46 protein-coding genes and 4 tRNA genes (1 of these 50 running past the window's edge) are annotated in these 45634 nt (G+C 63.5%); 41 read left to right on the top strand and 9 right to left on the bottom strand.

Features of this window, described 5'->3' with window-relative positions; genetic code table 11:
• Nucleotides 1-476: 476 nt before the first annotated feature.
• From EGJ86_RS07830 to EGJ86_RS07760, 15 genes are all read left to right on the top strand, one after another.
• A complete protein-coding gene (locus EGJ86_RS07830; protein ID WP_125834677.1) occupies nucleotides 477-1697 on the top strand; it encodes an aspartate aminotransferase family protein in 1221 nt (406 codons plus the stop codon).
• Nucleotides 1698-1859: 162 nt separating this feature from the next.
• Complete coding sequence (aruF, locus tag EGJ86_RS07825; protein WP_125834676.1) at nucleotides 1860-2876, top strand: arginine/ornithine succinyltransferase subunit alpha; 1017 nt, start codon at nucleotides 1860-1862, stop codon at nucleotides 2874-2876.
• A gap of 78 nt (nucleotides 2877-2954) precedes the next feature.
• The gene (astA, locus tag EGJ86_RS07820; RefSeq protein WP_125834675.1) at nucleotides 2955-3971 is read left to right on the top strand and encodes an arginine N-succinyltransferase; all 1017 of its coding nucleotides are present in this window, start codon (nucleotides 2955-2957) and stop codon (nucleotides 3969-3971) included.
• Between the two features lie 63 nt (nucleotides 3972-4034).
• Nucleotides 4035-5498, top strand: coding sequence for a succinylglutamate-semialdehyde dehydrogenase (gene astD / locus EGJ86_RS07815; protein ID WP_125834674.1), 1464 nt, complete (start codon nucleotides 4035-4037; stop codon nucleotides 5496-5498).
• Nucleotides 5498-6844, top strand: a complete 1347-nt coding sequence (astB, locus tag EGJ86_RS07810) for an N-succinylarginine dihydrolase (protein WP_106733833.1) — start codon at nucleotides 5498-5500, stop codon at nucleotides 6842-6844. Before astD ends, astB begins: the two co-directional genes overlap by 1 nt.
• Nucleotides 6845-6870: 26 nt before the next feature.
• Nucleotides 6871-7149 (top strand): hypothetical protein, encoded by a 279-nt coding sequence (locus EGJ86_RS07805; protein WP_003461883.1) that lies wholly within the window; start codon nucleotides 6871-6873, stop codon nucleotides 7147-7149.
• Nucleotides 7150-7166: 17 nt separating this feature from the next.
• Entirely contained in the window at nucleotides 7167-8180 is a 1014-nt protein-coding gene (gene astE / locus EGJ86_RS07800) for a succinylglutamate desuccinylase (protein ID WP_106733834.1), read from the top strand.
• A gap of 159 nt (nucleotides 8181-8339) precedes the next feature.
• On the top strand, nucleotides 8340-9344 hold the full coding sequence (gene ltaE / locus EGJ86_RS07795) for a low-specificity L-threonine aldolase (RefSeq protein WP_106733835.1): 1005 nt from the start codon (nucleotides 8340-8342) through the stop codon (nucleotides 9342-9344).
• A gap of 271 nt (nucleotides 9345-9615) precedes the next feature.
• Entirely contained in the window at nucleotides 9616-12240 is a 2625-nt protein-coding gene (gene alaS, locus EGJ86_RS07790) for an alanine--tRNA ligase (RefSeq protein ID WP_106733836.1), read from the top strand.
• Between the two features lie 102 nt (nucleotides 12241-12342).
• A complete protein-coding gene (locus EGJ86_RS07785) occupies nucleotides 12343-13581 on the top strand; it encodes an aspartate kinase (protein WP_125834673.1) in 1239 nt (412 codons plus the stop codon).
• Between the two features lie 191 nt (nucleotides 13582-13772).
• The gene (csrA, locus tag EGJ86_RS07780) at nucleotides 13773-13958 is read left to right on the top strand and encodes a carbon storage regulator CsrA (protein WP_003244478.1); all 186 of its coding nucleotides are present in this window, start codon (nucleotides 13773-13775) and stop codon (nucleotides 13956-13958) included.
• 61 nt (nucleotides 13959-14019) lie between these two features.
• Nucleotides 14020-14110: transfer RNA gene (locus EGJ86_RS07775), tRNA-Ser, on the top strand.
• 216 nt (nucleotides 14111-14326) lie between these two features.
• A tRNA-Arg gene (locus tag EGJ86_RS07770) sits at nucleotides 14327-14403 on the top strand.
• Between the two features lie 72 nt (nucleotides 14404-14475).
• A tRNA-Arg gene (locus tag EGJ86_RS07765) sits at nucleotides 14476-14552 on the top strand.
• 71 nt (nucleotides 14553-14623) lie between these two features.
• Nucleotides 14624-14700 (top strand) — tRNA-Arg (locus EGJ86_RS07760).
• A gap of 44 nt (nucleotides 14701-14744) precedes the next feature.
• On the opposite strand, the gene bamE is transcribed toward EGJ86_RS07760, so the two are convergent.
• A complete protein-coding gene (bamE, locus tag EGJ86_RS25300) occupies nucleotides 14745-15239 on the bottom strand; it encodes an outer membrane protein assembly factor BamE (protein ID WP_125834672.1) in 495 nt (164 codons plus the stop codon).
• Nucleotides 15240-15562: 323 nt separating this feature from the next.
• On the opposite strand from bamE, the gene mgtE reads away from it, so the two are divergent.
• Nucleotides 15563-17005, top strand: coding sequence for a magnesium transporter (gene mgtE, locus EGJ86_RS07750; protein WP_099525211.1), 1443 nt, complete (start codon nucleotides 15563-15565; stop codon nucleotides 17003-17005).
• On the opposite strand, the gene EGJ86_RS07745 is transcribed toward mgtE, so the two are convergent.
• The 3 genes from EGJ86_RS07745 to EGJ86_RS07735 are packed head-to-tail and all read right to left on the bottom strand — an operon-like array spanning nucleotide 17006 to nucleotide 18557.
• A complete protein-coding gene (locus EGJ86_RS07745) occupies nucleotides 17006-17467 on the bottom strand; it encodes a nuclear transport factor 2 family protein (RefSeq protein ID WP_106733839.1) in 462 nt (153 codons plus the stop codon). It lies immediately after the preceding gene.
• A gap of 26 nt (nucleotides 17468-17493) precedes the next feature.
• Nucleotides 17494-17823: an Atu4866 domain-containing protein gene (locus EGJ86_RS07740; RefSeq protein ID WP_106733840.1), complete on the bottom strand. Its 330-nt coding sequence runs from the start codon at nucleotides 17821-17823 to the stop codon at nucleotides 17494-17496.
• An 11-nt stretch (nucleotides 17824-17834) separates the two neighbouring features.
• The gene (locus EGJ86_RS07735) at nucleotides 17835-18557 is read right to left on the bottom strand and encodes an SDR family oxidoreductase (protein ID WP_125834671.1); all 723 of its coding nucleotides are present in this window, start codon (nucleotides 18555-18557) and stop codon (nucleotides 17835-17837) included.
• A 175-nt stretch (nucleotides 18558-18732) separates the two neighbouring features.
• Here EGJ86_RS07735 and EGJ86_RS07730 point away from each other — a divergent pair, with 175 nt between their 5' ends.
• The 4 genes from EGJ86_RS07730 to EGJ86_RS07715 all read left to right on the top strand — a co-directional run bounded on the left by EGJ86_RS07730 (nucleotide 18733) and on the right by EGJ86_RS07715 (nucleotide 23037).
• Nucleotides 18733-19629 (top strand): AraC family transcriptional regulator, encoded by an 897-nt coding sequence (locus EGJ86_RS07730; protein WP_125834694.1) that lies wholly within the window; start codon nucleotides 18733-18735, stop codon nucleotides 19627-19629.
• Nucleotides 19630-19830: 201 nt separating this feature from the next.
• Nucleotides 19831-20088: an OadG family protein gene (locus EGJ86_RS07725; RefSeq protein WP_166432408.1), complete on the top strand. Its 258-nt coding sequence runs from the start codon at nucleotides 19831-19833 to the stop codon at nucleotides 20086-20088.
• A gap of 23 nt (nucleotides 20089-20111) precedes the next feature.
• On the top strand, nucleotides 20112-21890 hold the full coding sequence (oadA, locus tag EGJ86_RS07720) for a sodium-extruding oxaloacetate decarboxylase subunit alpha (protein ID WP_125834670.1): 1779 nt from the start codon (nucleotides 20112-20114) through the stop codon (nucleotides 21888-21890).
• Between the two features lie 10 nt (nucleotides 21891-21900).
• Nucleotides 21901-23037: a sodium ion-translocating decarboxylase subunit beta gene (locus EGJ86_RS07715; RefSeq protein ID WP_099525217.1), complete on the top strand. Its 1137-nt coding sequence runs from the start codon at nucleotides 21901-21903 to the stop codon at nucleotides 23035-23037.
• 80 nt (nucleotides 23038-23117) lie between these two features.
• Here EGJ86_RS07715 and EGJ86_RS07710 read toward each other — a convergent pair whose 3' ends face one another.
• Nucleotides 23118-23444: an Arc family DNA-binding protein gene (locus tag EGJ86_RS07710; RefSeq protein ID WP_003461866.1), complete on the bottom strand. Its 327-nt coding sequence runs from the start codon at nucleotides 23442-23444 to the stop codon at nucleotides 23118-23120.
• A 383-nt stretch (nucleotides 23445-23827) separates the two neighbouring features.
• Here EGJ86_RS07710 and phnC point away from each other — a divergent pair, with 383 nt between their 5' ends.
• From phnC to EGJ86_RS07640, 14 genes are all read left to right on the top strand, one after another.
• Nucleotides 23828-24652: a phosphonate ABC transporter ATP-binding protein gene (phnC, locus tag EGJ86_RS07705; protein ID WP_099525218.1), complete on the top strand. Its 825-nt coding sequence runs from the start codon at nucleotides 23828-23830 to the stop codon at nucleotides 24650-24652.
• A 54-nt stretch (nucleotides 24653-24706) separates the two neighbouring features.
• On the top strand, nucleotides 24707-25708 hold the full coding sequence (gene phnD, locus EGJ86_RS07700) for a phosphonate ABC transporter substrate-binding protein (protein ID WP_125834669.1): 1002 nt from the start codon (nucleotides 24707-24709) through the stop codon (nucleotides 25706-25708).
• A gap of 63 nt (nucleotides 25709-25771) precedes the next feature.
• Nucleotides 25772-26563 carry a phosphonate ABC transporter, permease protein PhnE gene (phnE, locus tag EGJ86_RS07695; protein ID WP_125834668.1) on the top strand — a complete coding sequence of 264 codons (792 nt, stop codon included), beginning with the start codon at nucleotides 25772-25774 and terminating at the stop codon, nucleotides 26561-26563.
• A 38-nt stretch (nucleotides 26564-26601) separates the two neighbouring features.
• Nucleotides 26602-27306, top strand: a complete 705-nt coding sequence (gene phnF, locus EGJ86_RS07690) for a phosphonate metabolism transcriptional regulator PhnF (RefSeq protein ID WP_125834667.1) — start codon at nucleotides 26602-26604, stop codon at nucleotides 27304-27306.
• An 11-nt stretch (nucleotides 27307-27317) separates the two neighbouring features.
• Entirely contained in the window at nucleotides 27318-27767 is a 450-nt protein-coding gene (phnG, locus tag EGJ86_RS07685) for a phosphonate C-P lyase system protein PhnG (protein WP_125834666.1), read from the top strand.
• Nucleotides 27767-28378 (top strand): phosphonate C-P lyase system protein PhnH, encoded by a 612-nt coding sequence (gene phnH / locus EGJ86_RS07680; protein ID WP_125834665.1) that lies wholly within the window; start codon nucleotides 27767-27769, stop codon nucleotides 28376-28378. Before phnG ends, phnH begins: the two co-directional genes overlap by 1 nt.
• The gene (locus tag EGJ86_RS07675; protein ID WP_125834664.1) at nucleotides 28378-29454 is read left to right on the top strand and encodes a carbon-phosphorus lyase complex subunit PhnI; all 1077 of its coding nucleotides are present in this window, start codon (nucleotides 28378-28380) and stop codon (nucleotides 29452-29454) included. Before phnH ends, EGJ86_RS07675 begins: the two co-directional genes overlap by 1 nt.
• Nucleotides 29454-30323, top strand: coding sequence for an alpha-D-ribose 1-methylphosphonate 5-phosphate C-P-lyase PhnJ (locus EGJ86_RS07670; RefSeq protein WP_125834663.1), 870 nt, complete (start codon nucleotides 29454-29456; stop codon nucleotides 30321-30323). Before EGJ86_RS07675 ends, EGJ86_RS07670 begins: the two co-directional genes overlap by 1 nt.
• Complete coding sequence (gene phnK / locus EGJ86_RS07665; RefSeq protein ID WP_125834662.1) at nucleotides 30320-31129, top strand: phosphonate C-P lyase system protein PhnK; 810 nt, start codon at nucleotides 30320-30322, stop codon at nucleotides 31127-31129. The genes EGJ86_RS07670 and phnK overlap by 4 nt, the downstream gene beginning before the upstream one ends.
• 163 nt (nucleotides 31130-31292) lie before the next feature.
• Nucleotides 31293-32009, top strand: coding sequence for a phosphonate C-P lyase system protein PhnL (phnL, locus tag EGJ86_RS07660; protein WP_125834661.1), 717 nt, complete (start codon nucleotides 31293-31295; stop codon nucleotides 32007-32009).
• Nucleotides 31999-33144, top strand: a complete 1146-nt coding sequence (locus EGJ86_RS07655) for an alpha-D-ribose 1-methylphosphonate 5-triphosphate diphosphatase (RefSeq protein WP_125834660.1) — start codon at nucleotides 31999-32001, stop codon at nucleotides 33142-33144. The genes phnL and EGJ86_RS07655 overlap by 11 nt, the downstream gene beginning before the upstream one ends.
• A complete protein-coding gene (phnN, locus tag EGJ86_RS07650; protein ID WP_125834659.1) occupies nucleotides 33144-33725 on the top strand; it encodes a phosphonate metabolism protein/1,5-bisphosphokinase (PRPP-forming) PhnN in 582 nt (193 codons plus the stop codon). The genes EGJ86_RS07655 and phnN overlap by 1 nt, the downstream gene beginning before the upstream one ends.
• Nucleotides 33716-34465, top strand: a complete 750-nt coding sequence (gene phnP / locus EGJ86_RS07645) for a phosphonate metabolism protein PhnP (protein ID WP_125834658.1) — start codon at nucleotides 33716-33718, stop codon at nucleotides 34463-34465. The genes phnN and phnP overlap by 10 nt, the downstream gene beginning before the upstream one ends.
• Before the next feature lie 98 nt (nucleotides 34466-34563).
• Nucleotides 34564-35763 carry a nitrate/nitrite transporter gene (locus EGJ86_RS07640; protein ID WP_125834657.1) on the top strand — a complete coding sequence of 400 codons (1200 nt, stop codon included), beginning with the start codon at nucleotides 34564-34566 and terminating at the stop codon, nucleotides 35761-35763.
• A gap of 30 nt (nucleotides 35764-35793) precedes the next feature.
• Here the strand turns inward: EGJ86_RS07640 and EGJ86_RS07635 are convergent, their stop codons facing one another.
• The 3 genes from EGJ86_RS07635 to EGJ86_RS07625 form a co-directional block, all read right to left on the bottom strand.
• The gene (locus EGJ86_RS07635) at nucleotides 35794-36411 is read right to left on the bottom strand and encodes an NAD(P)H-dependent oxidoreductase (RefSeq protein WP_099525231.1); all 618 of its coding nucleotides are present in this window, start codon (nucleotides 36409-36411) and stop codon (nucleotides 35794-35796) included.
• A complete protein-coding gene (locus tag EGJ86_RS07630) occupies nucleotides 36404-37798 on the bottom strand; it encodes a class II fumarate hydratase (protein ID WP_125834656.1) in 1395 nt (464 codons plus the stop codon). Before EGJ86_RS07630 ends, EGJ86_RS07635 begins: the two co-directional genes overlap by 8 nt.
• A 106-nt stretch (nucleotides 37799-37904) precedes the next feature.
• Nucleotides 37905-38915: a DUF2804 domain-containing protein gene (locus EGJ86_RS07625; protein ID WP_106733858.1), complete on the bottom strand. Its 1011-nt coding sequence runs from the start codon at nucleotides 38913-38915 to the stop codon at nucleotides 37905-37907.
• A gap of 278 nt (nucleotides 38916-39193) precedes the next feature.
• Between EGJ86_RS07625 and EGJ86_RS07620 the strand changes: the two genes are divergently transcribed.
• The 5 genes from EGJ86_RS07620 (at nucleotide 39194) to EGJ86_RS07600 (ending at nucleotide 43620) form a co-directional block, all read left to right on the top strand.
• Complete coding sequence (locus tag EGJ86_RS07620) at nucleotides 39194-39691, top strand: DUF2059 domain-containing protein (protein WP_106733859.1); 498 nt, start codon at nucleotides 39194-39196, stop codon at nucleotides 39689-39691.
• An 11-nt stretch (nucleotides 39692-39702) separates the two neighbouring features.
• Nucleotides 39703-39996, top strand: coding sequence for a BolA family transcriptional regulator (locus tag EGJ86_RS07615; RefSeq protein ID WP_125834655.1), 294 nt, complete (start codon nucleotides 39703-39705; stop codon nucleotides 39994-39996).
• Nucleotides 39997-40272: 276 nt separating this feature from the next.
• Nucleotides 40273-41211, top strand: a complete 939-nt coding sequence (locus tag EGJ86_RS07610) for a rhodanese-related sulfurtransferase (protein WP_125834654.1) — start codon at nucleotides 40273-40275, stop codon at nucleotides 41209-41211.
• A gap of 2 nt (nucleotides 41212-41213) precedes the next feature.
• Nucleotides 41214-41846 (top strand): DsbA family protein, encoded by a 633-nt coding sequence (locus EGJ86_RS07605; RefSeq protein WP_106733861.1) that lies wholly within the window; start codon nucleotides 41214-41216, stop codon nucleotides 41844-41846.
• Nucleotides 41839-43620: an ABC transporter ATP-binding protein gene (locus EGJ86_RS07600; RefSeq protein WP_125834653.1), complete on the top strand. Its 1782-nt coding sequence runs from the start codon at nucleotides 41839-41841 to the stop codon at nucleotides 43618-43620. Before EGJ86_RS07605 ends, EGJ86_RS07600 begins: the two co-directional genes overlap by 8 nt.
• Before the next feature lie 144 nt (nucleotides 43621-43764).
• On the opposite strand, the gene EGJ86_RS07595 is transcribed toward EGJ86_RS07600, so the two are convergent.
• Entirely contained in the window at nucleotides 43765-44628 is an 864-nt protein-coding gene (locus EGJ86_RS07595; protein WP_125834652.1) for a LysR family transcriptional regulator, read from the bottom strand.
• A 94-nt stretch (nucleotides 44629-44722) separates the two neighbouring features.
• Between EGJ86_RS07595 and EGJ86_RS07590 the strand changes: the two genes are divergently transcribed.
• Nucleotides 44723-45460 carry a CTP synthase gene (locus EGJ86_RS07590; protein ID WP_125834651.1) on the top strand — a complete coding sequence of 246 codons (738 nt, stop codon included), beginning with the start codon at nucleotides 44723-44725 and terminating at the stop codon, nucleotides 45458-45460.
• Nucleotides 45457-45634 carry the 5' portion of an antibiotic biosynthesis monooxygenase gene (locus tag EGJ86_RS07585; RefSeq protein WP_125834650.1) on the top strand. 149 nt of this gene lie beyond the right edge of the window, so the window shows 178 of its 327 coding nt (coding positions 1-178); the start codon lies at nucleotides 45457-45459; the stop codon falls past the right edge of the window. The genes EGJ86_RS07590 and EGJ86_RS07585 overlap by 4 nt, the downstream gene beginning before the upstream one ends.

The raw sequence follows: 45634 nt of genomic DNA, 5'->3' as shown, positions 1-45634 counted from the left end.
CCCCCCCGCCCCCCCCCCGCCCCCCCCCCACCCCACCCCCCCCCCCCGCCACCCCCCGTTCCTGGCGCCGCCGCCCGGCGGCGGGGGGGGGTGCGCCGCGTTGGGGGGCCGAGCTCTGCTCGCGAAACTCTGGTGTTGCCCTCGGTTCGCGAGCAGAGCTCGCTCCTACGCCGCGGTGGCCGTAGCCCGGATTGCATCCTGGCTACGCAGGCGTGAATTTCGATACCGACCGGTCAGCCTGCGGAGATTTTTTCTGGCAGCGTGCTCCAGGCGGCGATCTGCGATTAAACTGCGCCTTTCCGACGCTTTCTGTCGCTTGGACGAAAACCCGCGGAAAACCTGGGGTGGCGCTGTAAGAAGTTGTCGCATGGCGACAATGCCGGCCCCGATTCAGTCCCTACAATCCTTGCATTCCCTGTCGTTTCGGGCGCTTTGCCGCCTGCCAGCGGCCGGTATTTCTCATCAGGAGAGCTTTGATGTCCGTTCAGCACGATGCGGTGCAACGCGCCGATTTCGATCAGTTCATGGTCCCCAACTACGCCCCTGCTGCCTTCGTACCCGTGCGCGGCCTGGGTTCGCGAGTCTGGGATCAGAGCGGTCGAGAGCTGATCGACTTCGCCGGCGGCATCGCCGTCAACGTGCTTGGCCATTGCCACCCGGTGCTGGTCGCGGCGCTGACCGAGCAGGCCAATACCCTGTGGCACATCTCCAACGTGTTCACCAACGAGCCGACCCTGCGCCTGGGCAAGAAGCTGGTCGAGGCGACCTTCGCCGAGCGCGTGTTCTTCTGCAACTCCGGCGCCGAGGCCAACGAGGCCGCGTTCAAGCTGGCGCGGCGTGTCGCTCATGACCGTTTCGGGCCGGAGAAGCACGAGATCATCGCGGCGACCAACAGTTTCCACGGCCGTACCCTGTTCACCGTCAGCGTCGGTGGCCAGCCGAAGTACTCCGACGGTTTCGGGCCGAAGATCCAGGGCATCACCCATGTGCCGTACAACGATCTGGAGGCGCTGAAAGCCGCCATCTCCGACAAGACCTGCGCGGTGGTGCTGGAGCCGATCCAGGGCGAGGGCGGCGTGCTGCCAGCCGACAAAGCTTATCTGGAAGGTGCCCGCGAGCTGTGCAACGCGCACAACGCGCTGCTGGTATTCGATGAAGTGCAGAGCGGTATGGGCCGTACCGGCGAGCTGTTCGCCTACATGAATTACGGCGTGGTGCCGGACATCCTCTCCAGCGCCAAGAGCCTGGGCGGTGGTTTCCCCATCGCGGCGATGCTCACCACCACTGACCTGGCCAAGCATTTCTCGCCTGGTACCCACGGCACCACCTACGGCGGCAACCCGCTGGCCTGTGCGGTGGGCGAGGCGGTACTGGATATCGTCAACACTGCCGAGACGCTGAACGGCGTCAAAGCCAAGAGCGAACAGTTCAAGACCCGCCTGCTGGCGCTGGGCAAGCAGTACGGCCTGTTCGAGCAGGTACGTGGCATGGGCTTGTTGCTCGGCTGCGTGCTCAATGACGCCTGGATGGGCAAGGCCAAGCAGGTACTCGATGCCGCCACCGCCGAGGGGCTGATGATTCTGCAGGCCGGCCCGGATGTGGTGCGTTTCGCCCCGAGCCTGGTGGTCGAAGAGGCCGATATCGACGAAGGCCTGGCTCGTTTCGAGCGTGCGCTGAGCAAACTGACGGCAGCCTGAGTCGTCGCTGACTTGCTGTGGGTGGAGCTTTAGCCGCGACAATCGCGGCTGCTCCTGCATGGATGCAGGAGCTAGAGCGAAGCAGGATGCCTGAGCCGAAGCACCTCCCACGGCTGTTTGCCCGACCCGGGCTACGAATTCCCTGTTTAGAAGGAGTGACCCATGCTGGTGATGCGCCCTGCGCAAATGGCGGACCTGGCGGATGTGCAGCGACTGGCTGCTGACAGCCCGGTGGGTGTCACTTCCTTGCCGGACGATGCAGGCCGGCTGGGCGACAAGATCGCCGCCTCGGATGCGTCGTTCGCCGCCGAAGTCAGTTTCAACGGCGAGGAGAGCTACTTCTTCGTGCTCGAGGACACCGAGAGCGGCCGCCTGGTCGGCTGTTCCGGCATCGTTGCCTCGGCGGGCTACTCCGAGCCCTTCTACAGTTTTCGCAACGAAACCTTCGTGCACAACTCGCGCGAGCTGAAGATCCACAACAAGATCCACGTGCTGTCGCTGTGTCATGACCTGACCGGCAACAGCCTGCTCACCAGCTTCTACGTCGAGCGCCCGCTGGTCAGCAGCGTGTTCGCCGAGCTCAATTCGCGCGGGCGCCTGCTGTTCATGGCCGGTCACCCGGAGCGCTTCGCCGATGCCGTGGTGGTGGAGATCGTCGGCCACAGTGACGAGAACGGTGATTCGCCGTTCTGGGACGCGCTGGGGCGCAATTTCTTCGACATGACCTACGCCGAGGCCGAGCGCCTGTGCGGCCTCAAAAGCCGCACCTTCCTCGCCGAGCTGATGCCGCATTACCCGATCTATGTGCCGCTGCTCTCGGACGAGGCGCAGGAGGCCATGGGCCAGGTGCATCCGCGTGCGCAGATCACCTTCGACATCCTCATGCGCGAAGGCTTCGAGACCGACCATTACATCGACATCTTCGATGGCGGCCCGCCCCTGCATGCGCGCACCTCGGGCATTCGTAGCATCGCGCAGAGCCGCCTGGTGCCGGTGAAGATCGGTGAGGCCGAGGCCGGTGGCCGCCAGTATCTGGTCAGCAACGGTCAGTTGCAGGACTTCCGCGCCATCGTTGCCGACCTCGACTGGGTGCCGGGCAAACCCGTGGTACTCAGTGCGCAGGCGGCCGAAGCGCTGGGGGTCGGTGAGGGTGCCAGTGTCAGGTTGGTAGCGGTTTAACCCCTGCTCCGCAGGAGAGGGCGCCCTTCATGGGCAGAGGAGAGTGCCGGCGGTGCTCTTGAGGAATCTGGAGGTTTTATGATCGTTCGTCCCGTGCGCAGTGCCGACTTGCCGGCCCTGATCGACCTGGCTCGCAGTACCGGCGCTGGCCTGACCACGCTGCCGGCCAACGAGGAGCGCCTGGCGCATCGGGTCGGCTGGGCGGAGAAGGCATTTCGTGGCGAGGCCGAACGCGCCGACGCCGACTACCTGTTCGTGCTCGAAGACGATGCCGGCAAGGTGGTAGGCATCTCTGCGGTGGCCGGTGCCGTCGGCCTGCGCGAGCCCTGGTACAACTACCGGGTCGGCCTGACCGTCAGCGCCTCGCAGGAGCTGAACATCCACCGCCAGGTGCCGACGCTGTTCATGGCCAACGACATGACTGGCAACTCGGAATTGTGCTCGCTGTTCTTGCATGCCGATCACCGCACGGGCCTCAACGGCCGCCTGCTGTCCAAGGCGCGTTTTCTGTTCATCGCCGAATTTCGCGAGCTGTTCGGCGACAAGGTGATCGCCGAGATGCGTGGCATGTCCGATGACCGCGGGCGTTCACCGTTCTGGGAAAGCCTTGGTCGGCATTTCTTCAAGATGGAGTTCTCCCAGGCGGACTACCTCACCGGCGTTGGCAACAAGGCTTTCATCGCCGAGCTGATGCCCAAGTTTCCGCTCTATACCTGCTTCCTGTCCGAAGATGCGCGCGCCGTGATCGGTCGGGTACACCCGGACACCGCGCCGGCGCTGGCCATGCTCAAGGCCGAGGGTTTCAGCTACCAGGGCTATGTCGACATCTTCGATGCCGGCCCGGCTATCGAGGCGGAAACCGCGAAGATCCGCGCCGTGCAGGGCAGCCAGAACCTGGTGCTGGCCATTGGCACGCCAGGCGATGACGCCGAGCCTTTCCTGATACACAACCGCAAGCGCCAGGATTGCCGCATCACCGCTGCGCCTGCACGCCTGGCTGCCGGCACCCTGGTGGTCGATCCGCTGACGGCCAAGCGTCTGCGCCTTTCCGCGGGTGATCAGGTGCGTGCTGTGACGCTGTCGGCGCACCGCTGAGTTATTGGTTTTGCGCGGCGGCCCAAGGCGGCCGCCGGAAAATGCTGGGAGTGGTAAAACAAGATGAACACTCATTACATCGCAGGTCAGTGGCAGCCCGGTCAGGGCGAGTCGCTGCAATCGCTCGACCCGGTCAGCCAGGCCGTGCTGTGGCAGGGCCAGGGCGCCACGGCGGCGCAGGTCGATGCCGCCGTTAGCGCTGCACGGGGTGCGTTTTCGCTGTGGGCCGCGCACTCGCTGGACGGCCGTATCGCCGTGCTGGAGCGTTTCGCCGCCTGTTTGAAGTCACGTGCTGACGAAGTCGCCCGAGCGATTGGTGAGGAGACCGGCAAGCCGCTATGGGAAGCCGCCACCGAAGTGAACAGCATGGTGGGCAAGGTCGCCATTTCCATTCAGAGCTACCGTGAACGCACTGGCGAGAAGAGCGGCCCGCTGGGCGACGCCACCGCCGTGTTGCGTCACAAGCCACATGGAGTGGTCGCGGTGTTCGGCCCCTACAACTTCCCGGGGCACCTGCCCAACGGCCATATCGTGCCGGCGCTGCTGGCCGGTAACTGCGTACTGTTCAAGCCCAGCGAGCTGACGCCGAAGGTGGCCGAGCTGACCGTGCAATGCTGGATCGAGGCCGGGCTGCCCGAGGGCGTGCTCAACCTGTTGCAGGGCGGTCGCGAAACCGGCGTCGCCCTGGCTGGCCACCCCGGCATCGACGGGCTGTTCTTCACCGGCTCCAGCCGCACCGGCAATCTGCTGCACGCCCAATTCGCCGGGCGCCCGGACAAGATCCTGGCGCTGGAGATGGGCGGCAACAACCCACTGATCGTCGATCAGGTCGCGGATGTCGACGCGGCGGTCTACACCATCGTCCAATCCGCATTCATCTCTGCCGGCCAGCGCTGCACCTGTGCGCGCCGTCTGCTGGTGCCGCAAGGAGAGTGGGGCGATGCGCTGCTGGCGCGCCTGGTGCAGGTCGTCGGGCAGATCAAGGTCGGTCGCTTCGACGAGCAGCCGGCGCCGTTCATGGGTTCGGTGATTTCCCTACAGGCCGCCGCGCAGCTGATGCAGGCCCAGCAGGACTTGCTGGCCTGCGGCGCCACGGCGTTGTTGGCGATGACGCAACCGCAGGTCGATGCTGCGCTGCTGACGCCCGGAATCCTCGATGTCACGGCCGTGAGCGACCGTCCTGACGAAGAGTTCTTCGGCCCGCTGTTGCAGGTGATCCGTTACGACAGCTTCGAATCGGCCATCGCCGAGGCCAATGCCACGGCTTATGGTCTGGCCGCTGGCCTGCTGTCGGACTCGAAGGCGCGCTTCGAGCAGTTCTGGCTGCATAGCCGCGCCGGCATCGTCAACTGGAACAAGCAGCTCACCGGTGCTGCCAGCACCGCGCCGTTCGGTGGTATCGGGGCGTCGGGCAACCACCGCGCCAGTGCCTACTACGCGGCGGATTACTGCGCCTACCCGGGGGCCGGGCTGGAAAGCGACAGCCTGAGCCTGCCCGCGACCCTGACTCCGGGAGTGACCCTGTAATGGCTGCCTATGAGATGAACTTTGACGGCCTGGTCGGGCCGACTCACAACTACGGCGGGCTGTCCTACGGCAACGTGGCTTCGCAGAGCAACAGTCAGGCGGCATCCAATCCCAAGGAGGCTGCCAAGCAGGGCCTGGCGAAGATGAAGGCGCTGATGGACATGGGTTTCAAGCAGGGCGTACTGGCCCCGCAGGAGCGCCCGGATGTCGCGGCGTTGCGCCGTCTGGGCTTCACCGGCAGCGATGTCGAGGTGATCCAGCGCGCTGCACGTGAGGCCATGCCACTGCTGGTGGCGAGTTGCTCGGCCTCGAGCATGTGGACGGCCAATGCCTGCACCGTCAGCCCCAGTGCCGACACGGCGGACGGGCGCGTGCACTTCACCGCGGCCAACCTCAACTGCAAGTTCCACCGCAGCATCGAGCACCCGACCACCAGTCGCGTGCTGCAGGCGATGTTCGCCAACCCGGCGCACTTCGCTCACCACCCGGCGCTGCCGGCAGTGGCGCAGTTCGGTGACGAGGGCGCAGCCAACCACACGCGCTTCTGCAAGGGTTATGGCGACGCCGGGGTGGAGTTCTTCGTCTACGGGCGCAGCGCCTTCGACGCTCGCTATCCGGCGCCGGCGCGCTATCCGGCGCGACAGACCCTGGAGGCCAGCCAGGCGGTCGCCCGTCTGCATGGGCTAAGCGAGGCGGGTGTGGTCTACGCCCAGCAGAATCCGGCGGTGATCGATCAGGGCGTGTTCCACAACGACGTGATCGCCGTGGGTAACGGCGAGGTGCTGTTCTATCACCAGGATGCTTTCCTCGAAACCGACAAAGTGCTGGCCGAGCTGGGCGACAAGCTGGCTCGTCGTGGCGGCAACTTTCAGGCCGTATGCGTGCCAGGCTCTGCCGTCAGCGTGCAGGACGCGGTGCGCTCCTACCTGTTCAACAGCCAACTGCTGAGCCGTGCCGACGGCAGCATGCTGCTGGTGGTGCCGGAGGAGTGCCGGAACAATGCCAGCGTCTGGCGCTATCTGCAGCAGCTGACGGCCAGCGGCGGGCCGATCCGCGAGGTGCGCGTGTTCGACCTCAAGCAGAGCATGCAGAACGGCGGTGGCCCGGCATGCCTGCGCCTGCGCGTGGCGCTCAACGAGCAGGAGCTGGCAGCGGTCAATCCAGGTGTGGTGATGAGCGACGCACTGCACGATACCTTGGTGGTCTGGGTCGACAAGCATTACCGCGACCGCTTGAGCGAAGCCGATCTGGCCGACCCGCAATTGTTGACCGAGTGCCGCACGGCATTGGATGAACTGACGCAGATCCTTAAACTGGGCTCGGTCTATCCTTTCCAGATAGCCTGACCCTGACCTCGATTCCCGGAGATTGTATGAGCGACGCGCTGCAACTGATTCTTGAAGACAACGATGGCACTCAGCTGGAAACCTCCTGCAGCCGCTTTGCCGTGGTCTGGCAGGGCAAGGAACTGTGGGTCCAGGCGGTTGGCGATCAGTTGCTGATCGGCGTCGACGTGGAGGAGGGCGATACCGAGTACGTCAACCTGCTGCTGCGTCCGCAGGCCACCAACCTGGTCAGCCTGCAACTGGAGATGGAGCCGATGATCGCCGATGAGGACGATCATGTTCATGGCCCGGACTGCAATCACTAAGTCTTGAGGAGTGCTCGATGCTTGCCCTCGGCAAACTGCTTGAACTGACCCTGGCCGGCCACGAGCCGTCGGCGAAGATTCAACTGACGCCCGATGGCACGCGTCTGCGCTGGCTCGATGAGGGCGCGCTGGAGGTGACTCCGCCTGCTGCGCGCGACAATGGCCTCGACCTGCTGCTGTCGGCCGGCGTCCACGGCAACGAAACCGCGCCAATCGAGCTGCTTGATCGTCTGTTGCGCGGCATCGCGCGCAACGAGCTGCATCCGGCGGCGCGCATTCTCTTTCTGTTCGGCAACCCTGAGGCCATGCGCCGTGGCGAGCGTTACGTCGAGCAGGACCTCAACCGTCTGTTCAGCGGCCGTCACGAGCAGTCCAGTGGCTTCGAAGCCATCAGAGCCTGCGACCTCGAGCACCTGGCCGTCAATTTCTTCGGCAAGGACACCGGTCGAACGCGCCTGCACTACGACCTGCATACCGCCATCCGCGCTTCCAAAATCGAGCAGTTCGCCCTCTATCCGTGGCAGGAGGGGCGTGCGCATTCCCGTCGCGAGCTGGAGCGTCTGCGTGCTGCCGGCATCGAGGCGGTACTGCTGCAGAACAAATCGTCGATTACCTTCAGCGCCTATACCTACGCGCAACTCGGCGCTGAGGCCTTCACCCTGGAGTTGGGCAAGGCGCGTGCTTTCGGTCAGAACGAACTGGTCAACCTCGATCTGCTGGAGAACGCGCTGCACGCGCTGATCGAAGGGCGCGAGGTAATCAGTGGTGAGCCGACCATCGATGGCATGCAGCTGTTCGCCGTGTCGCGCGAGGTGATCAAGCACAGCGATAGTTTCCAGCTGCACCTGCCTGCGGATATCGAGAACTTCACCGAGCTGGAGCCCGGCTACCTGCTTGCCGAGGATATCGCCGATACCCGCTGGATCGTGGAAGAGCAGGGCGCGCGCATCATCTTCCCCAATCCCAAGGTCAAGAACGGCCACCGCGCTGCCATCCTGATCGTCCCCGACGATGGTGCCGGTTTGGCATAGCGGCGTATGTTGCAGGGCTTTAGCCGCGACGTTGCGTCGTATTGGTCGCCGCTAAAGCGCCTCCCACGGCAGCCCGCGATTTTGCCTTCAACTGTATCTTCCACCGTCCGAGCGACCTCTTTAGCATGGGCCTTTCGCCAATTGCCGGGAAAGCCTGTCATGCCCCTGATCGACCTGCGTAGCGACACCGTTACCCAACCCACTGCTGCCATGCGCGAAGCCATGATGGCTGCCGAGCTGGGCGATGACGTGTATGGCGAAGACCCCACGGTTAATCGCCTGGAGGTCTGGCTGGCCAATGAACTGGGCTTCGAGGCGGCGCTGTTCGTCCCCACCGGCACCATGAGCAACCTGCTCGGCCTGATGGCTCATTGCGAACGCGGTGACGAGTACATCGTCGGCCAGCAGGCGCACACCTATAAGTACGAGGGTGGCGGCGCCGCCGTGCTCGGCTCCATCCAGCCGCAACCGATCGAGGGTGAAGCCGACGGCTCGCTGGATCTGAGCAGGGTCGAGGCGGCGATCAAGCAAGACGACTTCCACTTCGCCCGCACTCGCCTGCTGGCCCTGGAAAACACCATGCAGGGCAAGGTGCTGCCGCTCGATTATTTGGCTGCCGCCCGCGAACTGACTCGCCGTCGTGGTTTGAGCCTGCACCTCGATGGCGCCCGCCTGTATAACGCGGCGGTCAAGCTCGGTGTGCCGGCGCGCGAGATCACTCAGCACTTCGATTCGGTCTCGGTGTGCCTGTCCAAGGGGCTCGGTGCGCCGGTCGGTTCGGTGCTTTGTGGCAGTACGGCGTTGATCGCCAAAGCACGCCGTTTGCGCAAGATGGTCGGGGGTGGCATGCGTCAGGCCGGCGTGCTGGCGGCAGCAGGCTTGTATGCGCTGCAGCATCAGGTTCAGCGCCTGGCCGAGGATCACGCCAAGGCCGCACACCTGGGCGAGGCGTTGACCGAGTTGGGTTATAGCGTCGAGCCGGTGCAGACCAATATGGTCTATGTGCAACTTGGCGAGCGTGCCGGGCAAGTTAAGGCCTTCATGGCCGAACACGGCATCGCCGTCAGTGCCGCGCCACGCCTGCGTCTGGTCACTCATCTGGACGTCAGCGCCGAACAAATCGAGCGGGTGATCAGGGCATTTGCTGCTTTCCGTTCGCATTAAGCGTCAGGCGTGCGCTGCCGATAGGCGCACGCTATCAACAAGGCACTAGCCGCGGGCGAAAGGGCCGATATAATGCGTCCCTTTGCAGACTGCAGCGATAACTGCTGCGCTCGGTCATGCAGTGTTAAAAACCGGCTCAGGATGCTCATTTACAACCTGTAAACTGCGCACCTTCACCGGCTTTTGCCTTGCCTGACCTTCGCTCGCGACGTTCTCGCTTTGGTCTGCTTCGCCGGCTTTGCCGTGGCCGCCTGATTCCGTGGATATCCCTATGAAAAGCGCAGAAATCCGTGAAGCCTTCCTGAGCTTCTTCGAAGAAAAAGGGCACACCCGTGTCGCTTCCAGCTCGCTGATTCCGGCGAACGACCCAACCCTGCTGTTCACCAACGCGGGTATGAACCAGTTCAAGGACTGCTTCCTGGGCCTGGAAAAGCGCGCCTACACTCGCGCCACCACCAGCCAGAAGTGCGTGCGTGCCGGCGGTAAGCACAACGACCTGGAAAACGTCGGCTACACCGCGCGTCACCACACCTTCTTCGAAATGCTGGGCAACTTCAGCTTCGGCGACTATTTCAAACGCGATGCCATTCATTACGCCTGGGAATTCCTGACCTCCGACAAGTGGCTGAACCTGCCCAAGGAAAAGCTCTGGGTCACTGTCTACGCCACCGATGACGAAGCCTACGAGATCTGGACCAAGGAAGTTGGCATCCCCACCGAGCGCATGATCCGCATCGGCGACAACAAGGGTGCGCCGTACGCCTCCGACAACTTCTGGGCAATGGGTGATACCGGTCCGTGCGGCCCGTGCACCGAGATCTTCTTCGACCACGGCGAGCACATCTGGGGCGGCCCACCCGGCAGCCCGGAAGAAGATGGCGACCGCTACATCGAGATCTGGAACAACGTGTTCATGCAGTTCAACCGCACTGCAGATGGCGTGCTGCACCCGCTGCCGGCGCCGAGTGTGGACACCGGGATGGGCCTGGAGCGCATCAGCGCCGTGCTGCAGCACGTCAACTCGAACTACGAGATCGACCTGTTCCAGAACCTGTTGGCCGCCTCGGCCAAGGCCATCGGCTGCAGCAACGAAGGCCAGGCCTCGCTGAAAGTGGTGGCTGACCACATCCGTTCCTGCAGCTTCCTGATCGCCGACGGCGTGACTCCGTCCAACGAAGGCCGCGGCTACGTGCTGCGCCGCATCGTGCGTCGCGCCTGCCGTCACGGTAACAAGCTGGGCGCCAAGGGCAGCTTCTTCTACCAGATCGTCGCTGCGCTGGTGGCTGAGATGGGCGAAGCCTTCCCCGAGCTCAAACAGCAGCAGGCGCACATCGAGCGCGTGCTGAAGACCGAAGAAGAGCAGTTCGCCAAGACCCTGGAGCAGGGGCTGAAGATTCTCGAGCAGGATCTGGCCGGCCTGCAGGGCTCGGTAATCCCCGGCGACGTGGTGTTCAAGCTGTATGACACCTACGGTTTCCCCGTTGACCTGACTGCCGACATCGCCCGCGAGCGCGAGCTGTCAGTGGACGAAGAGGGCTTCGAGCGTGAAATGGAAGCGCAGCGCGAGCGCGCCCGTTCCGCCAGCGCCTTCGGCATGGACTACAACGCCCTGGTCAAGGTTGACAGCGACACCCGCTTCCTCGGTTACGAAGGCACCAGCGGCAGCGGCAAGATCATCGCTCTGTTCAAGGCCGGTGCTGCGGTCGACAGCCTCGCCGAAGGCGAAGAGGGCGTGGTGGTGCTGGATCAGACCCCGTTCTACGCCGAGTCCGGTGGCCAGATCGGCGACTGCGGCTACCTGGAAAGTGCTGGCGTGCGTTTCGACGTGCGCGACACCACCAAGGCCGGCGGTGCCTTCCTGCACCACGGCGTGGTGGCCAGGGGCGGTCTGAGCGTCGGCACCAGCGTCAAGGCCGAAGCCGAAGCCGGCGTGCGTCAGGCCACCGCGCTGAACCACTCCGCGACCCACCTGCTGCACGCCGCGCTGCGTCAGGTGTTGGGCGATCACGTCCAGCAGAAAGGTTCGCTGGTCGACAGTCAGCGTCTGCGTTTCGACTTCAGCCATTTTGAGGCGATCAAGCCCGAGCAGTTGAAGCAGCTGGAAGACATCGTCAACGCTGAGATTCGCAAGAACTCCGAGGTCGAGACCGAAGAAACCGACATCGAGACCGCCAAGTCCAAGGGCGCCATGGCGCTGTTCGGCGAGAAGTACGGTGATCAGGTACGTGTGCTGAGTATGGGCGGCGATTTCTCCGTCGAGCTGTGTGGCGGTACTCACGTATCGCGCACCGGCGACATCGGTCTGTTCAAGATCACCAGCGAAGGCGGCGTGGCCGCTGGCGTGCGTCGTATCGAAGCGGTCACTGGTGCCGCCGCGCTGGCCTGGCTCAACGGTGCCGAGGAACAGCTCAAGGAAGCCGCCTCCCTGGTCAAGGGCAGCCGCGACAACGTGCTGGACAAACTCTCGGCCCTGATCGAGCGCAACCGTCAGCTGGAAAAGGAGCTGGAGCAGCTCAAGGCCAAGGCCGCCAGCGCTGCTGGCAATGACCTGGCTGGTTCGGCCGTGGACGTGAAGGGCACCAAGGTGCTGGCTGCGCGTCTCGATGGTCTGGACGGCAAGGCGCTGCTGGCGCTGGTCGACCAACTGAAGAACAAGCTGGGCAGCGCTGTGATCCTGCTCGGCGGCGTGTTCGACGAGAAGGTGGTACTGGTCGCCGGTGTGACCCAGGACCTGACTGCCAAGCTCAAGGCCGGTGACCTGATGAAGCAGGCCGCCGCAGCAGTGGGCGGCAAGGGTGGTGGTCGCCCAGACATGGCCCAGGGTGGCGGCGTCGATGCCGGCAAGCTGGATGAAGCCCTGGCCCTGGCCGCAACCCTGGTCGAGCAGGCTTCGTAACGAGCGAGAAAGCGGGGCCCGCAGTGCGTCCGGCGGGCCTTGGCAGTATGACCCGATGCGGGTTTAATGGGCGCCCTTCGAGGAATCAGGCGGCTTTTTGAAATGGCTTTGATCGTACAGAAGTTTGGGGGCACCTCCGTCGGCACCATCGAGCGTATCGCGCAGGTGGCCGACAAGGTGAAGAAGTTCCGCGAGAACGGTGACGACATCGTCGTCGTGGTTTCCGCCATGAGCGGCGAAACCAACCGCCTGATCGATCTGGCCAAACAGATCACCGATGGCGAGCCGGTTGCGCGTGAGCTGGATGTGATGGTGTCCACCGGTGAGCAGGTGACCATTGCCCTGTTGGCCATGGCGCTGATCAAGCGCGGCGTGCCGGCGGTGTCCTACACCGGCAACCAGGTGCGCATCCTCACCGACAGCGCGCACAACAAGGCGCGCATTCTGCAGATCGATGACCAGAAGATTCACGCCGACCTCAAGGCTGGTCGCGTCGTTGTGGTCGCAGGTTTCCAGGGCGTCGACGAACACGGCAACATCACCACCCTGGGTCGTGGCGGTTCCGATACCACCGGTGTGGCCCTGGCCGCGGCGCTGAAAGCCGAGGAGTGCCAGATCTACACCGACGTCGATGGTGTCTACACCACCGACCCACGTGTGGTGCCCAAGGCCCAGCGCCTGGAAAAGATCACCTTCGAAGAAATGCTGGAAATGGCCAGCCTCGGTTCCAAGGTGCTGCAGATTCGTTCGGTGGAATTCGCCGGCAAGTACAATGTCCCGCTGCGCGTTCTGCACAGCTTCCAGGAGGGCCCGGGCACCCTCATTACCCTTGATGAAGAGGAATCCATGGAACAGCCGATCATTTCCGGCATCGCTTTCAACCGCGACGAAGCCAAGCTGACCATCCGTGGGGTGCCGGATATCCCTGGCATCGCCTTCAAGATTCTCGGCCCGATCAGCGCCGCCAACATCGAAGTGGACATGATCGTGCAGAACGTTTCGCACGATAACACCACCGATTTCACCTTCACCGTTCATCGCAACGACTACAACAATGCCCTGAGCGTGCTGCAGAAGACCGCAGACGAGCTGGGCGCTCGTGAAGTGGTCGGCGACACCAACATTGCCAAGGTGTCCATCGTCGGTGTCGGTATGCGTTCCCACGCCGGTGTTGCCAGTCGCATGTTCGAGGCCCTGGCCAAGGAGACCATCAATATCCAGATGATCTCCACCTCCGAGATCAAGGTGTCCGTGGTGATCGAAGAGAAGTATCTGGAGCTGGCGGTACGCGCACTGCATACCGCCTTCGAGCTGGATGCTCCGGCCCGGCAGGGCGAGTGATTCCACTGATTTGAAAGGCGCGGCTGGTTCCGCGCCTTTCGTCTTTTTGACTTGCATGCGGGAACTTTCTTTCTGCGCGGGCTGGTCAATACTTGGGTGGAGGCTTTCGGGCTTGATTTAGCGGGAAGCCGGCACCATTTTCTTTTTTGCAGACTGTTGTCCTGAAAAATGTAATCCGTGAGGAGAAAGGAATGCTGATTCTGACTCGCCGGGTCGGAGAGACCCTAATGGTCGGTGATGATGTGACTGTCACCGTGTTGGGTGTGAAAGGTAACCAGGTGCGCATTGGTGTCAATGCGCCGAAGGAGGTTGCCGTGCACCGTGAAGAAATCTACCAGCGCATCCAGAAAGAGAAGGGTGACGAACCAAGCCACTAATTTTTCTACAAATTTTTGTTTGCAAACGGGGAAAACATGTTTATCATGCGCCCCGTGTTGCGGAGAGGTGGCCGAGTGGCCGAAGGCGCTCCCCTGCTAAGGGAGTACACCTCAAAAGGGTGTCGGGGGTTCGAATCCCCCCTTCTCCGCCATTATTCAGCGAGTCAGGCGTAAGTCGGGCTGGCGAATCAACCAGAGGTGATCTGGTATAAAAGCACCAAAGATCTCGCGAAAGCGTAGCGAGCGAAGGGTAGGCGAGGCGAGGCGAAAGCGAGCGAAGAAGCGCAGTTTAGTTTTCTAAATGAGCATTCTGAGTTCGGTTTCAACGAAGCATACCCAAGCGCAGTAGCTTTCGAGTGATCTGTAACGGACTCATAGCTCAGCTGGATAGAGTACTCGGCTACGAACCGAGCGGTCGGAGGTTCGAATCCTCCTGAGTCCGCCATATTCAAATGGCTTGCATCGTTGCAAGCCATTTTGTTTCAACCAGCGGTGATCTGGTCAAAAAGCGCCAAATGGACTCATAGCTCAGCTGGATAGAGTACTCGGCTACGAACCGAGCGGTCGGAGGTTCGAATCCTCCTGAGTCCGCCATATTAAATGGCTTGCATCGTTGCAAGCCATTTTGTTTCAGCCAGTGGTGATCTGGTCAAAAAGCGCCAAATGGACTCATAGCTCAGCTGGATAGAGTACTCGGCTACGAACCGAGCGGTCGGAGGTTCGAATCCTCCTGAGTCCGCCATACCGAAAGGGCCTGCAGCAATGCAGGCCCTTTTTCTTTGTGCGTTATTTCTTCACGCAGCCGGCTTCGTCGAAGCTGACCTGTCGGCTGTTCCCGCCTTTGCGTTTCTCTCGGTAATGGTAGCGCTGCTGCCCATTGCTGCTGGTGACTCTGTCTGGCTTGCCCAGGCTGCTTTCCACGTCGGCGCGGCTCATGCCGAGGCGGACTTCCTTGCGGATGATCGCCTGGCGTCTCTCGCTGCTGGTCAGCAGGTTGTCGCAACCATCGTCCTGTTGGCCAACGATGACCAGCTCGCCACTGCCGGCCGAGGTGGTTGCCGCACGCCGGCCTGGGTCCGCGAGAGGGATTGCCTTGCCGCTGCTGGGGGTGTGGTTGCGTGCATCCTGCACGTGCTGCTCTTGATCGTCGGCGCAGCCGTGGCGGGTGAAGGTGACATGGCCATTTGCACTCACGCAGCGGAACACACTGGCCGCCGAGCTGTCTGCAATAGGGTAGAGAAATGCAGCGGCCAATAGCGCTGCGAAATGCAGTCCTCGCATGAGTCGTCCTCCCTGACGTTTGCCTGCTTCAGGTTAGACCGTTTTTTCGTACTCGCCAGGGTGTCCTGACGCGGGTAGCTGGCGTCGCATAGCCAGGTTTTCATGCGAGATCGAAGTTTGCGATGCAAGCAATTGTTCTTGCCGCGCTTTTGTCACGTACAAAGCTGTTTTGCGGTGTTATGATTCGCCGCGTCAGCCCCGCCGGGGCTTGTGGAATACCACCATGGACTTACCCAGTAGTTACTCAATACTCCCCTCGCACAATCGTGTAAGACCTGATTGATCCCCTTTGGCGTGCCCGCCAACTGGGGGTGGAGCGCGCTATGACAGAAGTAGAAGCCAAAAAGCCGCAAGAGAGCTTGCAGGATCGCCTGGCCCAGGTGATCGAACTGCTGCATCGGCACAAACTGGTCGAAGACCTGACTCACCGTCAGGAAGGCCAGCATCACGACCGGGTCGAGAACCTGGTACATCGTCAGAATCTCGTCGAGCTGCAGCGCAAGCTCGAAGATCTGCACCCTGCGGATATCGCCCATATCCTCGAAGCCCTGCCGCTCGATGAGCGTCTGACCGTCTGGCAACTGGTCAAGGCCGAGCGCGATGGCGACATCCTGCTGGAAGTCTCCGACGCGGTACGAGAAACCCTGATCGCCGACATGGACGATCACGAGATTCTCGCTGCAGCCAAGGACATGGACGCCGACGAACTCGCTGACCTGGCCCCGGAACTGCCGCGCGACGTCGTTCATGAGCTGATGGAGTCGCTCGACGCTCAGCAGCGTGAGCGTGTGCGCTCGGCCCTGTCCTACGAAGAGGATCAGGTCGGCGCGCTAATGGACTTCGAGATGGTCACCATCCGCGAAGACGTCAGCCTGGAAGTGGTTCTGCGTTACCTGCGCCGCCTGAAGGAGCTGCCGGGCCATACCGACAAGCTGTTCGTGGTCGATTACGACGGCGTGCTCAAGGGTGTGCTGCCGATCAAGCGTTTGCTGGTCAATGATCCGGAGAAGCAGGTCGGCGAAGTAATGGCCGACGATCCGGTGAGTTTCCACCCGGACGAGGACGGCTACGACGCCGCTCAGGCGTTCGAGCGTTACGACCTGATTTCCGCCCCGGTGGTGGACAAGAACGGCAAGCTGATCGGCCGTCTGACCATCGACGAGATGGTCGACCTGATCCGTGAGGAAAGTGAAAGCGAAGTGCTGAACATGGCCGGTCTGCGCGAGGAGGAAGACATCTTCGCCTCGGTGTGGAAGTCGGTGCGCAACCGTTGGGCCTGGCTGGCGATCAACCTGGTCACCGCGTTCCTGGCGTCGCGGGTGATCGGCCTGTTCGAAGGCTCGATCGAGAAGCTGGTGGCGCTGGCGGCGCTGATGCCCATCGTTGCCGGTATCGGCGGCAACTCGGGCAACCAGACCATCACCATGATCGTACGCGCCATGGCGCTGGATCAGGTCAGCACCGGCAATACCAAGCGTTTGGTACGCAAGGAACTGGGGGTTTCCCTGATCAATGGCATCCTCTGGGGTGGTGTGATCGGCGCCGTTGCCTATGGGCTTTACGGTAGTTGGTCGCTGGGCGTGGTGATGACCGCGGCAATGACCCTCAACCTGTTGCTGGCGGCGTTGATGGGCGTGCTGATCCCCATGACCCTGGCACGCCTGGGGCGTGACCCGGCCATGGGGGCCAGTGTGATGATCACCGCCATGACCGACAGCGGTGGTTTCTTCATCTTCCTGGGGCTGGCGTCGATCTTCCTGCTGTAATCAGTTCATCAGCTCGACCAGCCGCCAGGTATCGAGAAAGGCCGTGACCCGAGTGATCCGGCCATTCTCCAGCTGCATGTGCCAGGAGTAGCTGTTCTCGTAGCGGCTGCCGTCCTTGGCAGTCGCCTCGCCATCCCAGTGCACGACCACGTAAGGCCCTTGCGCCACTATCTGGCGAACGGTGGGTACGATGGGCGTGGCCAGTTTGTCAGTGATGGGTTTGACGGCATCTTCCATGAACGCCTCACGCGTGCGGTAAGTCCCGGAGGACGGGCTGCTACCGGCCACGACCCAGACGGCGTCATCGGCGAGCAACTGGAAGATACCGCCCTGGCCGGCGCGCCAATCATCGAAGGCTTTCTGAATCACTGCCTGATTGGCCGCGGTGTTGTCGTTTGCCCAGGCCGGGAAGCAGAGTGAGGCGCTCAGTAGCAGTGCGATGATGATTTTTTGCGTGTTCATGGTTTTTTCCTTGGCTGATGGGGGCGTTACTCGTCAGTTGAGGTGTTCTTGCGGCGCAGCACCATGCCGCCGTGATAGAGCACGTCGTCGATGAATTCACCGTCGGCGGTAAAGCCGGTGTCGTCGACGTAGTCGATGTGGTTGCCGGTGACGTGGTAGTTGCCCTGGTAGGCGCTCTCGCGATTCCCGCGTGCCTCGTCATAACGGCCGTTGGCCAATAGCTCATGGCGGACATGGCCGTCGTCCGTTACCCACATGCCAACATAAGGATGTGAGAGCTTGGGCTCTGCCATTACCGCGTCGGGTAGCAGGGCACCGCTGATCAGCATTGCCGCGACGGTGTTCTTCGCTGACATGGTGGTCTCCATCAATAGGGGCTGGCGGTTGGGCGCACGATCAGCTCGCTGACGTCGACGTCATCGGGCTGTTCGACTGCATAGGCCACGGCGCGGGCGATGGCGTCTGGAGTGATGGCGACGCGACGGAAAGCTTTCATCGCCTCGCGCGCACTGGCATCGGAAATGCTGTCTGCCAGTTCGGACTCGACCACGCCGGGGCAGATGGTAGTGACACGTATACGCTCGCTTTCCTGGCGCAGGCCGTCGGAAATCGCCCAGACGGCATACTTGGTGGCGCAGTAGACCGCTGCTGTCGGCGATACGGCGTGGGCGCCGATGGAGGCGATATTGATGACCTGGCCGCGCCCGCGCTCTTCCATGCCTGGTAGTACGGCGGCAATACCATGCAGCACGCCCCTTATGTTGACGTCGATCATGCGGTCCCACTCGTCCACCTTCAGGGCATTGAGCGGTGACAGCGGCATGACTCCGGCATTGTTGATGATCACGTCGACGGGGCCGTGCTGCGCTTCGGCATATTCAACGAAGGCCTGCATCTCATGCAGTTGGCTGACGTCGAGGGTGAGGCAGTAGGCGTGCTGACCTTGTGCTTGCAGTTCTTCTACCAGCACCTGCAGGCGCTCGATGCGCCTGGCGCCGAGTACCACGTGATGGCCCAGGCTTGCCAGGTGTCTGGCGATGGCTTCGCCGATACCGCTACTGGCACCGGTGACGAGGATGACTTTGCTCATGTCGATCTCCATTGCGTTCTGGAGAGTCCATGCTAGGCAGGGGGCGGCCGGCTGCTAAGTCTCGTTACTCTTTCGATATTGCCTGTTTCTATTGAATGCTTCCTACAATGTCCGGGTATTGATAACGATTCGAAAGCGGCGCATGAGCATGAGTCCTGAGAGCATCAAGCAGCGCATGGTCGAGCTGATGCTGCGCTTGGCCCCCGAGGAGGGGTACACCGCGGCGCAGCTCGACGGCGTTACCTTCATGCGCTCCAATCGCTCGCTACCGGTTACCCCGGCACTGTATGAGCCGAGCATCGTGATCGTGATCCAGGGGCGCAAGAGCGGGCTGCACGACGGCAACCTGTACGTTTACGACGCGCAGCACTATCTGGTGCTGGCGCTGCCTTTACCATTTTCCATCGAGACCGAGGCCAGCGCCGAAGAGCCGATGCTGGGTGTGGCGCTGCGTGTCGAGCCGCTGTTGGTGGCCGAGCTGGTCATGGATCGGGACGAGCCCCAGCCCACTCAACCGGCAACGCTTTATTCCAGCCCGATCGATGCACACTTGAGTGATGCCACGTTGCGCCTGCTGGAGGCGCTGGCTGACCCTGACGAGGTGCGCCTGCTCGGCCCATCGATTCTGCGTGAGATCGTCTTTCGCGTGCTGCAGGGTGAGCAGGGCAATGGCCTGCGCGCGACCCTGGCGCAGAACAGCCATTTCGGTCGTATCGCTCGCGTCCTGCAGCGGATTCACCGGGATTATCAGGAGTCGCTCGATGTGCCTTCGCTGGCTGAGATCGCCAGCATGAGCGTTCCGGTCTTCCATGTGCACTTCAAAGCGATGACCAGTCGCTCGCCGCTGCAGTACCTCAAGGCCATTCGCCTGCATCAGGCGCGCCTGCTGATGATCCGCAACGACATGAGTGCGCTCAGTGCAGCGCAGCGCGTCGGGTATGGAAGTCCGTCGCAGTTCAGTCGAGAGTTCAAGCGCCTGTTCGGGCGTACCCCTGGCGATGAGACGCGTCACTTCAAGACCCTGCTGAGGCTTGCTCCTGCCGTTGCTGGCGTGGCGCGCTCCGCATCCTGATACTTCCCTCGCAGGGCCTTTCTGCTTCTTTGGTAGTGGATGCCGATAAACCACTACATAAATAGCCCGTGCGGCCCTTTTGGCGTTTGCTTCAAACGCTCGTTTCACGCTAAGGTTCGCCAGCTTTGCCCAGGCGCTGACGCTGGGCGCTCCTAATCAATAATGAACGCAGCCCGCGAGCTGCTGGCCAAAGGAGCCAAGATGACCCCCAGTGAACTGCTGCTCGAGGGTGTCGAACTCATGCTGTTCGGCATGGGCTTCGTCTTTGTCTTTCTGGTGTTGCTGGTGGGTGTGGTCAGTCTGATGTCACGGCTGATCGCGACCTTCGCTCCGCCCGCGCCGAGCCCGGCCATTTCTTCTCCAGCACCGAGTGCCAGGTCGGCCAGCCATGAGCCGGACGCAGCAACACTGGCCGCCATCCAATCCGCCATTGCCCAGCACCGCGCACGCCGCGGTTGATCAGGTTCAGAGGGAGTACCTGCATGACTGCCGTGAAACAAGCACTCGGAATCACCGATGTGGTGCTGCGTGATGCGCATCAGTCGATCCTGGCGACGCGTGTTCGTCTTGAAGACATGCTGCCGATCGCGCCCAAGCTCGATCAGGTGGGCTTCTGGTCGGTGGAGTCCTGGGGTGGCGCGACTTTCGATGCCTGCATTCGTTATCTCGGCGAAGATCCCTGGGAGCGTATCCGCGAGCTGAAGAAGGCCATGCCCAATACCCGCCAGCAGATGCTGTTGCGCGGGCAGAACCTGTTGGGCTACCGCCACTACGCCGATGACGTGGTGGAAAAATTCGTCGAGCGTGCCGCCGTCAACGGCGTCGATGTGTTTCGCGTATTCGATGCGATGAACGATCCGCGCAACCTGGAGACGGCGCTCAAGGCCGTCAAACAGCAGGGCAAGCACGCCCAGGGCACCATCTCCTACACCACCAGCCCGGTGCATACGCTGGACATGTGGGTCGATCTGGCCAAGCAGATCGAAGACATGGGCGCCGATTCGGTGGCGATCAAGGACATGGCCGGGATTCTTACGCCTTACACGGCGTTCGAGCTGGTCTCACGTCTGAAGGCCAGCCTGGCCATTCCGATTCATATGCAGTGTCACGCCACGGCTGGGCTGTCGTCGGTGGCCATCCTGAAGGCGGTGGAAGCGGGCATCGACAACGTCGACACCGCAATTTCTTCTCTGTCGATGACCTACGGTCATTCGCCGACCGAGTCGGTGGTGGCGATGTTCCAGAACACCGAGCGCGACACCGGGCTCAACCTGGAGCTGCTGGAAGAAATCGCCGCGTACTTTCGCGAGGTGCGCAAGAAATACGCGAAATTCGAGGGCAACCTCAAGGGCGTCGACTCGCGCATCCTGGTGGCCCAGGTGCCGGGCGGTATGCTCACCAACATGGAAAGCCAGCTGAAAGAGCAGGGCGCCCAGGACCAGTTCGACCAGGTGCTGGCCGAGATTCCGCGCGTGCGTGAAGACCTCGGTTTTATCCCGCTGGTGACCCCGACGTCGCAGATTGTCGGCACTCAGGCGGTGATCAACGTGCTCACTGGCGAGCGCTACAAGTCCATCACCAAGGAGACCGCGGGTGTGCTCAAGGGCGAGTATGGCGCAGCCCCTGCTCCCTTCAATGCCGAGCTGCAGGCCCGTGTGCTCGATGGTGCCGAGGCCATCACCTGCCGTCCGGCCGACCTGCTCGAGGCCGAGATGGACAAGCTGACCGCCGAACTCAAGGGCATCGCTCAGGAGAAAGGCATCAAGTTGGCCGCCGACGAAATCGACGACGTCCTGACCTACGCGCTATTCCCGCAGATCGGTTTGAAATTCCTGGAGAATCGCGGCAATCCGGCGGCCTTCGAGCCCGCTCCGACTGGTAAGGAAATGCCGGCTCGCGAGGCTGGCAAACCTGAGGTCTACACCGTCGAGGTCAATGGCAAGTCGTTTGTCGTGCAGGTGAGCGACGGCGGCGATATCGAGGGAATCAAGCCTGTCGGTGGCGCGGCGAGCGCTACACCGGCGGCTACTCCGGCTGCAGTGGATGGCGGCGAGCCGCAGGCGGCACCGCTGGCTGGCAATATCTTCAAGGTGCTGGTGCAGCCAGGCCAGGCCGTGGAGGAAGGCGAGTTGGTGATCATTCTCGAGGCGATGAAGATGGAAACCGAGATTCGCGCCTTCAAGGCCGGTACTGTCGGTGCCGTCAACGTCAAGGTCGGCGATACCGTGGTAGTAGGCGCTAGCCTGCTGACCATCGGCTGAGGGGCGCATAATGGAAAAGCTGCTCAAGCTCTGGCAGAGCACCGGCCTGTATCACCTGGAACCCGGTCAGGCGTTCATGATCGCGGTGTGCATACTGCTGATCTACCTGGCGATCAAGAAAGGCTTCGAGCCTTTGCTGTTGATTCCTATCGGCTTCGGCGGGCTGATGTCGAACATTCCGGTGGCCAACATGGCGGAGGGGGCGGGTTTTCTGCACCTGATCTATGAAGTGGGGCTGCCGACCAGCATCTTCCCATTGCTGATCTTCCTCGGCGTCGGCGCCATGACCGATTTCGGTCCGATGCTGGCCAACCCCAAAACACTGCTGTTGGGTGCTGCTGCGCAGTTCGGTATTTTCGGTACGCTGCTCGGCGCCTTGGCACTGACTGCGTTGGGTATTCCCGGTATGGAGTTCACCCTCAAGGAGGCTGCCTCCATCGCCATCATTGGCGGTGCTGACGGCCCGACCTCGATCTTCGTGACCTCCAAGCTGGCGCCGCATCTACTTGGTCCTATTGCAGTTGCGGCCTATGCCTACATGGCGTTGGTGCCCTTGATTCAGCCGCCGATCATGCGCGCCCTGACCACCAAGGAAGAGCGCGCCATCGTCATGCAGCAGCTACGTCCGGTGGGGCAGACCGAGAAAATCATTTTCCCCATCGTGCTATGCATTCTGATCGGGATGCTGCTGCCTGACGCCGCGCCGCTGATCGGTATGTTCGCCCTCGGCAACCTGCTGCGTGAGGCTGGGGTGGTCGAGCGTCTGGCTGATACCTCGCGCAATGCGCTGATCAATATCGTTACCATCTTCCTCGGTCTGACCGTGGGTTCGAAGCTGTCGGCCGAGGCTTTCCTGCAGCTCAAGACCCTGGGCATTCTGATGCTGGGCATGGTGGCGTTCTGCGCAGGTACGGCGGCCGGTGTATTGATGGCCAAGCTGATGAACGTGTTCAGCAGCAACAAGGTCAATCCGTTGATCGGTTCGGCGGGTGTGTCGGCCGTGCCGATGGCGGCTCGGGTATCGAACAAGGTCGGCCTGGAGGCCAACCCGCAGAACTTCCTGCTGATGCATGCCATGGGGCCGAACGTGGCTGGGGTGATCGGCTCGGCCGTGGCGGCGGGGGTACTGCTCAGCTTCGTTGGCTGAGCAAGGGATGTCATGACCGCCGTCAGGAATGGCAGGCAATAAAAAAACCGGCTCAAGGCCGGTTTTTTTATGGGCTCGCTTCAGGCTTCTTCGGCGGCCATTTCCACGTCGTGGGCAATCAGAGCGACCAGTGCATTCTGCTGGCGGCGCGACAACTGACGAAAACGCTGCAGCAATTCACGCTCATGGAGGCTCAGTTCGGGGCTGTCGAGGCGCAGGCTGAGATCGTCATCCAGAGCACCTTCCTGAAGCATGCTTTGCTCCAGACGGGCGATGATTTCCGAGTTCATGCTGCGGTGATGGTTGCGTGCTACGTCAGCGATACGCTCACGCATGCCATCTGGCAAGCGAACGACAAACTTGTCAGCCGTGCGGCTGGAATAAATAGCCTGTTTCATAGGGCGCATACATTACCGGTTAGTTCAGGGAGCGATACTGGTAGTCAGTGTCGAGATTGTCACCGGTTTGACAGTGTTTCGCACTAGCCGTTCAACCGGTACCGCGTTCTGCGTCATTATGACCTTCAGGTCATCTGAACAGTTCCTTGACGCCAAATACGTGTCACATTGTGATTCAGGTAGCGGCTTTATGCCAGCACCGATTGTCTGAAATGCGTGGTACTCGGCAGAACTCATCCTGTTGCTTCGCTCGAGCATAAAAGTTTCAAGTTTCGTTCACTCAATCGTCATCCCCGGTTCACGGGTCTGACACAGCGTGCGCCTACCTTGGTCTACACCAGAAGGCGCCGGCTAGCGGCCTTCTTATCGAAATGATAGTAGAGGGCCAGCACATGAGCGTAGCTATTCGAGTCGATCGTCTGAATAAAAGTTTCGGCCGCAAGCAGGCGCTGTTCGATCTGGCGCTATCCGTGCAGCCGGGCGAGATGGTGGCACTGATCGGTGCCTCGGGCTCGGGCAAGTCGACCCTGCTGCGGCATCTGGCCGGACTGGCGCGCGGTGACGCCGGTAGCATCGAAGTGCTTGGGCGCCAGGTGCAGAGCGACGGGCGCCTGAATGGCGATGTGCGCCGCCAGCGCGCCGATATCGGCTACATCTTCCAGCAGTTCAATCTGGTCGGCCGTCTCAGCGTGCTGCAGAACGTGCTGCTCGGCGGCCTGGGGCGCATGCCGCGTTGGCGTGGCAGCCTCAGCCTGTTCAATCCCGAAGAGAAGCAGCGTGCGCTGCAGGCGTTGGAGCGGGTAGGGCTGGCCGAGTTCGCCGCGCAACGTGCCTCGACCCTGTCCGGTGGCCAGCAGCAGCGCGTGGCCATCGCCCGTGCGCTGTGCCAGCAGGCCGAGGTGATTCTCGCCGATGAGCCGATCGCCTCGCTCGACCCGGAGTCGGCGCGCAAGGTGATGGAGATCCTCGCCGACATCAACCGTCGCGACGGCAAGACGGTGGTGGTGACCCTGCATCAGGTCGATTACGCGGTGCGCTATTGCCAGCGCGCCGTGGCGCTCAAGGGTGGGCGAATTCATTTCGACGGCCCGACCGCGGGCTTCAACCCCGATTTCCTCAATGACCTCTACGGCGGCGATCTCGATATCAGCCTGCTGCTGCCGCAAGGGCAGCGCCCACGGGCCGTGGAACGTCCGCTGACACTGGCCAAGGCCTGATCTCAGCACCCTCATTCGAAACAACAACGCCAACTAGCAACAGGAGTGTGCTCCATGTTCAAACGCATCGGCCAGGTGCTGGCTGCTTCCGCGCTCGTCACCGGTTCCCTGCTGGGCTCGGTCCAGGCCGCCGAGGAACTCAACTTCGGCATTATTTCCACCGAGTCTTCGCAGAACCTCAAGGCCATGTGGGATCCCTTCCTGGCTGACATGAGCAAGCAGACCGGGGTAAAGATCAACGCCTTCTTCGCGCCTGATTACGCCGGGATCATCCAGGGCATGCGCTTCGACAAGGTCGATGTGGCCTGGTATGGCAACAAGTCGGCGATGGAGGCGGTTGATCGCGCCGGTGGCGAGATCTTCGCCCAGACCGTGGCGGCCAACGGCGCGCAGGGTTACTACAGCCTGCTGGTGGCGCACAAGGACAGCTCGATCAACTCGGTCGAGGACATGCTCAAGAACGCCAAGAGCCTGACCTTCGCCAACGGCGACCCCAACTCCACCTCCGGCTACCTGGTACCGGGCTATTACGTGTTCGCCCAGAACAACGTCGACGCCGGCAAGGTCTTCAAGCGCTCGCTCAATGGCAGCCACGAGGTCAACGCGCTGTCGGTAGCCAACAAGCAGGTCGATGTCGGCACCTTCAACAGCGAGGGCATGGAGCGTCTTGAGGTGACCGCACCGGACAAGGCCGCGCAGCTCAAGGTGATCTGGCAATCGCCGCTGATCCCGTCCGACCCCATCGTCTGGCGCAAGAACCTGCCGCAGGAAACCCGCGACAAGCTGCGCAACTTCTTCATGACCTACGGCGCCAAACCGGAGGAGAAGAAGGTGCTCGAAGGCCTGCAGTGGGGCCAGTTCAAGCCTTCGGACAACGATCAGTTGCTGCCGATTCGTCAGCTCGAGCTGTTCAAGAAACGCACCGAAGTGGCCAACAACGACAAGCTCAAGGACGCCGACAAGCAGGCTCAGCTCAAGGAGCTGGACGCCGAGCTGGCCAAGCTCGAGCAGCGCATGGCCGAGCGTGAGAAGCAGGGCGGCGCCAGCGCCGGTTGATCCTGACAGCCCCTCGGTATCGACCGAGGGGCTGACTGCAGTCGTTTTCCCCGAGATGCCTTGATGACCACTTTGACCACCCATACCCCGACCGCCGATAGCAAACGCAGCTGGCTGCAACTGATCGGCTGGGGCCTGTTCTTCGCCGTGCTCGCCTGGTCCTGGCAGGGCGCGGAAATGAACCCGCTGGCGCTGGTGCGCGATGCCGGCAATATGGCCACCTTCGCCGCCGACTTCTTCCCGCCGGATTTCAGCAACTGGCAGCACTACCTCAAGGAGATGGTGGTCACCGTACAGATCGCCCTGTGGGGCACGGTGCTGGCCATTCTCTGCGCCATTCCACTGGGCATCCTCTGTTCCGAGAACATCGTGCCCTGGTGGGTGTACCAGCCGGTACGCCGGGTAATGGATGCCTGTCGTTCGATCAACGAAATGGTGTTCGCCATGCTCTTCGTCGTCGCGGTGGGCCTCGGCCCCTTCGCCGGCGTGCTGGCGCTGTTCATCAGCACCACCGGGGTGCTGGCCAAGCTGTTCGCCGAGGCGGTCGAAGCCATCGACCCTGGCCCGGTGGAGGGGGTGCGCGCCACCGGTGCCAGTGCCCTGCAGGAAGTGATCTTCGGCGTCATCCCACAGGTGTTGCCGCTGTGGATCTCCTACTCGCTGTACCGCTTCGAGTCCAACGTGCGCTCGGCCACCGTGGTCGGCATGGTCGGCGCCGGCGGCATCGGGGTGATTCTCTGGGAGGCGATTCGCGGCTTCCAGTTCGCCCAGACCTGCGCACTGCTGATCGTGATCATTCTGGTGGTGAGCGCCATCGACATCCTGTCACAGCGCCTGCGCAAGCTCTTTATCTGAAGGAGGAGGAGGGCGCCTGCGGGCGCCCTTTTCAAGCGATGAACTTGTCTAGACAAAGCGAACCGCTGTACCGCGAGCTGGCCGCCGTGTTGCGCGAAGACCTGCAACGCATGAGCCCGGGCGACTACCTGCCGGGCGAGATGCAACTGGCCGCACGTTTTTCCGTCAACCGCCACACCCTGCGCCGCGCGGTGGACGAGCTGGTGCTCGAAGGCCGCCTGCTGCGCCGCCAGGGCAAGGGCACCCAGGTGTTGGCCAAGCCGCTGGTGTATCCGGTGGAGGCGGGCAGTGCCTTCAGCCAGTCGCTGTCGGCGCTCGGCCACCGCGTTGAAGCAATACTGATCGAGTGCCTGCGCCGTAGCGGCAGCAGCGAGGAGTGCCGCCACCTGCAATTGCCCGATGGTAGCGAGCTGATCGAACTGGCCACCTTGCGCCTGCTCGACGGCCAGCCGCTGAGCCTGATCCGTCACCGTTTCTGCGCCAGCCTGGCGCCACTGTTGGCCGACTACCAGGGCGGTTCGTTGCGCCAGTACCTGGCCGAGCGCGACCTGCCGCTGGCGCGCACCTTCAGCCTGATCGGCGCACGCCTGCCCAGCCGCGACGAGGCCGCGCATCTGCTGATGCCGCGCCATGCGCCGCTGCTCAGCGTACTCACCCTGTCCCGCGATCCCGCTGGCCGGGCGGTGGAGCTGGCGCAGTCCAGCAGCCGCGCCGACCGCTTCCAGTACCAGGTAGCGACCTGATGGAGACCCGCATGAACGAAACCGATCCGAACATCGCCGCGCGTCAGCGCTGGATGGGCGTCCTGGCCCGCGCCGGCAGCGCTCTCGACCCCCATGAAGCGGCGCTCAAGGACAGCGCCTACCAACTGATCCGCTCCCCCGAGGTCGGCATGACCCTGGTGCGCGGGCGCATGGGCGGCACCGGTAGCGCCTTCAACCTCGGCGAGATGACCGTGACCCGCTGTGTGGTGCGTCTTGCCGACGGCCGAACCGGTTACAGCTATCTGGCAGGCCGTGACAAGCGCCGCGCCGAGCTGGCCGCCCTGGCCGACGCGCACCTGCAGGGCAACGACCAGGCGCGCTGGCTGGATGACCTGATCGAACCCCTGGCCCGCGAGCAGCGCGAACAGCGCCTGAACCGGGCCGCCCGTACCGCCACCACTGAGGTGGAATTTTTCACCCTGGTCAGAGGAGAGGACTGATGACTACGCCGCACAGCTCGCACTGGCTGCAACCGGCTTTTGACGACCCGGTGCTGGACGCCCAGGTCAGCTTCCGCGCGGCCCTCGGAGCCCTGGCCGAACCGGGGCTGCCACGCGCCATGGATCGTGCCCATGCCTTGGGCGACCTGGCCCCTGCTACTTATGGTTTGTGTCTGGCCTTCCTCGACAGTGATACGCCTCTTTGGCTGGCGCCGCGTTTCGACACACCGCTGATTCGCGCCAACCTGGCGTTCCACTGCGGCTGCCCGATCGTCGCCGAGCGTGAGATCGCTTTGTTCGCCCTGCTTGATGAGGGCGAGTTGAGCGATCTGTCGGACTTCGACAATGGCAGCGAACGCTACCCGGACCAGTCCTGCACGCTGCTGATCCAGCTCGACGATCTGCGCGCCGGCGTCCCTCTGCGCTGGCGCGGGCCGGGTATCAAGGACGTGCGCGGCGTCAACCTGCCGCTGCCGGCCTCGTTCTGGCAGCAGCGTCAGGCGCGCAGCGCCTTTCCCCGTGGCCTGGATTGCTTCTTTGCCGCAGGCGGCGAAGTCATCGGCCTGCCGCGCAGCACCCGCGTGCTGATCGAAGCCGAGGAGGCTGCCTGATGTATGTCGCCGTCAAGGGTGGCGAACGCGCCATCGACAATGCTCATCAACTGCTGGCCAGCCGTCGCCGTGGCGATACCACGATCGCTGAACTGGGCGTTGAACAGATCCGCCAGCAACTGCCGCTGGCCGTGGCCCGGGTGATGAGCGAAGGCTCGCTGTACGACGAGGAGCTGGCCGCACTGGCGATCAAACAGGCGGCTGGTGACCTGATGGAGGCCATCTTCCTCTTGCGCGCCTACCGCACCACGCTGCCACGTTTCGGTGCCAGCGAGGCATTGGACACCACGAAGATGCAGCTGGAGCGGCGCATATCCGCCACCTTCAAGGATCTGCCCGGTGGTCAACTGCTCGGTCCGACGTTCGATTACACCCACCGTCTGCTGGATTTCACCTTGTTGGCCGAAGGCGAGTATCCGGCGCCGGATACCACGCTCGCCGACGAGCCCAAGCCCTGTCCTCGGGTGTTGGATTTTCTCGCAGGCGAAGGGCTGATGGCCCGCGAGCAGGACGACGGCGCACCGGTGCCGGACATCACCCGCGAGCCGCTGGCCTTTCCCGCGAGCCGCGCCGAGCGCCTGCAGGCGCTGGCCCGTGGTGACGAAGGCTTCCTCCTGGCTCTCGGCTACTCGACCCAGCGCGGCTACGGGCGTAATCACCCCTTCGCCGGGGAGATCCGCATCGGCGATGTCGAGGTGTGGATGACGCCCGCCGAACTGGGTTTCGCTGTGCCGCTGGGCGATATCGAAATCACCGAGTGCGAGATGGTCAACCAGTTCGTCGGTGACAGTGCCGAGCAGGCGCAGTTTACCCGCGGCTATGGCCTGGCCTTCGGCTACGCCGAGCGCAAGGCCATGGGCATGGCGCTGGTCGACCGCGCGCTGCGCGCCAGCGAGTACGGCGAAGAGGTGCAGGGCCCGGCGCAGGAGGAGGAGTTCGTGCTGATGCACTGCGACAACGTCGAAGCCGCCGGCTTCGTCTCGCACCTCAAGTTGCCGCACTACGTCGACTTCCAGGCCGAACTGGAACTGATCCGCAAGCTGCGCCGCCAGGCGCCGGCAGAGGAGAACCGCTGATGAACGCTTTCACCGCAAGCGGCGCCCGTGAGGCGTCGGCCTACAACTTCGCCTATCTGGATGAGCAGACCAAACGCATGATCCGCCGTGGCTTGCTCAAGGCGGTAGCGATCCCTGGCTATCAGGTGCCCTTCGGCGGTCGAGAAATGCCGCTTCCCTATGGCTGGGGCACCGGCGGCATGCAGCTGACTGCCGCCATTCTCGGTGCAGACGATGTGCTTAAGGTAATCGACCAGGGCGCTGACGACACCACCAATGCGGTGTCGATTCGCCGCTTCTTCGCCCGTACCGCAGGCGTCGCCACCACCGAGCGCACGCTTGAGGCCAGCGTGATCCAGACCCGCCACCGTATTCCGGAAACACCGCTGTCGGCCGGGCAGATCATGGTCTATCAGGTGCCGATTCCCGAGCCGCTGCGCTTTATCGAGCCGAGCGAGCAGGAGACGCGGACCATGCATGCGCTGGAGGACTACGGCGTGATGCACGTGAAGCTGTACGAGGACATCGCCACCTTCGGCCATATCGCCACCGCCTACGCCTACCCGGTGACGGTGGACGAGCGCTACGTGATGGACCCGTCGCCGATTCCCAAATTCGACAACCCCAAGCTGGACATGAGCCCGGCGCTGATGCTGTTTGGCGCGGGGCGTGAGAAGCGCCTGTACGCGGTGCCGCCCTTTACTCGCGTGGTCAGCCTGGACTTCGAGGATCACCCCTTCGCCGTGCAGCAGTGGGACGAGTGCTGCGCCTTCTGCGGCAGCACGGAATCCTTCCTCGACGAGCTGATCGTCGACGACGCCGGCAGCAAGCGCTACGTCTGCTCCGACACCGACTACTGCCGTCAGCGTACCGAGGAGAACCTGCAATGAGCGCCGCCGAACGTCTGCAACCTGCCGTGGCTGCGACCGAGCCGTTGTTCTCGGTGCGTGACCTGACCCGCCTGTACGGCCCGAACAAGGGCTGCCAGGGCGTGAGTTTCGACCTCTATCCCGGTGAAGTGCTGGGCATCGTCGGCGAGTCCGGCTCGGGCAAGTCCACCTTGCTCAGCCTGCTCTCCGGGCGTTGCCCGCCGGATCGCGGCGCGGTCAGTTATCGCGGCCGCGATGGCCAGTGGCTCGACCTGTACAGCGCCAGCGAGGCCGAGCGGCGCACGTTGCTGCGCACTGAATGGGGCTTCGTCGAGCAGAACCCTCGCGACGGCCTGCGTATGGCGGTATCGGCTGGCGCCAACATCGGCGAGCGGCTGATGGCGCAGGGTGTGCGCCACTACGGCGAGCTGCGCGCCGCCGGGCTCGACTGGCTGAGCCAGGTGGAGATCGACCCGGCGCGCATTGATGACCTGCCGCGCACGTTTTCAGGTGGCATGCAGCAGCGCCTGCAGATCGCCCGCAACCTGGTCTCGGCGCCGCGGCTGGTGTTCATGGACGAGCCGACTGGAGGGCTGGACGTGTCGGTGCAGGCGCGCCTGCTCGATCTGCTGCGCGGCCTGGTGCGCGAGCTGGACCTGGCGGTGGTGATCGTCACCCACGACCTGGCGGTGGCACGTCTGCTGGCCGACCGGCTGATGGTGATGCGCCGTTCGCACGTGGTGGAGGCGGGGCTGACCGACCAGATTCTCGACGACCCGCAGCATCCGTATTCGCAGCTGTTGGTGTCGTCCGTCTTGCAACCCTAATGAGCGCTTGTCTCCCCTCTCCCGCTTGCGGGAGAGGGGCCGGGGGAGAGGGGCTTCGCTTGCATCGAGTCGCGGTTACCAGCCTCTTCCCAGCTCTCTCCACTCGGCGTGCCCCCAATAAATGGGAGAGGGGGCAGACGTGCCTACCGTATTCGAGGTGTATATGAACAATCTGATCGAGGTCAGCGGCCTCAGCAAGACCTTCACCCTGCACCAGCAGAACGGCGTCGTCCTGCAGGTGCTGCGTGACCTGAGTTTCGCCGTGCGCGGCGGCGAGTGCCTGGTGCTGCACGGCCAGTCCGGCGCCGGTAAATCGACCCTGCTGCGCACGCTGTACGGCAACTACCTGGCCGCCGGCGGCAGTATTCGCATCCGTCACCAGGGCTCGCCAGTGGAGCTGGTCGGCGCAGAGCCGCGCCAGGTGCTCGCAGTGCGCCGACAAAGCCTGGGTTACGTCAGCCAGTTCCTGCGGGTGATCCCGCGCGTGTCGACCTTGGACGTGGTGATGGAACCGGCACTGTCACGCGGCTGGGCGCGCGGCGACGCCGAGGCGCGGGCCAAGGCGCTGCTAGGCCGGCTGAATATTCCCGAGGCTCTGTGGCAATTGGCGCCGGGCACCTTCTCCGGTGGCGAGCAGCAGCGCGTCAATATCGCCCGCGGCTTCATGGTCGAGTGGCCGGTGCTGCTGCTCGACGAACCCACCGCCTCGCTGGACGACGCCAACCGCCAGGTGGTGCTGGAGCTGATCCTCGAAGCCAAGGCGGCCGGCAGCGCGCTGATCGGCATCTTCCATGACCGCATCGCCCGCGAGGCGGTGGCCGACCGTTACCTCGACATGAGCGCCGCCGCGGCGCAACCGGAGTACGTCTATGTCGTCTGAACAGATTCTCAGCAACGCGCGCGTCGTCACTGCTGAACGCGAGTTCCTCGGCACCCTGCTACTGCGCGACGGGCTGATCGCTGCGGTGGACGAGGGCGCCAGCCACCTGCCGCAAGCCCAGGACCTGGGAGGCGATTACTTGCTGCCGGGGCTGGTGGAGCTGCACACCGACAACCTGGAAAAGCACATGAGCCCCAGGCCTGGCGTGGATTGGCCTTCGGCCTCGGCGGTGCTGACCCACGATGCGCAGATCGTTGCCGCCGGCATCACCACGGTGTTCGATGCGCTGTCCATCGGCGACATCAACCCGCGTGGCCGGCGCATGCAGCAATTGCCGGCAATGATCGAGGCCATTGCCGCCAGCGAGGCGGCCGGGCAGACCCGCGCCGAGCACCGCCTGCACCTGCGCTGCGAGCTGTGCCACCCCGATGCCCTGACCATCTATCGCGATCTGGTGGAGCACCCGCTGGTGGCATTGGTGTCGGTGATGGATCATTCGCCCGGCCAGCGTCAGTTCGCCAAGGTCGAGAAGTACCGCGAGTACTACATGGGCAAGTACCACCTGAGCCCGGCGGAGATGGAGGAATTCCTTCAGGAGCAGATCGCCAACTCGCGCCAATACAGCGACCGTCAGCGCCAGGCCATCGTCGAGGACTGCCACAGCCGGGGCATCTCGGTGGCCAGCCATGACGACGCGACTCTGGCCCACGTACAGGAGTCGGCTGACTTCGGCATGGCCATCGCCGAGTTTCCCACCACCCTGGAAGCGGCCAAGGCTAGCCACGATCTGGGCCTTAAAGTGCTGATGGGCGCACCGAACGTGGTGCGCGGCGGTTCGCACTCGGGCAATATCGCCGCCGCCGAGCTGGCTCAGCATGGCGTGCTGGATATCCTTTCCAGCGACTACTACCCGGCCAGCCTGTTGCATGCGGCCTGGCTGCTCGCCGGGCAGGACAACGACTATGATTTGCCTGCGGCCATCGCCACCGTGAGCCGCGCACCGGCCAGGGCGGCCGGACTGGATGACCGCGGCGAGATTCGCGTCGGCCTGCGCGCCGACCTGGTGCAAGCCAGGGCCCATGGCCAGCAGCCGGTGATCCAGCAGGTGTGGCGCCAAGCACGAAGGGTGTTCTGATGCAGGGCAGGTTGATCTATCTTATGGGGCCTTCGGGCTCGGGCAAGGACAGCCTGTTGCAAGCTGCACGTGCGCCGTTGGAGGCGCACGGCTGCCGTTTCGCCCGGCGGGTGATCACCCGCAGTGCCGAGTCCGTCGGCGAGGATGCGCTGGGGGTGACCCCGGCCGAATTCGAGCGCCTGCAGGGCGAGGGCGCCTTCGCCCTGAGCTGGCGCGCCAATGGTCTGGCCTACGGCATCCCGCGAGAGATCGATGACTGGTTGAGCGCCGGGCAGGATGTGCTGATCAACGGTTCGCGCGGTCATCTCGACACAGCGCGGCAACGCTACCCGGATCTGCTGGCGATTCTCCTGCAGGTCGACGAAGCGGTGCTGCGTCAGCGTCTGTTGGCCCGCGGTCGCGAGACGCCGGAGCAGATCGAGCAGCGCCTCGCTCGCAGTCGCAGTTTTGCTGTTGTGGGAGGCGCTTCAGCGGCGACTGTTGCGCAGGAGCACATTTGCGTTCTGGACAACTCCGGCCCACTGCAACAGACCGTGAATTGCCTGCTGCACCTGCTCGACGAGACCCGCCGATGCGCCTGACCCTGCTCGGCACCGGTGATGCCCGCCAGGTGCCGGTCTATAACTGCAGTTGCCCGGCCTGCGATGCGTCCCGTGTCTATCCGGCGCGTCGCCGTGGCCCCTGTTGCGCGCTGATCGAATGCGGCGCGCAGCGCTGGTTGATCGACAGTGGCCTCACCGATCTCACCGAGCGCTTTGCGCCACACAGCCTCAGCGGCATCCTGCAGACCCACTACCATGCCGATCACGCCCAGGGCCTGCTGCACCTACGCTGGGGGCAGGGGCTGATCATCCCCGTGCATGGCCCGGACGACCCTGAGGGGCTGGCCGATCTGTACAAGCATCCGGGCATTCTCGACTTCAGCCAGCCGTTCGCCGCTTTCGAGCGTCGCCAATTGGGTGAGCTGAGCGTTACCGCATTACCGCTGACGCATTCCAAGCCGACCTTCGGCTACCTACTAGAGGGGCAGGGCAGGCGCATCGCCTACCTCACCGATACCGTCGGCGTGCCGGAAGCGAGTTGTGCCGAACTACAGCGCGCGCCGCTGGATCTGCTGGTGCTCGATTGCTCCACCGCACCGCAACCCGTCGCGCCACGCAACCACAACGACCTGACCCGTGCGCTGGAGGTCGTCGAGCGCCTGCAACCGACGCAAACTGTGCTGACCCATATCGGCCACAGCTTCGATGCCTGGCTGCTGGAGCATCCCGACGCCTTGCCGCCATGCGTGACGCTGGCAAGCGATGGTCTGGTGTTGTGAGTCCACGCTGCTATCTGTAACCAAAGTTTTCAGATTCGCCGGGCTTGCCGTTACAGTGCTGGGCCTTCCAACGTGTTTGCCGCCAGCCAAGAGGTTGCATGAACGCCCGCCGCATTACCCTGTTGTTGTGTACGGCCGAGACCCTTGGCATGGCCGGTTTCGCCCTGTTCGCCGCGCTGCTACCGCAATTCCAGTCACTCTGGGGTTTGAGCAATACCGAGGCCGGCTGGATCGGCGGCGGCTTCTTTCTTGGCTATATGCTTGCCGTGCCTGTGCTCACCGGCCTGACCGACCGTCACGACGCCCGGCTGATCTACCTGGCGGCCATGCTGCTGACGGCCGTGGCCAGTGCCGGTTTCGTCTTTGCCGGTGGTTTCTGGTCGGCGCTGCTCTGGCGTGTGCTCGCCGGTATTGGCCTGGCCGGCACCTACATGCCGGGGCTCAAGGCGCTGTCGGAACGTATCGACGGTGCCTCGCAGTCACGTGCCATCGCCTTCTACACCGCCAGTTTTGGCCTGGGTACAGCTCTGTCTTTCACCCTGTCTGGCGAGCTGGCCAAGCTCGGCGGCTGGCAACTGCCGGCGTTGCTCAGTGGTGCCTGCGCACTACTGGCCTGGGGGCTGGTGTACTGGGGGCTGGCGCCGAAAGCGGTCGAGGCACATGCGCCGCGCAATCTGCTGGATCTGGCGCCGTTGAGAAATCGTGCGGTGCTGGCTTACTGCCTGGCCTATGCGATGCACAACCTGGAGCTATTCGCCCTGCGTGCCTGGCTGGTGGCCTTCGTGGTGTTCTCCGGGCATCAGCAGGGCGTCGATCCCTGGCTATCGGGCACCTGGGTGGCGATGCTGGCGACGCTCATCGGTATGCCGTCGAGCATCCTCGGCAATGAACTGGCGCTGCGTTTCGGGCGTCAGCGCTGGCTGATCGGTGTGATGCTTAGCTCCGCGCTGCTGGCCGCCGTGGTCGGCCTGGGCGCGGCGCTGCCGTTCTGGGCGATGCTGGGGCTGATTCTGATCTACGCAGTGACCGTCACCGCCGACTCGGCTTCGTTGACCGCCGGATTGGTCAGCGTCGCCCCGGCCAGCCACCGTGGCGCGGCGATGGCGCTGTATTCCTGTACCGGCTTTACCGGCGCGTTCCTAGGTCCGTTGCTGTTCGGCATGACTCTGGATGCTTTGGGCGATCAGCAGTTGCTCGGCTGGTGGGCGGCGTTCGCGCTGATGGGCCTGTTGCTGACCCTCGGGCCGCTGGCGTTGTGGTGGGCGGGTAAAGGGCGCGAGGAACGCTCGCGCCTCTGAGTCAGGGCTACCGGGCCTGTGTGGTGGATTTTACGCTTTGCTGCCCAGCGTCTCGGCCTTGCGCAGCCAGCTCTGGCGTTGTTCTTCGCTGGACGGGCGCACCGGGGCGAACTCGCTCAGGCGCCGCGTTTTGATCCCGCAGAAACCGAGGATGGTACGCACCATCTGTCGGTGCGCCGGGGCACCGTAGATCCAGCGGAAATACCAGCGTGGCGTGTCCATGGTCACCAGCAGGTCAGCGCTGCGCCCGCTGAGCAGTTTGTCCCAGAGTTGCGAGCGGTTGCGGTACTTGAAGGCGAAACCGGGCAGGAACACCCGGTCGAAGAAGCCCTTGAGCAGCGCAGGAATGCCGCCCCACCAGACGGGGTAGACGAACACCAGGTGCTCGGCCCAGTGAATCAGACGCTGAGCTTCGAGCAGGTCCGGCTCCAGATTCTGGCTCTGCTCGTAACCTTCACGCAGGATTGGGTCGAACTGCATTTCGCCCAGTCTGAGCTGGCGCACCACGTGCCCCTTGCTACGTGCTCCCAGGCTGTAGGCCTCGGCCAGGGCGTGGCAGAGGCTGTCCTTCTTGGGGTTGCCGAGAATCAGCAGGATGCGTTTGCCATCGCCTTCCAGCGGTGTGGCGCCACTCTTGCCTTCAGTCATGCCGCCCGGCTCCGAGCATGTCCTGCGGTCGTACCCATTGGTCGAACTCCTCTTCGTTCAGGTAGCCGAGCTGCAGTGCGGCCTGGCGTAGCGTGCTGCCTTCGGCGTAGGCCTTCTTGGCGATTTCGGCGGCTGTGTCATAGCCGATGTGGGGGTTGAGCGCTGTCACCAGCATCAAGCCGTTTTCCAGGTGCGCAGCCATTTGCGCGGCATCCGGCTGCAGGTCGGCGACGCAATGCTGCTGGAAGTTGCGGCAGCCATCGGTGAGCAGGCGGATCGATTGCAGCAGGTTGTGGATGATCACCGGCTTGAATACGTTGAGCTGCAGGTGGCCCTGGCTGGCGGCGAAGCTGATGGTCGCGTCGTTGCCCAGCACCTGACAGGCCAGCATCGACAGCGCTTCGCACTGGGTCGGATTGACCTTGCCAGGCATGATCGAACTGCCCGGCTCGTTGGCTGGCAGGCGCACTTCGGCGAAGCCGGCGCGCGGGCCGGAGCCGAGCAGGCGCAGGTCGTTGGCCAGCTTCATCAGGGCCACGGCCAGAGTCTTCAGCGCGCCGGAGAGCTGCACCAGCGGCTCGTGGCCGGACAGCGCGGCGAACTTGTTCGGGGCGCTGGTCAGCGGCAGGCCGGAGAGTGCGGCCAGTTCAGCAGCGATGGCTTCGGCGAAACCGGCTGGTGCGTTCAGCCCGGTGCCGACGGCAGTACCGCCCTGGGCCAGCTCGCAGACGGCGGGCAGGGCAGCGCGAATCGCGGCCTCGGCATGGCCGAGTTGGGCGACGAAGGCCGACAGCTCCTGGCCGAAGGTGATGGGGGTGGCGTCCATCATATGGGTGCGCCCGGTCTTGACCAGGTTGGTGTGGCGCTGCGCCTGTTCCTGCAGGCCGTCACGCAGTTCGGCCAGCGCCGGCAGCAGGGCGTGGCGAACGCCCTGCACAGCGGCGATGTGCATGGCAGTAGGGAAGCAGTCGTTGGAGCTTTGCGCGCGGTTGACGTGATCGTTGGGGTGCACCGGGGTCTTGCCGCCGCGTTGGCCGCCGGCCAGTTCGTTGGCTCGGCCGGCGATCACCTCGTTGACGTTCATGTTGCTCTGCGTGCCGCTGCCGGTTTGCCAGACCACCAGGGGGAATTGCGCGTCGTGCTGGCCTTCGAGCACTTCGTCGGCAGCCTGTTCGATCAGTCGGGCGATATCCGCCGGCAGCTCGCCGCTGCGGCTGTTGACCCGTGCCGCGGCTTTCTTGATCAGCGCCAAAGCATGCAACACGGCCAGCGGCATGCGCTCCTGGCCGATGGCGAAGTTGATCAGCGAGCGCTGGGTCTGCGCGCCCCAGTAGGCGTCGTTAGGGACTTCGATGGGGCCGATGCTGTCGGTTTCGGTGCGGCTCATGGCGTTCTCCGGGGCAAGTGCAAGGTTGCTGGCAGTTTAGGTCGCGCCACCGAAGACTGGTTCCACAACTTATCTATCAGGTTGATTGGAGCCTTTGAAAGAGCAACTACCAGCGGGCGTGGGTTTCACCCAGCCAGCCCAGTGCTCCGTCTACCGGTACGCGCTCGCCTTTAGGGCCGCGCAGTACGCCGTCGTAATGACCGAAGCGCTGCACTGTGTTGGCGTGGAACGGACCGAGTTTGGGGCAGGCCTTGTGCAGTTGGCGGGGCGTGAAGCGCAGGGCCACGCGATCATCTTCACTGTCCAGACGCCAAGGAGCCAGCGGCGCCTGCGAGCTGCGCTCGATATGCAGGGGGCTGTCGAGCAATTGCACTTCACCGCCGAACCACAGGGAATTTTCCGACAGGCCGCTGTGATCGAGCCAGCCAGCACCGAAGTTACCGGCGATGCCGCCCGCTGCAGCGAAGGCCGCGCGCTGCCAGTAAGTGTTTAGCGGCCAGACACCGCGACCGAAGTCCAGTGCGGCGAAGCTCTGGCCCGGCATGCAGCTGTAATGCTTGCCGCCCAACTGCAGACTGCCGGCGGTGGGCAGGCCAAGCTGGCGGCAGGTGGCGTGAAAGCCGCCATTCTGCAGGGGTGCGACCAGATTGACCGATTGCAGATGGGCAGGGCGCTGAATGTCCAGGGCAACCTGTAGGGGCTGGCCGCCGATATCCGGGGCGGCAGCGGTGAGGCGCAGGCGTCCGGGGTGCTCATCGATGCGCAGTTGCAGGCGAGAGTGGCTGAAGGAGTGACTCTCCAGTGGCAGGTCTGGCAGTTGGCAGCCCAGAGCGAAGGGGCGGAGCTGGGTATGGGCGACGGCCTGGCCGGTGTCCAGGTCGAGGAAGTAGGCGGCGCCGTAGCCGAGGTAGTCGAGGTCAGCCAGGGTCAGCGAGAGCATCCACTGCGGCGTGGTGATGCACCAGTGATTCCAGCGTTTGCGCCGCCCGGCGTGGCCATGCAGGGTACAGTCCACCTGCGGTCGATTGGACCAACCAATGGCCTCGTCCAGCAATCGGCCTTTGCTGTCGCAAAGCGGCTGGAGCGGAAGGGGCGCGTGTGAGGTGAGGCTGGTCATTGGGCACGTCCGTGTGTGTGCGCGGGCTGGCGATCAGTTGCCGGCTCTTGAGGTGCGCACGCCTTGTTGAATAATAGTGGGGAGGTCGCAAAGAATGCCGAGCCCACCCGAGCATGAGCAAGTACTGGCATTTTGGCAACTGACCAGTGGGTGCGCCCGTCAACATGACGGGTGTGAGCCAGCGCACAACGCGCATCGCTTGAGGGATTTCCGCACAGGGCACAAAATGCCGCCTTCGTAGTCTACCCAGACTCATTCACAACCTCTGGACGCTCTCCATGCTCCGTTTTTCCAAACTCTGCACCGCCGTTTTGCTCAGCGCGAGCGCATCCCTGGCCATGGCCGATGCTGCCAGTCACGCCGCCGATGCCGAGCGCTTTCTCAAGCTGGCTCACGCCGACAAGCTGACCGTGCCGGTCTACGGCCAGGTGCAGCAGATGTTCGCCCAGCGTTTCGCCGAGGCGCCGAATGGCAAGAAAGCGGTGCTCGAGAGTTATCAGGCCAAGGCCAATACCGCGCTGGACAAGGCGGTCGGCTGGGACAAGCTCAAGCCGGACATGGTCAAGCTCTACACCAGCAACTTCAACGAACAGGAGCTCAAGGACCTGATCGCCTTCTACGAGTCGCCGCTGGGACAGAAGGTACTGCAGAAAATGCCGACTCTCACCGCACAGTCCGCGCAGATCACCCAGAGCAAGCTGGAGTCCGCCGTGCCTGAGGTGAACAAGTTGCTGGCCGACATGAGCAACGAGCTCGGCCTGCCTAAACAGCCCTGATGGAGCCCAAGATGTCCAAGCAAGACCTGATCGTCACCGCCCTGGCCGCGCTGCAACCCGAGCACCTCGAAGTGCTGGACGAGAGCCATATGCACAGCCGCGGTCTGGAAACCCACTACAAGGCGGTGATCGTCAGCCCGGCGTTTGCCGGCCTGAATGCGGTCAAGCGGCATCAGAAAGTGTATGCGACGGTCGGCGAGCTGATGGGACAGATCCATGCCTTGGCGCTGCATACCTACACCCTGGAGGAGTGGGCGGCGCAGGGCGTGGCGCCGGCTTCGCCGACCTGCCGCGGCGGTCATTGATGTAGCTCGGTTGTAATCAGGGGGAACCCGTTGGCAATTCCCGGATTGCATCCGGGCTACGTGACAGGCTGTCGCGGCTTGTCGCCAAGCCACCCCGGCGAATCCCTGCTTTGCTACAATCCGTCCGCGCCGGCCCACGCCGGCGCTTTCGTTTAGATTCTCGATCCAGCGAGCGGGAGCCATGCAAGGCGCTACGTTAGTAACGCAGCACGGCCGACGCGCAGCTGATCGAGGGCCAGTCCGCCCTTTACGTGGGCGACTACTGAGAGAATATTCATGACCGACAAGATCGTCGTCGCGGCGCTGTATAAATTCGTCTCCCTGCCGGACTACCAGGCGCTGCGCGAACCCCTGCTGCAAACCCTCATCGATAACGACATCAAGGGCACCCTGTTGCTCGCCGAGGAGGGTATCAACGGCACCGTTTCTGGCACCCGTGCCGCTATCGATGCACTGCTCGCCTGGTTCCGCCTGGACGCCCGTCTGGCCGATGTCGACCACAAGGAATCCTATTGCGATGAGCAGCCGTTCTATCGCACCAAGGTCAAGCTGAAGAAAGAGATCGTCACTCTCGGCGTACCTGGCGTCGACCCCAACCAGCGCGTCGGTACCTACGTCGAGCCGCAGGACTGGAACGCCCTGATCAGCGACCCTGAAGTGCTGTTGATCGATACCCGCAACGACTACGAAGTGGCCATCGGCACCTTCGAGGGCGCCATCGACCCGAAGACCAAGTCGTTCCGCGAATTTCCCGAGTACATCCGCGAGCACTTCGACCCGAGCAAGCACAAGAAGGTGGCGATGTTCTGCACCGGCGGTATCCGCTGCGAGAAGGCCTCCAGCTACATGCTCGGCGAGGGTTTCGAAGAGGTCTATCACCTCAAGGGCGGCATTCTCAAATACCTCGAGGAGGTGCCACAGGAAGAGACCAAGTGGCAGGGCGACTGCTTCGTCTTTGACAATCGCGTGACCGTACGCCATGACCTGTCTGAAGGCGATTACGATCAGTGTCACGCCTGCCGCACGCCGATCTCCGTGGAAGAGCGCCAGTCCGAGTTCTACAGCCCTGGCGTCAGTTGCCCGCATTGCTGGGATTCGCTGCCGGAGAAGACCCGTGAAGGCGCCCGCGCACGGCAGAAACAGATCGAACTGGCCCGTGCGCGCAATCAACCGCACCCCATCGGCCGCGACCCCCGCCAACTGAACGAGGCCTGACCATGGCTAGCCGCCTGCTCTACGTGATGGATCCGATGTGCTCCTGGTGCTGGGGTTTTGCACCGGTAATCGAAACCCTCGTCGAGCAGGCGGCCGCTGCCGATGTGCCGCTGCAAATCGTGGTAGGCGGCTTGCGCCGTGATCAGGTGGCTGTCGATGCCGCCGCACGGGTGCGTTACCTGGGCTACTGGCAGGCGGTCAATGCCAGCACCGGACAACTGTTCGACTTCGAGCGCGGCCTGCCGGAAGGGATGGTGTATGACACCGAACCTGCCTGCCGCGCGTTGGTCACTGCACGTAATCTCGATGCGCAGAGCGCCTGGACACTGCTCAAGCTGATTCAGCAAGCCTTCTACACCGAAGGGGCCGACGTCACCCAGGCCAGCGTGTTGGTGCAACTGGCCGAGCAGGCGGGCATCCCGCGCATCGAGTTTGCCGAGGCCTTCGACAGCCAGGCCATGGAGGACGCGACCGCCGCCGATTTCACCTGGGTGCAGGACCTGGGCATCGCCGGCTTCCCCACGCTGCTGGCCGAGCGCGATGGCCAACTGGCGCTGCTGACCAACGGCTATCAGCCGCTCGAGGTGTTATCGCCGCTGCTGGGGCGCTGGCTGGAGCGCGCCGCCAATGCCTGATCGGTTGAGCTGGGCAGAAATTCGTCGCCTGGCCCTGCGTCACAAAAAAGCGCTGATCCTGGCCAATCTAGTCGCCGTGCTGGCGACCCTGTGCAGTGTGCCGATCCCATTGCTGTTGCCGTTGCTGGTCGACGAAGTGCTGCTGAACGACGGCGATGCGGCGCTCAAGGTGATGGACAACTTCCTCCCGACCGAGTGGGAAACAGCAGCCGGCTATATCGGCCTGATGCTGGTGCTGACCCTGCTGCTGCGCGGCTCGGCGCTGATCTTCAACGTCTTGCAGGCGCGGCTGTTCGCCAGGTTGTCGAAGGACATCGTCTACCGCATCCGCATGCGTCTGATCGAGCGGCTCAAACGCATTTCCCTTGGCGAGTACGAGAGCCTGGGCGGCGGCACCGTGACCACCCACCTGGTCACCGATCTGGACACCCTGGACAAGTTCGTCGGCGAGACCCTGAGCCGCTTTCTGGTGGCGATCCTGACCCTGGTCGGCACCTCGGCCATCCTGATCTGGATGCACTGGCAGCTGGCCTTGCTGATTCTGCTGTTCAACCCGCTGGTGATCTACGCCACCGTGCTGCTGGGCAAGAAGGTCAAGCGCCTGAAGAAGTTGGAGAACGACAGTACCTCGCGCTTCACCCAGGCACTGACCGAGACCCTTGAGGCGATTCAGGAAGTGCGCGCCGGCAACCGCCAGGGCTACTTCCTCGGCCGCCGCGGCGGCCGGGCGCGCGAGGTGCGCGACTATGCCGTTGCCTCGCAATGGAAAAGCGACGCGTCGAACCGTGCCAGCGGCCTGCTGTTCCAGTTCGGTATCGACGTGTTCCGCGCGGCGGCGATGCTCACCGTGCTGTTCTCCGACCTGTCCATCGGCCAGATGCTCGCGGTATTCAGCTACCTGTGGTTCATGATCGGTCCAGTGGAGCAGTTGCTCAGCCTGCAGTACGCCTTCTATGCCGCAGGTGGCGCGCTGACGCGGATCAACGAGCTGCTGGCACGTAAGGACGAGCCGCAGTACGACGGGCGCGTCGACCCTTTCAAGGGGCGCGACACGGTCGGTATCGAGGTGCGCGGGCTGACCTTCGGCTATGGCGACGAGCCGGTGTTGGATCGGCTCGATCTGTCCATCGGCCCGGGCGAGAAGGTGGCCATCGTTGGTGCCTCGGGCGGAGGCAAGAGCACTCTGGTGCAGTTGCTGCTGGGTCTGTACACGCCGCAGGCCGGGAGCATTCGCTTCGGCGGCAGCGCGCTGGAGGAGATCGGCCTGGACTGCGTACGCGACAACGTCGCGGTGGTGCTGCAGAACCCGGCACTGTTCAACGACACGGTGCGCGCCAACCTGACCATGGGCCGCGAGCGCAGCGATGAGGCCTGCTGGCAGGCGCTGCGCATCGCCCAACTGCACGACACCATTGCGCAACTGCCGCAAGGGCTGGACAGCGTGGTCGGGCGAAGCGGCGTGCGTTTGTCCGGCGGCCAGCGCCAGCGCCTGGCCATTGCCCGTATGGTGCTGGCCGAGCCCAAGGTGGTGATCCTCGACGAGGCCACCTCGGCACTGGATGCCGCCACCGAGTACGCCTTGCACGAAGCGCTGGCGCAGTTCCTTGAAGGCCGCACCACGCTGATCATCGCTCACCGCCTGAGTGCGGTGAAGCAGGCCGATCGCGTGCTGGTGTTCGACGGCGGCAGCGTGGCCGAGGATGGCGACCACCAGCAACTGATCGCAGAAGGTGGGCTGTACGCCAAGCTTTACGGGCATTTGCAGCAGGGCTGAGTCGTGGGGTGCGCCGTGCGCATCGCAGCGATCAGGATTTTCGGGAAATTCTTCGCGGCTGAAGCCGCTCCCACAAGGTTTCGCTGCTGCACTGACAGGCTTCCCCCCGTTCTGTGGGAGGCGCTTCAGCGGCGACGCTCTAGCTCAGTCATGGCTCATCAGCGCTTCGCTTAACTCCTCGAACAGCGTCTGCACCGAGCGCAAGGCACGGCAGTCTGGGCGGGTCAGCAGCCAGAGTTCGGTGTCGCAGCCAGCCAGTGGTGGGCCGAGCGGCTTGAGTTCGGGGTGGGCGTGCAGCACGAAGTCGGGCAGGGCGGCGACACCCAGTCCAGCGCGTGCCAGTTGCGCCACGGCGTACATGCTGCTGCAACGGTAGTTGGGGGTGACGCCCGGCAATTCGCGCAGGCGCCAGAGTACCGTGGCGTGGTCCGGCATCGCCTCGTCCGGGGCGATCCAGCTCTGCCGCGCCAGGTCGCTGCGATCCTGATCATCGTCACGGGCGCAAACGACGTAGGAAACCTTGGCCAGACGCCGGCCCACCAGGTGCTCCGGCGGCTCATTGGTCAGGCGCAGGGCCAGGTCGGCATCGCGCCGGCTGAGGTTGGCGAAGTCGTTGGAGGTCACCAACTCCAGCGCCAGGGCCGGGTAATTGGGCATGAAACGCGCCATTGCCGGTAGCAGCAGGCTGCTCAATACAGCATCGGTGCAAGTCAGGCGTACCGTGCCGCTGACCACCTGCTTGCCCAGTTCCAGCGCCACGCGGGCGGCATCCAGTGCCTGTTCGGCACGCTCTGCCTGCTCGGCCAGGGCCCGAGCGGTTTCGCTGGGCTCATAACCGCGTCGACTCTTCTCGAACAGCGCCACCCCCAGAGCGGCTTCCAGCCGGCGCACGGCACGGAACACTGTGGACACGTCGACCTGCATCAATTCTGCCGCCCGCGCCAGGGAGCGACCACGCACCAGGGCGAGCACCAGAGAGAGGTCGGTATGGTCGATCTGATATTGCATGGCTGCAATCTCTGCTTGTCTATTCGCCAATTATTATTGCGCAAGCGCCATCTTATAGTGGCAGGGAGACGGTCATGCAAGAGGGGATAGGCGTATGTACAGCAAGTGTCGAGTCAAGGTCGCCCTGGTAGGTGATTACAGTGCGGCAGTTACCGCGCACCGTGCCATTCCAGAGGCGCTACGCCTGGCTGGTGAAGCGCTGGGAGTGGCGGTCGAATATGACTGGCTGGCCACTGAGCGTATTCTCGATGACGCGACCTTGCAGGCCTATGACGGCATCTGGTGCGTGCCGGGCAGTCCGTATGTTGCTACCGAGGGTGCGCTGCGCGCGATCCGTTTCGCCCGCGAGCAGGGCGTGCCATTTCTCGGCACCTGCGGTGGCTTCCAGCACGCGCTGCTGGAATACGCACGCAATCAGCTGGGGTGGCAGGATGCCGAACACGCCGAGCTGTCGTCGCAAGCGAAGAACCCTCTGATCGCGCCGCTGAGCTGCGCCTTGCTGGATGTCAGCGAGCATGTGCACCTGGTTTCCGGTTCGCGTATCGCCGAGCTCTACGGTGTACGCGAGATCAGCGAGCAGTACCTGTGTCGCTACGGCCTTTCCGATGCCTTCGTCGAGCCGCTGATGGCGCAGGCGCTGAAGGCTTCCGGGCATGACGAGGCGGGTGCCGTGCGTGCCATCGAGCTGGAAGATCATCCGTTCTTCATCGCCACCCTGTTCCAGCCCGAGCGTGCGGCGCTGGAAGGGCGCCTGCCGCCGCTGGTCGCCGGCCTGGTTGGTGCCTGCGCGGTGCAGTCGGTGCATGAGGCGCAGCAGGAAGCAGTGGCTTGATCGCGGCCACGCCGGAGCCACCCTATTACGTGGTGATGTTCACCTCGGAGCGTACCGACGTGGACACCGGTTATGCCGAGGCGGCACAGCGCATGCTGGCGTTGGCCGCACAGCAGCCCGGCTTTCTCGGCGTGGAGTCGGCGCGCAGCGACGGCCTGGGCATCACCCTGTCCT

Source organism: Pseudomonas sp. o96-267, from assembly GCF_003935465.1.
GTDB classification, from domain to species: Bacteria; Pseudomonadota; Gammaproteobacteria; order Pseudomonadales; family Pseudomonadaceae; genus Aquipseudomonas; species Aquipseudomonas sediminis.
Note: the sequence above shows the minus strand (reverse complement) of the source record. Positions and strands in the feature narration are given on the sequence as shown.

What these genes read in the sequence shown, in the direction of transcription:
- EGJ86_RS07745 (WP_106733839.1), bottom strand. Translation starts at nt 17,467, where the DNA reads ATGAACACGCAAAAAATCATCATCGCACTGCTACTGAGCGCCTCACTC.
- phnH (WP_125834665.1), top strand. Translation starts at nt 27,767, where the DNA reads ATGACTACGCCGCACAGCTCGCACTGGCTGCAACCGGCTTTTGACGAC.
- EGJ86_RS07630 (WP_125834656.1), bottom strand. Translation starts at nt 37,798, where the DNA reads ATGAGCCGCACCGAAACCGACAGCATCGGCCCCATCGAAGTCCCTAAC.
- EGJ86_RS07600 (WP_125834653.1), top strand. Translation starts at nt 41,839, where the DNA reads ATGCCTGATCGGTTGAGCTGGGCAGAAATTCGTCGCCTGGCCCTGCGT.
- EGJ86_RS07640 (WP_125834657.1), top strand. Translation starts at nt 34,564, where the DNA reads ATGAACGCCCGCCGCATTACCCTGTTGTTGTGTACGGCCGAGACCCTT.
- EGJ86_RS07805 (WP_003461883.1), top strand. Translation starts at nt 6,871, where the DNA reads ATGAGCGACGCGCTGCAACTGATTCTTGAAGACAACGATGGCACTCAG.
- EGJ86_RS07675 (WP_125834664.1), top strand. Translation starts at nt 28,378, where the DNA reads ATGTATGTCGCCGTCAAGGGTGGCGAACGCGCCATCGACAATGCTCAT.
- phnE (WP_125834668.1), top strand. Translation starts at nt 25,772, where the DNA reads ATGACCACTTTGACCACCCATACCCCGACCGCCGATAGCAAACGCAGC.
- EGJ86_RS07635 (WP_099525231.1), bottom strand. Translation starts at nt 36,411, where the DNA reads ATGACTGAAGGCAAGAGTGGCGCCACACCGCTGGAAGGCGATGGCAAA.
- astD (WP_125834674.1), top strand. Translation starts at nt 4,035, where the DNA reads ATGAACACTCATTACATCGCAGGTCAGTGGCAGCCCGGTCAGGGCGAG.
- EGJ86_RS07605 (WP_106733861.1), top strand. Translation starts at nt 41,214, where the DNA reads ATGGCTAGCCGCCTGCTCTACGTGATGGATCCGATGTGCTCCTGGTGC.
- EGJ86_RS07590 (WP_125834651.1), top strand. Translation starts at nt 44,723, where the DNA reads ATGTACAGCAAGTGTCGAGTCAAGGTCGCCCTGGTAGGTGATTACAGT.
- astA (WP_125834675.1), top strand. Translation starts at nt 2,955, where the DNA reads ATGATCGTTCGTCCCGTGCGCAGTGCCGACTTGCCGGCCCTGATCGAC.
- csrA (WP_003244478.1), top strand. Translation starts at nt 13,773, where the DNA reads ATGCTGATTCTGACTCGCCGGGTCGGAGAGACCCTAATGGTCGGTGAT.
- phnF (WP_125834667.1), top strand. Translation starts at nt 26,602, where the DNA reads ATGAACTTGTCTAGACAAAGCGAACCGCTGTACCGCGAGCTGGCCGCC.
- astE (WP_106733834.1), top strand. Translation starts at nt 7,167, where the DNA reads ATGCTTGCCCTCGGCAAACTGCTTGAACTGACCCTGGCCGGCCACGAG.
- EGJ86_RS07595 (WP_125834652.1), bottom strand. Translation starts at nt 44,628, where the DNA reads ATGCAATATCAGATCGACCATACCGACCTCTCTCTGGTGCTCGCCCTG.
- aruF (WP_125834676.1), top strand. Translation starts at nt 1,860, where the DNA reads ATGCTGGTGATGCGCCCTGCGCAAATGGCGGACCTGGCGGATGTGCAG.
- phnK (WP_125834662.1), top strand. Translation starts at nt 30,320, where the DNA reads ATGAGCGCCGCCGAACGTCTGCAACCTGCCGTGGCTGCGACCGAGCCG.
- EGJ86_RS07785 (WP_125834673.1), top strand. Translation starts at nt 12,343, where the DNA reads ATGGCTTTGATCGTACAGAAGTTTGGGGGCACCTCCGTCGGCACCATC.
- astB (WP_106733833.1), top strand. Translation starts at nt 5,498, where the DNA reads ATGGCTGCCTATGAGATGAACTTTGACGGCCTGGTCGGGCCGACTCAC.
- EGJ86_RS07730 (WP_125834694.1), top strand. Translation starts at nt 18,733, where the DNA reads ATGGTCGAGCTGATGCTGCGCTTGGCCCCCGAGGAGGGGTACACCGCG.
- phnL (WP_125834661.1), top strand. Translation starts at nt 31,293, where the DNA reads ATGAACAATCTGATCGAGGTCAGCGGCCTCAGCAAGACCTTCACCCTG.
- EGJ86_RS07725 (WP_166432408.1), top strand. Translation starts at nt 19,831, where the DNA reads ATGACCCCCAGTGAACTGCTGCTCGAGGGTGTCGAACTCATGCTGTTC.
- EGJ86_RS07670 (WP_125834663.1), top strand. Translation starts at nt 29,454, where the DNA reads ATGAACGCTTTCACCGCAAGCGGCGCCCGTGAGGCGTCGGCCTACAAC.
- phnC (WP_099525218.1), top strand. Translation starts at nt 23,828, where the DNA reads ATGAGCGTAGCTATTCGAGTCGATCGTCTGAATAAAAGTTTCGGCCGC.
- EGJ86_RS07740 (WP_106733840.1), bottom strand. Translation starts at nt 17,823, where the DNA reads ATGTCAGCGAAGAACACCGTCGCGGCAATGCTGATCAGCGGTGCCCTG.
- EGJ86_RS07610 (WP_125834654.1), top strand. Translation starts at nt 40,273, where the DNA reads ATGACCGACAAGATCGTCGTCGCGGCGCTGTATAAATTCGTCTCCCTG.
- phnN (WP_125834659.1), top strand. Translation starts at nt 33,144, where the DNA reads ATGCAGGGCAGGTTGATCTATCTTATGGGGCCTTCGGGCTCGGGCAAG.
- EGJ86_RS07715 (WP_099525217.1), top strand. Translation starts at nt 21,901, where the DNA reads ATGGAAAAGCTGCTCAAGCTCTGGCAGAGCACCGGCCTGTATCACCTG.
- EGJ86_RS07625 (WP_106733858.1), bottom strand. Translation starts at nt 38,915, where the DNA reads ATGACCAGCCTCACCTCACACGCGCCCCTTCCGCTCCAGCCGCTTTGC.
- ltaE (WP_106733835.1), top strand. Translation starts at nt 8,340, where the DNA reads ATGCCCCTGATCGACCTGCGTAGCGACACCGTTACCCAACCCACTGCT.
- EGJ86_RS07655 (WP_125834660.1), top strand. Translation starts at nt 31,999, where the DNA reads ATGTCGTCTGAACAGATTCTCAGCAACGCGCGCGTCGTCACTGCTGAA.
- EGJ86_RS07710 (WP_003461866.1), bottom strand. Translation starts at nt 23,444, where the DNA reads ATGCGCCCTATGAAACAGGCTATTTATTCCAGCCGCACGGCTGACAAG.
- mgtE (WP_099525211.1), top strand. Translation starts at nt 15,563, where the DNA reads ATGACAGAAGTAGAAGCCAAAAAGCCGCAAGAGAGCTTGCAGGATCGC.
- alaS (WP_106733836.1), top strand. Translation starts at nt 9,616, where the DNA reads ATGAAAAGCGCAGAAATCCGTGAAGCCTTCCTGAGCTTCTTCGAAGAA.
- EGJ86_RS07735 (WP_125834671.1), bottom strand. Translation starts at nt 18,557, where the DNA reads ATGAGCAAAGTCATCCTCGTCACCGGTGCCAGTAGCGGTATCGGCGAA.
- oadA (WP_125834670.1), top strand. Translation starts at nt 20,112, where the DNA reads ATGACTGCCGTGAAACAAGCACTCGGAATCACCGATGTGGTGCTGCGT.
- phnD (WP_125834669.1), top strand. Translation starts at nt 24,707, where the DNA reads ATGTTCAAACGCATCGGCCAGGTGCTGGCTGCTTCCGCGCTCGTCACC.
- EGJ86_RS07620 (WP_106733859.1), top strand. Translation starts at nt 39,194, where the DNA reads ATGCTCCGTTTTTCCAAACTCTGCACCGCCGTTTTGCTCAGCGCGAGC.
- phnP (WP_125834658.1), top strand. Translation starts at nt 33,716, where the DNA reads ATGCGCCTGACCCTGCTCGGCACCGGTGATGCCCGCCAGGTGCCGGTC.
- phnG (WP_125834666.1), top strand. Translation starts at nt 27,318, where the DNA reads ATGAACGAAACCGATCCGAACATCGCCGCGCGTCAGCGCTGGATGGGC.
- bamE (WP_125834672.1), bottom strand. Translation starts at nt 15,239, where the DNA reads ATGCGAGGACTGCATTTCGCAGCGCTATTGGCCGCTGCATTTCTCTAC.
- EGJ86_RS07830 (WP_125834677.1), top strand. Translation starts at nt 477, where the DNA reads ATGTCCGTTCAGCACGATGCGGTGCAACGCGCCGATTTCGATCAGTTC.
- EGJ86_RS07615 (WP_125834655.1), top strand. Translation starts at nt 39,703, where the DNA reads ATGTCCAAGCAAGACCTGATCGTCACCGCCCTGGCCGCGCTGCAACCC.